The 42,974-nt window shown below is 43.5% G+C and carries 26 protein-coding genes and 1 tRNA gene; 21 read left to right on the forward strand and 6 right to left on the reverse strand.

All coding sequences use genetic code 11. From position 1 onward, the window contains the following. A partial coding sequence (gene gmd, locus IM462_RS12965) for a GDP-mannose 4,6-dehydratase (protein ID WP_287715268.1) occupies positions 1-1,073 on the forward strand: 1,073 nt, incomplete at its 5' end. A gap of 12 nt (positions 1,074-1,085) precedes the next feature. Then, positions 1,086-2,024: a GDP-L-fucose synthase family protein gene (locus tag IM462_RS12970; RefSeq protein ID WP_287701533.1), complete on the forward strand. Its 939-nt coding sequence runs from the start codon at positions 1,086-1,088 to the stop codon at positions 2,022-2,024. Positions 2,025-2,077: 53 nt separating this feature from the next. Here the strand turns inward: IM462_RS12970 and IM462_RS12975 are convergent, their stop codons facing one another. Then, positions 2,078-2,755 (reverse strand): hypothetical protein, encoded by a 678-nt coding sequence (locus IM462_RS12975; RefSeq protein WP_287701534.1) that lies wholly within the window; start codon positions 2,753-2,755, stop codon positions 2,078-2,080. A gap of 987 nt (positions 2,756-3,742) precedes the next feature. Between IM462_RS12975 and IM462_RS12980 the strand changes: the two genes are divergently transcribed. The 9 genes from IM462_RS12980 to IM462_RS13020 all read left to right on the forward strand — a co-directional run bounded on the left by IM462_RS12980 (position 3,743) and on the right by IM462_RS13020 (position 23,256). Then, on the forward strand, positions 3,743-4,963 hold the full coding sequence (locus tag IM462_RS12980; RefSeq protein WP_287701536.1) for a hypothetical protein: 1,221 nt from the start codon (positions 3,743-3,745) through the stop codon (positions 4,961-4,963). Between the two features lie 60 nt (positions 4,964-5,023). Continuing rightward, on the forward strand, positions 5,024-6,208 hold the full coding sequence (locus IM462_RS12985) for an ATP-grasp domain-containing protein (protein ID WP_287701538.1): 1,185 nt from the start codon (positions 5,024-5,026) through the stop codon (positions 6,206-6,208). A 519-nt stretch (positions 6,209-6,727) separates the two neighbouring features. Beyond that, complete coding sequence (locus tag IM462_RS12990) at positions 6,728-10,597, forward strand: peroxidase family protein (RefSeq protein ID WP_287701540.1); 3,870 nt, start codon at positions 6,728-6,730, stop codon at positions 10,595-10,597. Positions 10,598-11,008: 411 nt separating this feature from the next. Further along, the gene (locus tag IM462_RS12995) at positions 11,009-13,468 is read left to right on the forward strand and encodes a dynamin family protein (RefSeq protein ID WP_287701542.1); all 2,460 of its coding nucleotides are present in this window, start codon (positions 11,009-11,011) and stop codon (positions 13,466-13,468) included. 1 nt (position 13,469) lies between these two features. Continuing rightward, positions 13,470-14,267 (forward strand): hypothetical protein, encoded by a 798-nt coding sequence (locus IM462_RS13000; RefSeq protein ID WP_287701544.1) that lies wholly within the window; start codon positions 13,470-13,472, stop codon positions 14,265-14,267. A gap of 12 nt (positions 14,268-14,279) precedes the next feature. Then, complete coding sequence (locus IM462_RS13005) at positions 14,280-16,598, forward strand: dynamin family protein (protein ID WP_287701546.1); 2,319 nt, start codon at positions 14,280-14,282, stop codon at positions 16,596-16,598. Positions 16,599-17,139: 541 nt separating this feature from the next. After that, a complete protein-coding gene (locus IM462_RS13010) occupies positions 17,140-18,027 on the forward strand; it encodes a succinate--CoA ligase subunit alpha (protein ID WP_104396249.1) in 888 nt (295 codons plus the stop codon). A 300-nt stretch (positions 18,028-18,327) separates the two neighbouring features. Next, a complete protein-coding gene (gene gltB / locus IM462_RS13015) occupies positions 18,328-22,932 on the forward strand; it encodes a glutamate synthase large subunit (RefSeq protein WP_287701547.1) in 4,605 nt (1,534 codons plus the stop codon). A 69-nt stretch (positions 22,933-23,001) separates the two neighbouring features. Further along, complete coding sequence (locus IM462_RS13020) at positions 23,002-23,256, forward strand: DNA cytosine methyltransferase (RefSeq protein WP_287701549.1); 255 nt, start codon at positions 23,002-23,004, stop codon at positions 23,254-23,256. Here IM462_RS13020 and IM462_RS13025 read toward each other — a convergent pair. Both IM462_RS13025 and IM462_RS13030 read right to left on the reverse strand, forming a co-directional pair. After that, positions 23,214-23,414: a hypothetical protein gene (locus IM462_RS13025; protein WP_012265925.1), complete on the reverse strand. Its 201-nt coding sequence runs from the start codon at positions 23,412-23,414 to the stop codon at positions 23,214-23,216. The genes IM462_RS13020 and IM462_RS13025 overlap by 43 nt on opposite strands. A gap of 10 nt (positions 23,415-23,424) precedes the next feature. Next, positions 23,425-23,652, reverse strand: coding sequence for a type II toxin-antitoxin system RelE family toxin (locus IM462_RS13030; RefSeq protein WP_287701552.1), 228 nt, complete (start codon positions 23,650-23,652; stop codon positions 23,425-23,427). A gap of 409 nt (positions 23,653-24,061) precedes the next feature. Here IM462_RS13030 and IM462_RS13035 point away from each other — a divergent pair, with 409 nt between their 5' ends. From IM462_RS13035 to IM462_RS13045, 3 genes are all read left to right on the forward strand, one after another. Then, positions 24,062-27,508, forward strand: a complete 3,447-nt coding sequence (locus IM462_RS13035) for a type ISP restriction/modification enzyme (protein WP_287701554.1) — start codon at positions 24,062-24,064, stop codon at positions 27,506-27,508. 594 nt (positions 27,509-28,102) lie between these two features. Next, positions 28,103-29,929, forward strand: a complete 1,827-nt coding sequence (locus tag IM462_RS13040; RefSeq protein ID WP_287701556.1) for a peptidoglycan DD-metalloendopeptidase family protein — start codon at positions 28,103-28,105, stop codon at positions 29,927-29,929. Positions 29,930-30,020: 91 nt separating this feature from the next. Then, positions 30,021-30,094 (forward strand) — tRNA-Met (locus tag IM462_RS13045). A 688-nt stretch (positions 30,095-30,782) separates the two neighbouring features. On the opposite strand, the gene IM462_RS13050 is transcribed toward IM462_RS13045, so the two are convergent. Then, a complete protein-coding gene (locus tag IM462_RS13050; protein WP_287701558.1) occupies positions 30,783-31,625 on the reverse strand; it encodes a methyltransferase domain-containing protein in 843 nt (280 codons plus the stop codon). Positions 31,626-32,024: 399 nt separating this feature from the next. Between IM462_RS13050 and IM462_RS13055 the strand changes: the two genes are divergently transcribed. The 3 genes from IM462_RS13055 (at position 32,025) to IM462_RS13065 (ending at position 37,253) form a co-directional block, all read left to right on the forward strand. Then, on the forward strand, positions 32,025-32,147 hold the full coding sequence (locus IM462_RS13055) for a hypothetical protein (protein WP_271948630.1): 123 nt from the start codon (positions 32,025-32,027) through the stop codon (positions 32,145-32,147). Between the two features lie 97 nt (positions 32,148-32,244). Next, a complete protein-coding gene (locus tag IM462_RS13060; protein WP_287701562.1) occupies positions 32,245-34,518 on the forward strand; it encodes a caspase family protein in 2,274 nt (757 codons plus the stop codon). A gap of 89 nt (positions 34,519-34,607) precedes the next feature. Continuing rightward, on the forward strand, positions 34,608-37,253 hold the full coding sequence (locus IM462_RS13065) for a tetratricopeptide repeat protein (RefSeq protein ID WP_287701564.1): 2,646 nt from the start codon (positions 34,608-34,610) through the stop codon (positions 37,251-37,253). Between the two features lie 68 nt (positions 37,254-37,321). On the opposite strand, the gene IM462_RS13070 is transcribed toward IM462_RS13065, so the two are convergent. Next, positions 37,322-37,684 (reverse strand): helix-turn-helix domain-containing transcriptional regulator, encoded by a 363-nt coding sequence (locus IM462_RS13070; protein WP_110579016.1) that lies wholly within the window; start codon positions 37,682-37,684, stop codon positions 37,322-37,324. Then, positions 37,671-38,015: a type II toxin-antitoxin system RelE/ParE family toxin gene (locus IM462_RS13075; protein ID WP_271927436.1), complete on the reverse strand. Its 345-nt coding sequence runs from the start codon at positions 38,013-38,015 to the stop codon at positions 37,671-37,673. Before IM462_RS13075 ends, IM462_RS13070 begins: the two co-directional genes overlap by 14 nt. Before the next feature lie 180 nt (positions 38,016-38,195). On the opposite strand from IM462_RS13075, the gene IM462_RS13080 reads away from it, so the two are divergent. The 4 genes from IM462_RS13080 (at position 38,196) to IM462_RS13095 (ending at position 42,707) form a co-directional block, all read left to right on the forward strand. Next, the gene (locus tag IM462_RS13080; protein WP_287701568.1) at positions 38,196-38,582 is read left to right on the forward strand and encodes an outer membrane protein assembly factor BamD; all 387 of its coding nucleotides are present in this window, start codon (positions 38,196-38,198) and stop codon (positions 38,580-38,582) included. A gap of 59 nt (positions 38,583-38,641) precedes the next feature. After that, positions 38,642-38,968, forward strand: a complete 327-nt coding sequence (locus IM462_RS13085) for a type II toxin-antitoxin system RelE/ParE family toxin (protein ID WP_272078089.1) — start codon at positions 38,642-38,644, stop codon at positions 38,966-38,968. Between the two features lie 4 nt (positions 38,969-38,972). Next, entirely contained in the window at positions 38,973-39,368 is a 396-nt protein-coding gene (locus IM462_RS13090; protein ID WP_150976070.1) for a helix-turn-helix domain-containing transcriptional regulator, read from the forward strand. Between the two features lie 177 nt (positions 39,369-39,545). Further along, positions 39,546-42,707 carry a CHAT domain-containing protein gene (locus IM462_RS13095; protein WP_287701571.1) on the forward strand — a complete coding sequence of 1,054 codons (3,162 nt, stop codon included), beginning with the start codon at positions 39,546-39,548 and terminating at the stop codon, positions 42,705-42,707. The last annotated feature ends 267 nt before the right edge of the window (positions 42,708-42,974 follow it).

The raw sequence follows: 42,974 nt of genomic DNA on the forward strand, positions 1-42,974 counted from the left end.
CTAAACGCGCCCTAATTACCGGCATCACCGGTCAAGATGGTTCCTATCTGAGCGAATTATTATTAGAAAAAGGTTACGAAGTCCACGGTATCATCCGTCGTACTTCAACTTTTAACACCGATCGCATTGATCATATCTACACTGACCCCCACCAGCCCGATACTAAATTATTTCTTCATTATGGCGACCTCACCGACGGGACGACCCTGCGGCGTATTCTCGAACAAGTGCAACCGGTAGAAGTGTATAATTTAGGGGCCCAATCCCATGTGCGAGTTAGTTTTGATGCTCCAGAATACACCGTTGATGCTGTGGGGGCGGGAGTTTTAAGATTACTAGAAGCAATTCGGGATTACCAAAAAAGAACCGGCATCGAAGTGCGTTTCTATCAAGCAGGTTCCTCGGAAATGTTCGGGAAAGTCATGGAAGTTCCCCAAAAAGAAACCACGCCATTTTATCCGCGCAGTCCCTACGCTTGTGCGAAAGTTTACGGTCACTGGCAAACAATCAACTATCGGGAATCCTACGACTTATTTGCCTGTAACGGCATTTTATTTAACCATGAATCCCCCCGGCGTGGAGAAACTTTTGTCACGCGCAAAATTACCCGCGCCTTGGCCCGAATTATTGCCGGACAACAGAAAAAACTCTATTTAGGAAATCTCGATTCTAAAAGGGATTGGGGTTATGCTAAGGACTATGTGCGGGCGATGTGGTTAATGTTACAACAGGAAGAACCAGATGATTATGTGGTGGCGACCAATGAAACCTATTCTATCCGGGAGTTTCTCGATATTTCTTTCCAATACGTTAATTTAAATTGGCAGGATTATGTGGAGTTTGATCAACGTTATTTGCGTCCAGCGGAAGTGGATTTATTAATAGGAGATTCCACAAAAGCCAGAGAGAAATTAGGTTGGCAGCCGTCGGTGACATTCGAGGGACTGGTAAAATTAATGGTAGATGCGGATTTAGCGGCTTTGGGGATTAATCTTAATAACGGTGGTGATAGCCAACAGTTATTAAAAGATTTGGCCTATCTTCGCAATCGTTCGATGACAACTGTGGATTAAAGAGGTAAAAATATGCTGAATTTAAGCGAACAAAGAATCGTTGTCACTGGGGGGGCCGGATTTTTAGGTCGGCAAGTAGTTAATCAATTAATTGCAGCGGGGGCCAATCCCGAAAAAATTACAATTCCTCGGTCAAAGGATTGTGATTTAAGAGTTTGGGAAAACTGTCAACGTTTAGCCAACGAAGAAGATTTAATTATCCATTTGGCTGCTCATGTGGGAGGCATCGGTCTCAATCGGGAAAAACCCGCCGAATTATTCTATGATAATTTAATGATGGGAACCCAATTAATTCACGCTGCCTATCTAGCAGGAGTGCAAAAATTTGTCTGTGTGGGGACAATTTGTGCCTATCCAAAATTTACTCCAGTACCTTTCCGTGAAGACGATTTATGGTCAGGATATCCCGAAGAAACCAATGCGCCATACGGTATCGCTAAAAAGGCTTTATTGGTACAATTAGAGTCCTATCGTTTGCAGTATGGTTTCAACGGAATTTATCTTTTACCAGTGAATTTATACGGGCCAGAGGATAATTTTGATCCGGGTAGTTCCCATGTAATTCCTGCTTTAATTCGCAAGGTTTATGAGGCACAACAACGGGGGGATAAACAACTTCCTGTCTGGGGAGATGGTAGTCCAACCCGGGAGTTTCTCTACTCCACCGATGCAGCGCAAGGCATTGTCATGGCCAGCCAATTCTATAATGAATCAGACCCGGTTAATCTTGGTACAAATTATGAAATTTCTATCAAAGATTTAGTCGAATTAATCTGTGATTTAATGGGTTTTGATGGCGAAATTGTTTGGGAAATAGATAAACCCAATGGTCAACCGCGACGCTGTTTAGATACAACCCGCGCTCAGGAAAAATTCGGTTTTGTTGCCCAAATGGAATTTAAAGAAGGTTTGCGAAAAACCATTGAATGGTATCGGCAAAACGCCGCTTAGTCCAGATAGCTGGTGTGTTAGCTATTAATCTAACACACCAGATTTTTACAAGGTTACTGACCGGTAAAATCAGAACGAAGGGTTAATTTTAAATCTTCTTTGGGGTTAATTGACAATAATTCCACCGATTCTCCTCGTAATAACCAGCCGGCTAATACTTCTAATCCCCCTCCTCGTAATAATCCCTCGCTAACCGGTCGGTCAGAAGTAAAAGAAGCGAGGACAGAAGCGGCGGATTTTCCTAATACTGCACCCTGAATAATTTTATCGGGGTTAACTCCTTTAATTATCCTTTCTAGACGAGTGAAAACTGCCGAAATAGCATCGATAGATTTTTCTTGGGGTTGACGGGTTTTTAAAAAGATTTTTTGGGATAAAAAACGCGAACCTTGACCATCGGGTTTAATTTCTCCGATAATCTGACTACCATCAGGAATAATTGTCTGTCCCTGGGAGTTTTTGATATTATCGGTGACGGTCAGAGATAAAGAAAAAGTTTCTTGTTTGGTTAAAAGAATTTTTTCCCCTTGCTCGTATTTTACAGGGATATCTGTGCCAGCAGTAATTAATCGATCATTCCCCAAAGGAATCGGTTTAATCGGGTTAATTGGGGCGAATTGACGTGCGATCGCAGGAGTCAAGGAAAGGGAGACCACAACGAAAGAAGCACTTAAAAGCATTGTTAATAGGGTCAGAGGATGATGACGACCCTGCTTTTGAAAATATAGCATCTTACCCTTGAGTTTCCTAGTGGGAGCGAATTAAAGACAGAGACGAAAGCGGAGAAAAGTTTGTTTCCAAGCAAGAAAATGCGGGAAAAAGGAGAATTTTAGCAAAAAATAACTGAGATTTCCTACTAATTGCCAGTTATTAGTTTAGTTGGTCTATTGAAACGCCAAAACTCTTGATTTGTCCGCAGTTCTTAGTTTGGCACGGTTAATGGGGAACAATAACTATTTATGGGAGAATTATAGGTTCAATCCTATCAAAAAAAAATCACCCGATCGAATTAAAATCTCTGAAAAAATGTAACAATTGTGACAAAAAACTGAAGAAACCTCTGATCGGGTTGCCACCGATCCCAAACTCAGGACAAGGGGTCATCTAAACCTGGCCCCACAGAAACGGCACACCTTCGCTTTCGGTTGAATTAACTCAGCACAATGAGGACAAGGAACCCTATCCCTGTCCTGTGATCGAACAGAAACAGTTCTCTCGCTATTCCAAGTCACGATCAACCCAAAAAGAGCCACTAGCACTCCAACTGCTGGATTAAAGGCCATCATTACAAACCCAAAAATCAGCATACTCAAACCAATAAATTTATCCATAAGCTCAGGGGAAGCGCATCTTAACAATCCTTGACAAAATGAACTTTGTGTGGGTTGCTTGCCCAGAGGACGATTCAGGCATATTTGAGGAGAATTTGTCATCTCAATTGTTAAGCAAAAATCGACCAAATGTTAAGATTTCGTAACTATTCTGATTGAGTGGTATCACTTGAAATGCCCAAACAGCAACCGTATCACAAAATTGGCCAATTGTCAATAGCTTTTGAGATGCTCTCACCCTGTGGTCGCAATTCATCTCCCGTTAATTTCTGGTATATTTTTAATTAAGGAGAAATTTAACGGGAGTCCTCTTGCTCCATTTAGATAGGGGAGAGCGCGGGAAGTTTCCAAATATCATCCTTTTTGTCCTGTACTTAGGAGTAGATTATGTTTACTAAACTTAATAATTTGTGGAATCAGTTTTTCAGGAGATCAAGAAGGATTAATGATAAACCATTAAATAAAGTAAGTTTATTGGTAATAATAATTGTTGATATTTTCATCTTAGTTAATGTTTTTACAGGATTAGATGATATTAGTAGGTGGCATTTAAGCCCCCAACAAGTATATACTTGTTACAGCGAATGGCAAAGTTACAAGAAAAATAATAGTCCAGATAGAGATTATGATTTAATTACAACTTTTTTAGTTGATTATAAAAATAATAATTATCAAGATGAAGAAATAGGACATTTAGGTAAAGTTTCTCCAATTTGTTTGCAATATGCTGATATTAAAAATAAGTTAAATAATCAAGAAAATAAAACTTTATTAAGTAAAATACAAACAAAACAAGATAATATTAATATACTAGAAAATAATAATAGAATTATTAGAAGTCAATATGATTCTACCCTATTAGAGAAAATTGCCGGACAGTCTGCCAACAATTCGATAAACCGGGTAAAAGCGGAAGAGGCAAAACAGAAACTAGAGGAAAATAATAAAAAAATATCAAAAATCAAAGAAGAAATTGTTAAGCTAAAAAATGAACTACTACAAAAACCATCGAGTCAAAATTTACTTGCTTTCATGAGAAATGAAAGTAAATTTAATGATGTGGAAGCTGGTTATAAAAATGCGACTTTTTGGTATCCTAGCATTCAATTAGGTTTTCAAGTTTTATTTTTAGCACCATTAATAATTGTTGCGTTATTAGTGAATCAGTATGCCCAAAGTCGCGGCTATGGTTTAATAGCGTTAATTAGTTGGCATTTATTAGTTATTTTCTTCATTCCTTTAATTTTCAAAGCTTTTGAATTTTTGCAAATTGGTATTATTACACAATTCATTTTTGATATTATCGGTGCTATCTTTGGAGGTTTAGTATTTTTAGTTCAATATGTTTATATTCTGTTAATCCCTTTGTGCGGTTTTGCTATTATTAAATTTTTGCAAAAGTTTGTTTTTAATACCAAGTCTCAAGCAGCAAAACGAGTACAAAAATCACAATGTATTAACTGCGCTAAAACGATTAAAAATCAAGATGCTCATTGTCCCCATTGCGGTTATTATCAATATGTAGAATGTCATCATTGCCATGAGTTAACTTATAAAAATTTACCTTATTGTTATCATTGTGGTACTGCACAAACTTATGATAGTTAATAGTCCCCAAGCTACTGAAACGAGCAAAGAGAGAATTGCCACTTTATCAATTAATTAATTATGGATTTACTCGAATACCAAGCCAAGGAAATATTTGCTCAAGTCGGTATCCCCATTTTACCTTCCCAACCAATCCACGAACCGGGGGGACTAAAAAGATTAAACATTCCCTATCCTATCGTGCTGAAGTCCCAGGTACGCACCGGAGGCCGGGGAAAAGCAGGAGGAGTGAAATTTGTCGCTAATACCATTGATGCGATCGCTGCTGCCCATGCTATCTTTCATTTACCGATCGCCGGAGAATATCCAGAGGTAATCTTAGCAGAAGCCAGGTATAATCCGCAACAGGAGATATTTTTAGCCATTTTACTCGATTATCATCTGCAAAGACCGGTTTTACTGGGTGCGAGTCAAGGGGGGATGGATGTGGACAGTTTACTGGAAACCATGCAAAAAGTGGTCATCGAAGCGAGATTTTCCCCCTATCTCTGTCGGCAATTAGCCGTATCTATGGGTTTAAGAGGGTCTTTGATCGAGTCTATCAGTCAAATTCTCGAAAAAATGTATAGTCTCTTTGTCAGCAAAGATCTCGATATTATCGAGATTAATCCCCTCGGTATCAACGAAGCTGGGGAAGTGATGGCCCTAGATGGCAAAATAAGTGTTAATGATGCCGCTTTAGCTAGACATCTCGATCTTCTAGCTTTGACCCCACCCCAATTACAATCCCCTTGGTCGATAATTGATCAAACCGGCCGAATAGCCGTGATTAGCAATGGCCAGGGTTTGATGTCCACTGTCTGGGATGCCTTGGCAGGCAAGGGGGCAAAACTGGCGGCATGGCTTATACTGGAGGAAAGACTAGAATTAGAGCAATTAAACGAGCAAATAGAGGCTGGTCTGCAACAATTCCAACTATTGCCTAATTTAAAAGTGGTTATCGTTGATATTATCAGTTATCCCGACTTTGGCCAAAAAGCGATCGAGACTATTAGCCATTACTACCGCAGTTATAGCCCATTATCACCCAGCCGGGGCAGCGGCGAACGAACGATCCGGGCGACCCGACAGGAAAGACAAACCTTGGAACCCCGCTCTTTTCTCAATCCCACCCTACCACAAATAATTTTTCGCGTCCTAGCTGACAACCAAGCGATCGATCTCAGTCAGAGTTTAGCTGATGTTAACTTTCATTGGTTAGAGTCTTTAGAAGAGGTAGTCACGGCAGCAATTAAATTAGCCTAGAATCAGTGACCAGTTCAATTGAAAAAATGGCGTTTTGGGTTTGTTATGTTCTTAAATCCGACACTCCGCACATCTTCATATATTTTTATATATTTTTACATTCCTCAAGATGTTTTTACCAAAAACTGTCATTGTAGAAACTACTATTAAGAACCATTCTCAATAATTGATTTTTCTGAGAAAACAAATTACAATTCTTCACCTTGAGAAAAATCGATCACTCTAGCTATAATCATTGCTGGTAATGGTTTCTAAGCAATGTATTAGGGAAAATTATCAATGGAATGTTAAGGATTGCGCAGGGTGGGTTAAATGTAAAGTTTTATTGGGAGATGCAACGTTTCTGCCCTTAAACCATATTATTGTCTTTAGAGTAAAAAAACGCGATGTGCAACTAAAAACGACAGAATCAGGGTTACAAAGGAGACTTTATCTCTGCTGATTTCTGAAAGCCTTGTAAATCAAGACTAAAAATATGGTTGCACACGAGTTAGGAAAAATATTGCACATTGCCAAATCATGCCAAATCCCAATTTCGATTCGGTGATTGATACTTTCACAATCGACGATCTGTTTTTTCTCCGTTATCAATATCGCATCTACAAGGAGTGGAACAACGATCCCCGTCTCGCCGTTCTGCCTGGCTTCAATCCCGGTGTGACGGGCGCCAGACCCACCAGCGGCATCCGCTTTGTCGATGGCACGGATCAATTGCGTTACCAGGTGGGTGGCGGCATCACCCCCATCTCGGCACCCTACCCCTTGTCCACCACAGATCCGAAATTCATGGCCGGGGCGACAGGCACACTGTTTCGCCGTCTCACCAGCCAGAGCTTCACGCAAGCCACGGGTGGTTTCACGATCAACTTCCAGACGGGAGCGGTCGTCTACGACCAAAACTATACGATTGATTACAGCCTTCGCGGCTCTGCCAATCCCAGCAATCCCCACATCTTTGATGCCAGCCCCAGGCTGATCAGCAATCTGGTTTCCAATCAAAGCGGCAGGACAGCGCTGCAGGTGTTGGATGATCCCTACGCCAGGGAGTGGACCCAGGCCGGCACCCAGGCCGGCAAGCGGGTGAGCCAGAAAAACAACACCCGCCATGAAACCATTCTCACCGGTGGCAATGGGGTGAATGGCTCCAATACCGGAAATCCCCTGCCGAATTCAGGCTTTTTCGCCCTGTTTGGCCAATACAACGACCACGGCATGGATTTTCTCGCCAAGGGCAAGGATGGCAGCCTGCTGATCCCCCTGCTCCCCGGAGACAGCCTTTACACCCCTGGCTCGCCCACCAACTTCATGGCTCTCTCCCGCACCAACACCGTGCAGGTGGAGATCGGCGAGGGCAGCCGCGATGCCCTAGTGGCGGAGCTAGGCCTAGCGGGCTACAGCCGCCCCAGCCAATGGGATGTGGACAATGAGAACGCCGCCATCGGCACCAGCTTCACTGGCACCAGTGGGGGGACCTTGGTACTCAATGAGCAGCTGATCGTGATCAGTGCGGGTGCCACCCTCAACGATATAGTGACCACCATCAACAGCAAGGCGGCCTTCACCGGCGTGGTTGCCTCCACCACCACCAACGGCAGCGGCCAGAGCGTGCTGAAGCTCACCCCACGCAATGGCGAGAGCTTCAACCAGACCTCCGCCTTTTTTGATCTCAACCAGGTCTATGGCTCGGTGGAGAGCCATGCCATTTTCATGCGGGAATACAAGGGCAATGGTGAACTGACGGGCCGGCTGCTCGCAGATCCGCAAAACTCCACCGCCCGCTGGTTTGACCTGAAAAAGAATGCCAAGCGCATTGGCCTGACCTTGCGCGATCGCGATGTGCTGTCTGTGCCCCTGGTGGAGATCATCCCCCAGGGCCAGCCTAATGCGGGGCGCTATGCCTTTGTGGTACTCAACAAGGTGACGGGGCAGAAGAGCTACGTCTTTGATACGGCGGATGTCACGTCCAATCAGGTGCTGGCCAAGGCCGGTTCAGCGTTTCTGATCGATCTGGCCCGTGACTGGAAAGGATCTCCCCAGCCTGCTGGTAGCGATCCCTTCAAAGCCAACGGTGATCTGAAGGATCCCTCTCGGCTGAATGAACACGCTGTGGGCGGAGATGGGCGCCTGAATGAAAATATTGGTCTCACGGCAATGCATGAGATCTTTGTCACCACCCACAACAATATCCTGTCTCAGATCGAGGCCAATCTAGCCCAGAATGCCGGAAACAATTGTAATAACCAGTCCCTTTCCGGAGAAGAGCTGTTTGAAATGGCCAAGCTGGCCAATGAAAACTTCTACCAACACCATGTGTTGCAGGAGTACGCGCGGCGCATTACCCCCAACCTGGGTGCATTCGCAGGTGCCAATGCGGGCAACAACAACAACGCCGGCTTCAATGCCAGCATCTTGGCGGAATTCGCCTCCAGCGCCTTTCGCTTCGGCCATTCCCAACTCACCGAAACCGTGGCCCTCACCTCGGTGAACCAGCAAACAGGCCTGGCCAACCCCGGCGGGCAGATGGACATCCCGCTGCTGCAGGCCTTTCTCGCCCCCCAGATCTACACGCGCCACACGGCAGGGCAGATCGCGGCAGGGATGAGCCAGCAGGTGGGCAACGCCACCGATGAATTCATCACCAACACCCTTCAAAACGCCCTGGTGGGCCTGCCCCTGGATCTGGGCGCCCTCAACATCGCCCGCGGCCTGGATACTGGCATCACCTCCCTCAATGAAGCCCGTCGCCAGATTCAAACCTACCTTCGTGGCGTACGCACCTCTCCAGATGGCACCACTGGGTTGGTGCAGGCCAACAATGCCATTGACGCCAACCTGGCGGCCCTGGAGGCCAACCTGCGGCCCTATATCAGCTGGAAGGATTTTGGAGCCCATCTGCTTCATCCCGAATCGTTGAAGACGTTCATCATGGCCTACGCCCGCGATGCCATCCTCAGTGGCTATTCGGGCAATGCCAATCTCTCCTATTGGAATCAACTGCAAGCCAGTTCGGCTCCAGGCGCGGCAGCCACCTACGCCGCCGCCCTCTCCGCTGCGGCGGATTTGGCCATGGGGGATGACGCTTTCATGGGCCTGCTCTACAGCGGCAGCAGCTCCGATGCCCTGAATCCCGCAGCACCGGTGAACACGCCCAGCGGCAACCAGAACTTCCAAAATATCTCCCTCTGGCTGGGGGGATTGGCAGAGGCCAAAACCCCCGGCGGTATGCTTGGCCCGACCCATGATTTCATCTATGCCTACCAGATGCAGCAACTGCAGCGGGGTGATGAGGCCTACTACCTGAGCAAGCTGGCTGCCACGGATCTGGTGGAGGAAATCAAAGGCAAGACAGTGGCCGACATGGTGATGGCTGCCACGGGAGTGAAGCATCTCTACCACAAGATCTTTGCGGTGAATGATGCTGATTATGAGCGATCCCTGCAAAGCTTCAACACCTATTCTTCTGAAGCTTTATTGCTTCAGGCCACTCAGACGGTGGTAGATGTCACTGGAACTCAACGGCTGGTGGGCAGGGCTGGCTATGTGAATGGGGTGCTTGTCGGCAATGGTGGCAACTACCTTGATGCCCGCGGCGTGTTCAGTCCCAACGGGGAGGGCAAGGCCAGTGAGCTCTTTGGCGGCACCAACGGCTCCGATCAATTCAAGGGCTTGGCTGGGGATGACTGCATGTGGGGCGATGGAGGCGCGGACACCTTCTGGGCCGGCGATGACAATGACTTTGCCGATGGCGGTAAAGGACATGACACCATCTACGGTGAAAACGGCTTTGACATGTTGCGTGGGGATGCCGGCAACGATCAGATTTATGGCGGCACTGGCAACGACGATATGTATGGCGGAGAGGGCAACGACAGCCTCTTCGGTGAGGATGGCATCGATGATCTCAACGGCGGCAATGGCAACGACCTGGTCTCCGGTGGGCTGGGCAACGACCAGGTGAAGGGACAGGCGGGTAACGACACCCTCATCGGCGGCCAGGGGAACGACATCATCACAGGGGGGGGAGGAAACGATCGCTTCACCTTCAACGAGGCCCCAGGTCTCAATGGGGTGGATCAACTGCGGGACTTCAACTCCAGTCTGGACCAACTGGTCTTCGACAAGAACGTCTACGCAGGCCTGACCGGCTCCACCCTTACCGCAGCCCAGCTGCGGGCGGAGGCTGGGGCGACGGTGGCCAACACGGCAAGCCAGCGCTTCATCTATAACCTCTCCAACGGTGATCTGTTCTTTGATCCCGACGGCACTGGCGTTCTCGCGGTCACGCAGATCGCCAACCTGAACCGCTTCAATCCAGCTTTTCCCTCGGATGTGGCGTCGGCCAACGCGGTCTTCCCCAACCTGGTCAGCAGCAATTTCTTGCTGATCTGAGCGGCCTTGGAAGCGTAATAAATTACGGCGGTTGCTTTATTCGTCTGGCACAGCTAATTCCTTAGTGGAGAATGTACCAGACCAATCCTGAATCCGCCGTAGTTATTAAGAATATTGAACGCAATTATCAGCGTTTCATACTAAATCCGTTGAGTATAGGCTACTTATAGAGGGGAGGCACTCATGCAACAGGCAAGAGGCAAAAGGGGAAATAAATAATCAGTTTTTAATAACCAGATTTAGTATCAGAGACTACATTCTCAATAAGTTGCGGCAAAATCTAGGCTTAATGAGAACCAGAAAATTTCAGAACTCATGAAAAGCGTTGGTTCCAATCAATCGGATAAAACTCAGTATAATGAAGTTGTGGCTTATTCTTGAATCGGCTTATTCTGTCAGGGATGGAGTATTATGGGTCAAAAATCTTACGAAGTTTTCCAAGCAGTGGAAAATAAAGCCAACCTTCTAGCGGGTTATTGGGGTGACTTCAAAACGGAGATTATTCAGCATTTTCCTGAATCCTATCATGGTGAGATCCACGAACTTTCTAGTAACCTAGAGAAAGCTTTAGAAGTGTTAATCAATGAATTGCGCCATCCTACCCTGATTTTAGCGACGACTGGCACGACGAGCAGTGGGAAGAGTACCCTAGTGAATTTCCTCTGTGGTGCTAATATTGTACCGATGGCACAGCGAGAAATGAGTGCAGGAACAGTTACCATTGAGTATAGCGAAGAAAAGACTTTAATTATTGAAGAAACGCCAGGGGCGTTGTGGGAATGCGGGAAATGGGAAAAGATTAGCGATGAAGATATTTATAGTCGCTTAAAACAGTTAATGAAGGCTTATATTAAAGCCAGAAAAAAACAACCTGATTTAGCTTACCCTCGCTCTATTATTTATTATCCTTTTAGACTGGTTAAAGATGAAAGTTTCTTAAAATTGCCTAAAGGGGTTAGAGTTAAATTATTAGATTTACCCGGGTTATCTTATGTAGGAGATGAGGGAAATCTTGGGATTATCAAACAATGTCGTGAAGCTTTATGTTTAGTAACATATAACAGCGCAGAAACAGATCCTTATAAAGTTGATAATCTCTTATCAGAAGTTGTTGATCAAGTTAAAGATTTAGGCGGCTCTCCTGCACGAATGCTATTTATTTTAAATCGGATTGATATATTCAGATCAGATGATGATTGGCAAGAAAGTGAAAGTGAGTTTGTTGAAGAAACGACTGAAAATATTAAGGAAAAACTGATCGAGAATTTAAGAGAATACACAAAAGATATTGAAAATTTGAGAATTGTAAAACTGAGTACATGGCCAGCCTTATTAGCTTTACAAATTCAGGATAATAAGAAATTGCTTCAGGATCTGTTAGAGGAATTACCTACAAGAGAGGAAAATTGGTCAGAGCATGATCAAACCAGACTTGAGAAAGTATTAAAACCCTATGAGCAAGCTAGAGATAACTTTCAAGTTTTAATTAAGGAAATCATGAAGCGAGGAAACTTAAGTCTTGATCCTAAACAATGGACTATCTCTCAACAAGAACAAATTGCCAAAGAGTTATTCAAACAATCCTATGCAGAAGAATTTGAAAAGAAACTAAGCAAGCATATAGCAGAACATTTTCCTAAATTAGTTATTCCCCAAGCTATAGAAAGATTTAAGGTAGCGGCAGGAAATAGTATTGCACAATGGGCAGTACAAACTACCACGGCAATTCTTAACAGTTCGGAAGAAAATTATCAACAGGAAATAGAAAAAATCTCATGGATTAAATCTTCCTTAGATCAATTTCTGCAAGTGAGTGATGCTAATTTACGAAAGCCTTTTGAAAAAATTAATCAAACCTGTAAGGAGTATATAAACCAACAAACAGAAGATGATCCCCTTTCTATATTAACAGAAGCTATTACCGATCTTCAATTTACTGAACCTTATAATGAAATTGAAGAAAAATTAGTTCCTCTCTATGATTGGAGAAATGCTCTGGGGAGAGGAGTTGACCATATTTTAGAAGCAGTTGCAGAATCTTTAGAAAATGGCAGAGTTACGCTAGATCATCCTAATTTTAAAAAAGCTAATATTGTCAATGTTAACTTGCTAGAGGGTAATCTGAGAAGATTAATCCAACTGGGCTATATTCATTATTTCGCCAAAAATGGACAAAATGTGGTGGCAAAAACTCAGGAAGAAAAAGAGAGTCTTAAGGAAAAAAATTACGAACTTAACGAACTGTCTATTCATCTTAGTCTGATTATAGCGCAAGTGTTGGATAAAATTGCTACCCAAGAGATTCAGCGAATGTATGAAGCGGTAAATGAATTATTCATCTGTCATCTTGCTTATTTAGAAAAAGGTTCTAATGAACGCGCTCCTGATATTGTGATTAGATTTCCAGAATCAGAGTTAAACAAAGTTAAAGATAATCTAAAATTTGATTTTGTTAAGTTTGACTCGGACTTTGAAATTAAAAAAGAAAAATATATTGAAGAATATAGAACTTGGAAACATTGGTTATGGATAATTCCCAAAAAGGAAAAACGCTTTAGCGATAATGCAAAAATTCCAAGTATAGGAGAAATTTTAGCCGACTGGAAAAAACAGTTACAAGAAGTTGAACCTGAGATGTTAAAGCAAGTAATAGAATGGCTATTAGCACAAATTGACGATTTAAAAAAAAGTGTAGATAAAACTCAAAATGATATTCTTGATCAGTATCGAGATAGACTAGAAAAGGCTAGACAGGAGATGACTTTTGATTATGAAAAACAGCAAAATGTGTGGCAACCTATGCAAGAAAGAGCGAAAAGATTAGAAGAGGAATTTTATCAACTGGACAAATTTCAAGAGGATGATAGGTAAAATGGCTAATGATCGCTTTCAATCTCTAATCAATGAACGATTTGACATTAATAAAATATATTCCCAAATTAAATCTGAGAAAAGGGGGGTACTTTATAAAGTCATTAATCTACTAGAGAAAGATGAAGTAAAAGCAAAGAAAGTTTGCGAGTGTTTTGGGATTGAAACTAATTCCTACCTAGAAAACGATTTCAGCATTATTTATGATAATATAGTAAAAAAATTTTTTGATCCTGTAAGAAAAAGTTTTCTAATAGATAAAATCGATATTTGGGGCTTATCGACTTGGCTGGAAAAGTCTATTTTTACAAAATTGGAGGAAAAAACACAAATGGAGTTCTTGATATTTGCCGCTTTTATTTTACTCTCAGGATTTGCATTAGTAAAATCGAAGTCTTTAAGCCAAGATCAACAGCAAAATATATCACCCGAAAAAGGACGTGCAATTCCTACAGCGATTTGTCTAGCTGTTCCTGCATCAGCAGTTTATGACTTAACTGAAGGAAAGCTGATAAATAGAGAGAGAATAATTCAACTAATTGAATCTGCTCCAGAATTTTTATGTATTAGAAAAGAGGAAGCTGATGAAAAAATTATAGAGACAATTGTTCAAGAAATTTCACCAGACAGTCAACTTAAATTTTATATTAGGATTGACATAACCAATGGACAAGATATCATTGGTGCAGAAACTAAATATGTTATTAAAAGGGATATACCTAAGAATAAAGAAGGTCAAATTATCCAGCTAGGTCGCTTGAGAGATGCGTCTGTTCTCAAATCATTCAACCGTATTTAAGGAGTTAATTTAATGGATTGGAAATCCGCCTCATCTTACTATGAAACCCGCCTCAGTGATGTCTTAAATATCCAACATTTTGCCGTTGACTTAGCCAAACTTCCCCAAGCTGAAGTTCCCTCTCAATTAACAGAAATCCTCATGCAAGAGGCAATACCTGCTAACCGTCAACTCGAAAGACTGAGAAAAAGAGAATTTCGTATCGCTGTGGTTGGCTTAGAAAAGGCTGGAAAAAGTACCTTTATTAACGCATGGTTAGAATGTGATTTACTTCCTGCCAAAGGGGGAAGATGTACCTTTACCACCACTCAAATTTATTCCGTTAAAAGCGAATCTGAACAAAGATTAGAAGTGCAAACCCGCAGCGAAGAACAATTTATTCATCTCCTCAAAGAATTAGAAACCGTTGGCGCAAAAGAAGACTTAAACACCATTAGAGAAAACGAAATCACCCTAAAACAAGTCAGACGAGAAGGTAATTTATCTATTCCTTTTACTCGACTAGAAGACATCCGAGAAAAACTAAAAAAATACGTTGCCGATGAAAAATACGCCCATGCGGTCCTAGAAGCCCGACTTTATACTAATAAACTCGCTCAAGCAGAAGGAATCGTCTTTTATGATGTTCCTGGTTCAGATTCTGGGTTAGCCAAGCACGTTGATGAAGCCCAACAAATGTTATCAGACTGTGATGCAGTCATCGTGATTCAGCGTTTTCGCAGTATTCGAGAAGCCGAATTAGAAATTATTAAATTTACAGAACAAGGTGATAAGAATGTCACCATTGCTGATAAGTTATTTGTCTTTTTAAGTCATATTGACTCTCTTGGTAGCCCAGAAGCCCTTAAAACTCATATTACAGAAGCCTCTCAGGATTGGTCAAAACGCGCTAATTTACCGGTTAATCGCATTGTTTCTGGTTCAGCAGGAGCTTATTTAATCTTAAATAATCTGGCGGAAGAACATACTCAATTAGAAATCGGAAAAGCCAGTAATATTCAAGATAAATTAAAAACTTTGACTGGAATTATAGATGATAAAATGTTAAGAACTCAAGCTACAGGAATCCCTGAAATTAAACAAAAAATCTTTAATTATATTAATACTGAGCGAGTAGCAATTCTCAAGAAACGTTGTGAAGCTTCCATTGATAAAATTGTCAGCACCTCAGAGGACATTCACCATTTTGTCAGTCAAAGATTTCCCGAAAATCCTGAAGAAGCACAACGCCTTGAAGAAGAGAGAAGAAGAATTGATTTTTCAGAATGGTGGCATAGAAAATGGGAACAGATAAAAGCTGATTTACAAAACTTTTATGAAACATCTGCCATTAACAAACCCTTAGAAAAAGTTAATAACGAATCTTCTAGTAGTATCGAAAAGTTTAAAGAACGCTATGGGCAACTGTTAGCCATTGAAATGGCAAAATTAAGACAAGAAACTTTAAGAAAAAAAGAAATTATTTTTGATGCAAATTCTTTTCCAGACTTCGACAAGGCAAAAGCTAATTATGCCTGGCGGGATGACTTGTATGGGGATGTTAGAAAATTTTTGGATGCCCTTGCTCGACAATTAGCGGCAGAATTAAAAGATGAAGCCTTAAAATTAGTCGATTATATGTCCTCTTTATTATGGGGAAGTTCTCAAGTAAAAGAACGATTAATTGGTTATTCAGAACAGGAGTTTTTAACTCGCTTAGAAAATAGCTTATCAGTGTTATTTTTAAGATTTGCTCGTCCCGTTGCTGAAGCATTAATTCGCGGTCCTGTTAACAGTGATACCCGCAGCCAAATTGTCAAATCCTTAGGGGCTGATGTGGAACTGATTGATAACTATTATCAAGGAGATGAACCTGCTTTTAGAGTCTTAAAAAAATACGTTAAGTATGGTTCTGATTTACTCTTTGATCCTAATCTTCGTCAACAGGTGTTAGGTGTAACAGAAATTGCCAAAAACGTTATCGGAATGACAGTAGATACAGTTGGGGTTAATTGGATCGATTTGGCTGACCAATTAACCCCACCCAGAGAGGTTGTTACCTTTGAAGTAACTAATGATATTAACGCTTTTGAAGAATATCTACGCCATGGTATTTTTGAAGCTGCAGGATTTGAGTCCTACTGTATTCAAGAATTAAGAGGATTAGTGGATATTTTTCGAGAAAAAGAAGGAACATGGGCAGGTGTCGCTCAAAACGAATGGTATAAAGAGAATCCTCAGCTTGTAGCAGAATTACCCGCTAATTTGAAATCTCAAGAATTTAATTTAGAAGTTAGTGAACGACTGAGACAATTAGCAATTGCCTTGAAAAGAAATAGTTCCTCTCAGTAGCGTTAGCTATAGCAAAGCACCGCTATTATTGCGACGATGGCGGTGAATTACGGTGATTTGGGAATGTGGATTAAGCTTCGCTAATTTCTAATTAGGGCTTGCTGAATAATGGTAAAAACCTTTTAAAATAAATAAGGCTTTTGACCTGTTAAAATCCGATGTTAGTGCCATAAAATAGGATTAGGACCTTCAAAAACCTGACATCATCCTCCTTTTAGTACATATATTGGTACAAAAAAAGAGGGCAATAAAGCCTGAAACGACCGACGACCGACGACCGGCTACTGACTCCTGACTGGAAAGTGGGAAGTGGGGAGTGGGAAGTGGGGAGTGGGAAGTAGGTATTACTTTCAGGCTTGGCGGTGCCAACTTTGGCATCGGGACTGACTCCTAACCCCACCAATAAACTTTTTCAGCAAATCCTGTGTACTGTTTACTGACCACTGAAAAAAACTCCCATCAACAGTGTCTCACTGATTACTGTTTACTGTTTACTGATTACTGTTTACTGTTTACTGAAACAACTCCCAACACTTAATATATGAAATGGACAGATAAAGATCAGATAATTATGCAAGGGATCGATCGACCCCTAGGCAAATATTATGCGGCACGATTGAAAGCTCAGGGAACCTGTTTAGTAGCGGGGGTGGCTAGTGGCCACGGTGGTGAGATAATCGCAGAGATACCAGTGTTTGATCTAGTGGCCGAGGCCGTTGCTGAAGCCGGAGAAATCAAGACCAGTTTAATTTTAGTCCCCCCCAATCAAGTCCTAGATGCGGCCTTAGAAGCGATCGCAGCAGCCATTCCCCAATTAATTATCGTCACCCCCGGAGTTCCCCCCTTGGATCTGGTGGAATTATTAAAGATAGCTAGTACCACCGGAACATTAATTCTCGGCCCCGGCAGCCAGGGTGTGATTATTCCCAATTATCTTTGGTTGGGTATTTGTGAACCGAGTTTTTATCAATCGGGGACAATCGGTCTGATCACCCGTGGCGATCGCATAGGGGATGAAGTGGCGAAAACTTTAACAGCAGCCGGTTATGGTGAATCTATGGCGGTAAATTTGGGTACTGACGGCATTATTGGCTCCAATTTGTCCCAATGGTTGCAGGTTTTTGAGGAAGATGACAATACCGAGGCAATTCTCCTCGTCAGTCAGGTGGGAGGAAAGGCCGAAATCGAGGCGGCCAAATATATTGCCTCGGCGATCGAAAAACCAGTGATTGCCTATCTTGTCGGGTTAAATACAGCGATTGAAACCAATTTCGGTGATACAGAAACAATTATTTCTAACCAACTTTCCTACTCTGTTGCCGCTAAGAATACCAGAAAAGATAGCCTACGTCATTTTCAAGAAGCTGGGGTGACAGTGGTGGAAAAATTAGCCGATTTACCTGCCTCTTTAGCGAAAGTCTTGTCCTGAATTTGACCCCATTGCTCCAATAATATTTATAATCTGAGAATATTCTGCCAAAATAAGCACCTAACAGGATGTTTCACCCCATCCAGGGGATTTTCGATGACAATTCCTGAGAGCTACTATATCATGGTAGATCACCTGTGATTCCTCAGACCGGCCAAGATAAAGATGGCAACAGGCAAAAATTAGGAAAAATCAGCGACAATCGAAACGGCAAGATCAAAAAAAATTCTATTCTAGATTGACCCTTTCAGCAGACCAACTATCCCACCCTTCTAGACAACGACCCTAAGGATAACTTCTATGGCGCAACAAAATAACCTAAAAACCGACAATATACACCAAATCGATCCCTATTGGGGTCCACGATGGCTCGTAGAGGAGCGGGACGCTTGCGGAGTCGGTTTTATTGCCGATGTGCGCGGTTCCGGCAGCCATCAACTGATTGAACAGGCCCTTTTAGCCTTAGGTTGTTTGGAACACCGGGGAGGCTGCAGCGCCGATCAGGATTCCGGGGACGGTTCCGGTATGATGACCGCTATCCCCAGAGATGTCCTCGCTCCTTGGTTCGCCGAAAATGGCTTAAATATGCCGGAATCTGAGCGTCTAGGGGTGGGTATGGTCTTTCTTCCCCAAGCGGCCCAAGAACGCGCCGAGGCTAAAGCACATATCGAGGAAATTGTCAATAAATATAATATTAAGATTTTAGGTTGGCGTGCTGTTCCCGTCCATCCCCAAGTCCTCGGAAGACAAGCAAGGGAAAATCAACCCTACGTCGAGCAAATTCTGGTGACTTCCCCCGATTTAGCCGGTTCTCAATTCGATCGCCTACTCTATATTGCCCGTTCTGAAGTCGGTAAGCAACTGGCCGATGATTTCTATTTCTGTTCCTTTTCCTGTCGCACCCTTGTCTATAAAGGCATGGTACGGGGCGAAATCCTGCGAGAATTCTATCTAGACCTGCAAAATCCCGCCTATAGCAGTCAATTCGCTATTTATCACCGTCGTTTTAGCACCAATACCCAACCCAAATGGCCCCTCGCTCAACCGATGCGTTTATTGGGTCATAACGGCGAAATTAACACCCTTTTGGGCAATATTAACTGGATGTCGGCCCGGGAACCCGCTTTAGAAACCCAAGGTTGGACCCACGAAGAATTACAATCCCTGACTCCCATTGTTAACCCCGCTAACAGCGACTCCTATAACCTCGATAGCGCCCTAGAATTATTGGTGAGAACCGGCCGCAGTCCCCTAGAAGCGGCTATGATCCTAGTGCCGGAGGCCTACAATAATCAGCCGGATTTACAGAATTATCCCGAAATTATCGACTTCTACGAATACTATAGCGGTTTACAGGAACCCTGGGACGGCCCAGCTTTACTGGTCTTCAGTGACGGGGGAATCGTCGGCGCTTGTTTGGATCGCAACGGTTTGCGACCGGCCCGTTATAGCATTACTAACACCGGTTATATCGTCGTTTCCTCGGAAGCGGGAACTATTCCCCTCGATGAAACCACCATTATGGAAAAAGGTCGTCTCGGCCCCGGTCAAATGATCGCAGTTGACCTAGAAAAAGGCGAAATTAAGCGTAATTGGCCGATTAAACAGGAAATTGCCCGCGCTAATCCCTACGGTGAATGGGTGAAATCCCAACGCACCTTTATTGACAAAGAAACAGCGATAGACATTCCCACCCCTAGTAATCTCCTTCCCCTGCAAACCGCTTTCGGTTATACATCCGAAGATGTGGATCTGATTATCGTCCCCATGGCAGAGCAGGGAAAAGAACCGACTTTCTGTATGGGTGATGACACTCCCCTAGCGGTCCTCTCCAGTAAACCCCATCTTCTCTACGATTACTTTAAACAACGTTTTGCCCAAGTTACTAACCCTCCCATCGATCCTTTACGCGAAAGTTTAGTCATGTCCTTGACTATGTATCTGGGACGACGGGGCAATATACTTAAATTAGGGGTTGATGACGCACATTTACTGAAATTAGACTCTCCCCTGCTCAATAATGCGGAATTAGCCAAAGTTAAAACCTCTAGCTACAAAACAGCCGAACTTTCTACCCTTTATGATCTGACCACCGGACCGCAGGGATTAGAAACCGCGATCGCTAATTTGTGCGCTGAGGCCGCCAAGAAAGTAGCATCGGGAGCGGAAATTTTAATTCTTAGTGACAGAACTGCTCCTATTGACGAAAAAACTAGCTATATTCCCCCTTTATTGGCCGTTGGTGCCGTCCATCATCACCTGATTCGCTCACACTTGCGTTTAAAAGCTTCGATCGTGATCGACACGGCCCAATGTTGGAGTACCCATCACTTCGCTTGTCTAATTGGTTATGGCGCTTCCGCAGTCTGTCCCTATCTGGCCCTAGAAACGATCGCCCAGTGGTGGATCGAGCCAAAAACTCAGAAATTGATGGAAAATGGCAAATTAGAAGCTATTAGCCTCGAAAAAGCCCTAATTAATTACCGCAAATCCGTAGAAGCGGGATTACTGAAAATCCTCTCGAAAATGGGCATTTCTCTCCTATCTTCCTACCATGGGGCGCAAATTTTTGAGGCGATCGGATTATCGGCAGATTTAGTTAAACTAGCTTTTAACGGTACTACCAGTCGCGTCGGGGGTTTAAGCATTGCTGAAGTGGCCCAAGAAGCGATCGCATTCCACAGTAAAGCTTTCCCCAATCTTACCGCTAAAAAACTAGAAAACTACGGTTTTGTCAACTACCGTCCGGGGGGAGAATACCACATGAATTCCCCGGAAATGGCGAAAGCACTCCATAAAGCCGTGGCCGCTCACTCCCAAGGGGAAGGATATGACCATTACGAAACCTATCGTCAAATCTTGCAGCAAAGACCTGTCACCGCTTTACGCGATTTATTAGAATTTAACAGCGATCGAGCTTCAATTCCCCTCGAAGCAGTAGAATCGATCGAAAGTATCCTGCAACGCTTCTGCACAGGGGGAATGTCCCTCGGTGCCTTGGGCCGGGAAGCACACGAAACCCTAGCGATCGCCATGAATCGCATCGGAGGTAAGTCCAATTCTGGAGAAGGGGGAGAAGATCCGATCCGTTACACCAGCTTAAGCGATGTGGATGCCGAGGGACATTCCGTGACCATGCCCCACCTAAACGGCTTAAAAAACGGTGATACAGCTAATTCTGCCATTAAACAGATAGCTTCGGGTCGTTTTGGAGTCACTCCCGAATACTTAATGAGTGGAAAACAGCTAGAGATTAAAATGGCCCAGGGAGCAAAACCGGGAGAAGGAGGTCAATTACCCGGGAAAAAAGTCAGTCCCTATATTGCCATGTTACGGCGATCGAAACCGGGAGTAACTTTGATTTCTCCCCCTCCTCACCACGATATCTACTCGATCGAAGATTTAGCACAATTAATCTACGATTTACACCAAATTAACCCCCGGGCCAAAGTTTCCGTCAAATTAGTGGCCGAGATCGGTATCGGTACAATTGCGGCCGGAGTTGCCAAAGCTAACGCTGATATTATCCAGATTTCTGGCCACGATGGTGGTACAGGTGCATCACCCCTAAGTTCGATCAAACACGCGGGTAGTCCCTGGGAATTGGGAGTGACGGAAGTGCATCGGATGTTAATGGAAAATCAACTGCGTCATCGGGTGATTTTGCGCGCAGATGGAGGACTAAAAACCGGTTGGGATATCCTCATGGCTGCTCTGATGGGTGCGGAGGAATTCGGTTTTGGTTCCATTTCCATGATTGCTGAGGGGTGTATCATGGCCCGCGTCTGTCACACGAATAATTGCCCTGTGGGAGTCGCTACCCAGCAGGAACGTCTCCGCGCTCGTTTTCCAGGAATTCCCGCTCATGTGGTCAATTTCTTCACTTTAGTGGCTGAGGAAACGCGGCAATTATTGGCGAAATTAGGCTATCACAGTTTAAATGAGGTGATTGGCCGGGCAGATCTGTTAAAAGTGCGCTCCGATGCTCGTTTAACTAAGACAGAATCCCTCAATCTCGATTGTTTATTGAATTTACCCGATGGTCGTGGCGATCGCTCTTGGCTGCAGCACGAGGAAGTACATAGTAACGGTGCTGTTCTCGATGACGATATTCTAGCCGATAGCGAGATTAAACAGGCGATCGAACAACAGGAAACCGTCAGCAAAACCTACAGGATTGTCAATACCGATCGCTCTGTCGGAGCGAGAATTGCGGGGGTAATTGCCCAAAAATACGGGAATGACGGCTTTGAAGGCGAAATTAAGCTCAATTTCCAGGGTGCGGCCGGTCAAAGTTTCGGAGCCTTTAATTTACCCGGTGTCAATCTCCATTTAGAGGGAGAAGCTAACGATTATGTGGGTAAAGGCATCTACGGCGGCGAAATTGTCATCTTACCGCCCCAAAACGCCAATTATCAGCCCGAAGATAACGCTATTATCGGTAATACCTGTCTCTACGGGGCCACCGGTGGGGTATTATACGCTAATGGTCGCGCTGGTGAACGCTTTGCTGTCCGCAATTCCACCGCGAAAGCAGTTATCGAAGGGGCCGGGGATCACCTCTGTGAATACATGACCGGTGGGGTAATTGTCGTGCTTGGTTCCGTCGGTCGCAACGTCGGCGCCGGGATGACGGGAGGATTAGCTTATATCCTTGATCCGTCCCTACCGGAGAAACTTAACCCCGAAATTGTCAAGATTCAACGGGTTGCCACGGCTGCCGGTGCGGAACAGTTAAAATCTTTAATTGAGGCCCATGTAGAACGCACTAATAGCCCCAAAGGTAAGTTAATTTTAGCTAATTGGGATAGTTATCTCGGTCAATTCTGGCAAGTAGTCCCTCCCTCGGAAGCGGATAGTCCCGAAGCGCAAATTAGCGCGGAGAAAACCTTAACTTCGGTGTAATTTCCTCGGGGTGCGTTACTCTTGGTTAACGCACCCATTGATTAATTTCTTTGATGTCATAATTTGGCAATGACAAACGAAAAACTCAGATTTATCGATCTTTTTGCTGGTATTGGAGGATTTAGATTAGCTGTCGAGAGCGTTGGTTATGACTGTGTATATTCTTGTGAAATAGACGAAAACTCTCGAAAAGTAGGAAAACGAGCCGGATTTAGAGATACAAGGGGAACTCTATTTTTTCCCATCTGCGAAATAGTAGAATTAAAGCAAGATACAAGCAATCAATCAATATTTAGCATCTTCTTAACCTCATCTAGAGAATAAGTTTGACTATCTTTTTCTTCTTCTTTTGCCTGTATTAAATCTTCCAAATCCTCTAAGTCTTCTAAGATTTCTTTAATTTTCATAAACTCCTCATAAGTTAAAACAGCAAATTCTTTTTTGCCATTTTTGATTAAGAATTCAGGATGTAATTCAATCATTGTTTTCTCCTTAATTTAATTGTAGATATTTTAAAGTGATTTCTTCAACCTCAAATAGAATTCGATAGTTACCCACCCTTAAGTGATAATTAGGCGTAAAATTCTTTAATTGCTTGACATCTCCTTGTAAATTATCCTTCATTGCTTCAATTTTAGCCATAATCCTAGTCCGATCTTGAGAAGAAAGTTTTTCTAAGTCTTTGATAGCTTTAGGCTTGAATTGAATTTGATATTTCACATTATACCTCTTGCATAAATCAGAGAAATTGAAGATTTCTAATTTTGGATTTTGGATTGAGGGATTTAGGACTTTTACCAGAGATCTATTAATTGTACCTCCATCAGGTTGAGGTGGGCTATCAAGCTCAAATAAAACAGCTTATAGTGATGGGGAAACCCCACTTATATATTATGTTCCAAGGCAGAGCCTTAGAACAAGCAGTAGTAGGACAAAATTAACTTCTTGGTTAGCACAGACACCCATGCACTCAGACAAGAGCCTTTGAGGGTTCAAAAACAGCCCAAATAAGGATTAAATAGCATAAAATATGTAAATAGACTACTTAGTTAATTATTATTCATTCCTAATTATCCTGACGACCGACTCCTAACCCTAACAACAATTTTTAGTTTTCACAAGACGTCTCATGAATCCCCTCGTTAATTATTTTCGCAACCTGCACGAAATCCACTCCTCCCAAGCAGCGGTAAAAGAAACCTCCTACTACGGCACTCTCGAAACTCTCCTTAACGAAATCGGTAAAACCCTAAAACCGCGAGTGCGCTGCATTATCAACCTCAGAAATCAGGGTGCGGGATTGCCGGACGGGGGACTTTTTAACGTCGATCAATTCCCCAAAAATCAAGAATTAGAACCTTTTACGGCGATTTTTCCCGAAAGAGGCGCGATCGAGATTAAGGGAACCAAAGAAGATATAAAAAAAATCGCCGCCAGCGAGCAAGTACAAAAATACTGGCAAAAATACGGTCAAGTATTAGTCAGCAATTATCGCGATTTTCTGCTCATCGGTCGCAATAGCCAAGGTCAACCGGTAGAATTAGAAGCCTATAGTTTAGCCCCGTCAGAAGCCGAGTTTTGGCTAAAAACCTCAAATCCATCCAAATTTGCCGCCGAACACGGTGATAGCCTCTTAGAATACCTAAAGAGAGTGCTTTTACAGGCGGCTCCTATCACCTCACCGGCCGATGTTGCTTGGTTTCTTGCTTCCTATGCGCGGGACGCAAAAGCACGCTTAGAACATCATTCCGATCTTCCCGCTCTGGCCAATATTCGTCAAGCTTTAGAAAATGCCCTAGGTATCAAATTTGAACGGGAACAGGGGAATAAATTTTTCCGTTCTACCCTCGTGCAAACCCTCTTTTATGGTTTATTCTCCGCTTGGGTATTATGGCACAAGCAAAACCTCAATCGCGAGGATAAAGAGGATAAGTTCGATTGGAAATCCGCAGCCCACCATCTCCATGTTCCCATGTTAGCGATCCTATTTGAGCAGATCGCCGCACCGAGTAAGTTAAAATCTTTGGGATTAGTAGAAGTTTTGAATTGGACCGGTGCAGCTTTAAATCGAGTGCGACGAGAGGAATTTTTTCGTCAATTCGATGAGGGACAAGCGGTACAGTATTTCTATGAACCATTTTTGCAAGCTTTTGATCCCGATTTACGCAAAGAATTGGGAGTTTGGTACACTCCTCCAGAAATTGTTCGCTATATGGTAGCGCGAGTCGATCGAGTTTTACGAGAAGAATTAAATATTGAGGACGGTTTAGCTAATCCCGATGTTTATGTTCTCGATCCTTGCTGTGGAACTGGTGCTTATTTAGTCGAGGTTTTGCGCTATATTACCGATACTTTACAGGAAAATGGGGCGGGTGCTTTAGCCATGGCTTTGGTGAAAAAGGCAGCCATAGAAAGAATTTTCGGTTTCGAGATTTTAACCGCTCCTTTTGTCGTCGCTCATCTACAATTAGGTTTATTCCTGCAAAGTTTGGGTGTACCTTTAATAGAAGATAGTGAACGGGTGGGGATTTATCTGACTAATGCTTTAACCGGTTGGCAACCTCCCGATGAGGAAAGTAAACAGAAAATTCAACAGCTACAATTAAGTTTTCCGGAGTTAAATAAGGAACGAGAGGCAGCCGATGAAGTTAAGCGCGGTAAACCGATTTTAGTTATTCTCGGTAATCCTCCCTACAATGCTTTTGCTGGAACCAGTCCCGCAGAAGAAGCAGGTTTAGTGGAAGTGTATAAACAGGGTTTAATCTCCGATTGGGGGATTAAAAAGTTTAATTTGGATGAGTTATATGTGCGCTTTTTCCGTTTAGCGGAAAGATGTATTTCAGAAAATACTGGTAAAGGGGTTGTTTGTTATATTTCTAATTTTTCCTATCTCGGTGATCCTTCTTTTGTGATGATGCGGCAAAGATTTTTACAAGAATTTGATCGCCTTTGGTTTGATTGTCTCAATGGTGATAGTCGCGAAACAGGAAAGTTAACCCCTGAAGGTAATCCCGATCCTAGTGTTTTTTCTACTCAATACAATAAGGAAGGGATTCGAGTCGGGACAACTATCGGACTAATGGTAAGAAAGGAAGTAAGGAATAAAAATGTTGATGTCTATTTTCGCCATTTCTGGGGAGTTGCTAAACGAGAACAGTTATTAGATAGTTTAAATAATCAAGATTTTGATGCTTTGTATCAAGTCTCTAACCCAGAACAATCTAATCGTTATTCTTTCCGTCCCTCCGATGTTTCCTCTCACTATTTAGCATGGCCAAAGTTAACAGATTTATGTAAAGAACCACCTAGCAATGGATTAATGGAAAAAAGGGGAGGAGCATTAATTGATATTGATAAATCAAGTTTAGAAAAAAGAATTAAAATGTATTATGATACTTCGATAACATGGGAAGAACTTAAAACCTTAAAAACTGGATTAACGGAAGATGCCGCTCGTTTTGATGCCAAGAAAGCTCGAATTAAAATCCTAAATTTAGAATCTTATAATTCAAAAAATTTACAACGATACATAATTAGACCTTTTGATGTTAGATATTGTTATTATACTGCTGTTCGTCCTTTATGGAATGAACCTAGACCGAGCTTATGGTTACAATGTTGGGAAGGAAATTCATTTTTAATCAGTCGTTTTAAATCAGCAAAAACGGACGAAGGTTCTCCCTTTTATTTTGCGATAGGATTATCTGACGATCATCTCTTATCTCCTGATGCTTCCTGTTTTCCTATCCGTCTAAGGACTAAATTAACTGAAAATAAAACAGCCTCATTATTCAATACACAAGAATTTATCAACACCACTCTAACAGCCAATCTATCGGAAAAATCTCGTCAATACTTAAATCAACTGGGTATTAATAATCTTGATGAAAATATCGAGAATGCTTCCTTAATTTGGCTGCACGCATTAGCGATTGGGTACTCTCCCTTGTATCTTCGGGAAAATGCCGACGGTATTCGTCAAGACTTCCCAAGGATTCCCCTTCCTAATAGCCAAGAATTATTAATTAAATCTGCCCAACTAGGACAAGCGATCGCATCTCTTTTAGACACAGAAAACCCCGTTATAGGAGTCACCAAAAAACCGACCCCTGCACTGCAAAAAATCGCCTTGATTTCCTGCACTGATGGGGGAAATTTAAACCCAGATAAGGGGGATTTAATTATTAACGTCGGTTGGGGACACGGGGGTAAAAATGGTGTGACAATGCCGGGTAAAGGAAAAGCGATCGCCAGACAATATACAACCGCAGAAATGAGCGTAATTAGCCCAGAAATGCGAAAATTATTAGGAACCAAAACCTATGATATTTATCTCAACGATCGAGCCTATTGGCAAAATATACCGGCCCGGGTGTGGGAATATACCATCGGGGGTTATCAAGTCATTAAAAAATGGCTAAGTTATCGCGAGGAAAAATTATTAGGACGGGGATTAACTATCGCAGAAGTGCAGGAAGTAAGCGAGATGACTAGAAGAATTACTGCGATTATTCTCCTAGAATCAGACCTAGATGATAACTACCAAAATATCAAAACTGCCGTGTATTCTTTTTAATTAGGGTTGGCTGATTAAATCTAAAAACCTTGTGGGAGGCGAAATTTTGACTTTTTCCCTGAAAATCGGTAAAATCCCACACCCCACACCCGTTCGGCTGAGCTCACGGCCGAAGCCCACACCCCACACCCCACACCCCACGAAAAACTTTTTGGGCAAACCCTAATTATTGCCCCCCCCAATAGCCATCATTGCTCCTTGCGAGCGGCGAATCATTAATAATTTCTTTAGTAAACGGCAAAACCGATAAAAATTTTCTATCAAAAAATTGGCAAAAATTGGCAGGACGAAAAATGCTGATCAGCTTGGAACATCTGAGATAGAGCATCGTCAATCTGGACATTCAAAATGTCACCAACTTGCTGTGATCCCGGTGCTAATGGTCAGAGATAGACTTGCATAATTTCAAAATCTAAGTTAATCTCACCTAAAAGTCACCTTTAGGTATTTTGACTAAAAAGTAAAGTTGCTTAACTTCTACTCTAGCCTCAAGGCTAATGCTGAAAGCTAGACCCATCGGCTTAATCCACTGGCTCTAGCTAACTCTTTACACCACAGGAGGTCTGTTTGAAAGAGACTTTTATCCACAACCCCATGACATCCGCTACCCCAGAACAGAATTGCACCGCTGAGTCTAACCGAGTCCGTTACTCAGTTGCTCTACTGGGATTAGCACTCTCTCTGGGAGTACCTAGCATTCTCAACTCCACCTCAGAATCAGCCCAGGCCGCCAATTCTGTACCCTTAGAATGGGAAGTGATTGACCTGGCCCAAAAAGCCAAAGCTGCGGGTAAAGAACTAAAAGAACCGCAAATAATCCAATCCCAAGCACTCGCCACCGTCAAATTCATCGCCACATCAGTGGTTGAGCATCAAGTAAAATCGGGAGAGTCCCTGTGGAGTTTAGCCGACACCTATCAAACCACCCCCACAGCGATCGCTAGTAGCAATAATCTCTCCCCCCATTCCGATTTGATTATCGGACAAACTTTAAAAATACCCACTCCTGAGCAGTTGCCCTCGGCAGCCCCGGCAGCAACTCCTGAGCAGTTGGATAGTTCCTCTGCTAGTCTGCGTCAAACCCGTCAACGTCTCCAAGAAAGTTTGGCCGCCTTGCGAACCGAGGAAACCCCCCATCAGTCCAATTCCGGGGAAACGGTAATCGTTACTGAAACCACCGCTCTCGTTCCCGATAATTCGCCAACTAGCGTCGAGATTCCCGTTATCGCTCCCGAAGAATCCCCCCGACCAACTAGCCAGGTGATCCCGATTCCCGTTCCCACCCCTGAAAGCGATCGCCCGATAGCCACAATTCCCCTTAATCCTCCCTTGACAAGCAGACCGGAAATTCCCAGCGTTGCCCTACGAAATCCGGCTCCTGTGACTGAAATTCCCGCCGTTCCCAATCCTCGCGTCATAGTTCCGCCAGAAAACCAAGTTTATCGGGTTCGGCCCGGGGATACCTTAAACACGATCGCTCGCGCTCTCGGCATCACCCCCGCCGAATTAGCTAGGGAAAACGGCATTGACAACCCCAACCGGATTAAAGTCAATCAAACCCTAGTGGTTCCCGATCGCTCTGCCAACGCTAGAGTTAATCAAAATCTTACCCCCTTGGTCGGCGATCGCACTAGGTTGTCCTTTAACCCCAGCAATCGACAAAATCCGCCCCCGGAAACTGCCACCACGGGGACGGAAGAATTCCCCGAAAATATCACCGGCAGCTATCGGGAAAGATTGCGCCAAGAGGTGGCTAATCTGCGGGAAACTAACCTTTCGGAAACCCAGAAAAGTATCGCTATTCCCGTCGATAATCCCGCAGAAACTGTCGAGGATCGGCAAATAACCGCTAATCCCCAATGGACTGCCCTTCGTTCGCGTTCTAACCAAAGCATCCCCCCCCAGATTATCGGTTCGGCTCCTACCAATGTGGAAGAATATAATGACCGCCTACGAATTCCCGTCGGCGAAACCGTAGAACCTTCCCTTCCTCCCCTCGCTAATCCCGATGAGCATTTACCTAATCCCGCCCCCATTTTTACCGGCTTTATTTGGCCCACTAGAGGTGTGTTAACCTCCGGTTTCGGTTGGCGCTGGGGCAGACCTCATCGCGGCATCGATATCGCCGGTCCAGTGGGTACACCAGTTGTGGCGGCGGCCGCCGGTGAAGTAATCTCCTCCGGTTGGAATTCTGGCGGTTATGGCAATCTGGTGAAACTGCGTCACCCCGATGGTAGCGTCACTCTCTATGCCCATAACAGCCGTCTGCTGGTGCGTCGCGGCCAAACTGTTGAGCAAGGCGAGCCAATCGCCCAGATGGGTAGCACCGGTTTTAGCACCGGCCCTCACCTCCATTTCGAGGTTCACCCCTCCGGCCAGGGCGCAGTTAATCCCATCGCTTTCCTGCCAGGCAGACGTTAAAGATGCCCGCAAAGGGAAGAAAAAATCTTCCCTTTTTTGCTCTTGTGCAATTGGGTGATTGTGTGTTATGATTGATAACTGTGTAAACAACGGCTTAGTAGCTCAGTTGGTCAGAGCAGGGGACTCATAAGCCCAAGGTCGGCAGTTCAAATCTGCCCTGAGCCATTTTAGGAAAACCTAAGTGTAGAATTTTAGAAATACAGAATCTTGCTTGAAGATTATCTCGTTCCCCGGTTCTACCTGATCACTGCCCCCCACCAAAGCCTTTTTTTTGATTTCTGGAAATTCGCACCCATAAGTATGGGAAAGGGATTGACTTAGGCGGCGGTTTGCGTTATACTTTTCTTATAATGGGAATCTGTGCAAATTTGGGTGGTTGTCAATACTTCCATTATGAATAAAATCTTTTAGAAGTATTATCTCAAAATCTCCCCAGAAAAGCAAGCAAAATTTTGCCAATAATTGTTAAGTTTTGTTAAAAAGAAATGGAGAGATCAGCGCAGAAGGGATCACCGCCGAACAAAAACAGGATTTAATTCGACTTTTATCTCGTTCCCAGGTAGAACCTGGGAACGCTCCTTTCAGGTTCTACCTGATCACTGCCCCCCACCAAAGCCTTTTTTTTGATTTCTGGAAATTCGCACCCATAAGTATGGAAAAGGGCTTGACTTAGGCGGCGGTTTGCGTTATGCTTTTTTTATAATGGGAATCTGTGCAAGTTCGGGCGATTGTCAATACTTCCATTATGAATAAAATCTTTTAGAAGTATTATCTCAAAATCTCCCCAGAAAAGCAAGCAAAATTTTGCCAATAATTGTTAAGTTTTGTTAAAAAGAAATGGAGAGATCAGCCTTTATTTTTTCCCTTGCAGTAGGCCAAAACGAATTAAACCCGACTCGTAACCGCGCCGCATTAACCCTAAAGATAAGGCCCCTTGGATAGTAGTATAACCGCTTGCTAACAAACCAGCGATCGCATCTGTGGTTAGGGCCGAGTCAATCACCACATCCCAAAAAGCGGCCACCGATAGGGACCAATCATCGGTTTTTAGGTCTTGAAAGCCAACTTCACGGGCAATATCGGCGTATTCTGGCAAAGAAATCACATAGGGCAGACAATAAACCTGATAAATCTCGTTTAATAGTTTAATCTCCCCTTCCGTTAAATTACCGGCCAGGGAAGTGGTGGGACGATGACACCAAGTAGCCATCAAAAAAGTCCCTCCGGGCTGCAAAACCCGATAACATTCCCGCAGAAATTGCCTTTTATCGGGCATATGTTCGCCACTTTCCAAAGACCAGACCAGATCAAAATTATTCTCAGGAAAGGGGGTTTTTAGGGCATCAGCCACACAAAAACTGACTTGTTCTTCTAAATTGAACTCTTGCGCTCTTTGGCTGGCTCTAGCGGCTTGTACCGGGGAAAGGGTAATCCCCACCGCTTGACTGTGAAATTTTTCTGCCAGATAAAGGCTACTGCCACCAATGCCACAACCCACATCGAGAATCTGATTAGCGCCGGTGACACCACCCCAAGTTAATAATTCTTCTATTAAATCAATTTGTGCCTGACGGCGATCGAGTTTAATCTTGCCACCGCGACCGTAGTAGCCATGGTGCATATGTTCGCCCCAAATCCTTTCCCACAGTCCACTAGAGGAGTCATAAAAATCGGCTATTCGTTGATAAAGTTCCATGGTGATTTCCTAAGTAAGTGGGTGGAATTAAAGATAAGAGGTTTCCGACATAAGAAGTTTCTCCAGTATTGAGTTCCGATGTTTCTAGTTTAAAAGATTTAGGCGGACAAAGTACACAGAAAAGAAGAGGAGGAAATCATCAGTCTTTAGAGAGAGTTCACAGAAAGGTAGCCAGTGGCATAATATTCCCGAAGATGTGGTTCGTCGTCGTTATGAGCGGGGACGTAAGCTGTTCGTAATTTAAATTGCTTGTTGAGACGAGGCAAAAGGCAACAGTAAAGGGATTGGAGGAGGTTCGGCTAATCTAAGAATAAGCGGTTTAAATGCGTCTTAGCTTATTAACGTGACCCAGTTGTATTTATCCTTATGCGATACTTGGATTATCTATCTGGAACTCAATTGACTGAATCCACCTTAACAGAACTGCATCAGAAAATCGATGCTGGTGTGAGAATAGCGATTGCGGAGGCGATGGAGAGACACCGACTAGGAGAGTCTATCAGCATTTTAAAAGATGGCTAAATTGTCACCTTAACGGCCGGGCAAATTCCCCCAAAATCACAATAATAAATGCTTTCAGTATCAAGATTTGGTAGTATTAAATAGGTAGGGAAATTTTATGACTAGAATTAAGCGTAGGCAATTACTATCCCTGACTGGTTCTTTATTAGCCACTTTAGGATTAAGCCAGTTGGAATTGAAACAGCGAGCCATTCTTTATCGTAGCGTACTGGCAGAGAATACACCTCGTAAACGGGCATTATTAGTGGGTGTTAATAATTACCCCGATACTAGATGGATAACCCTTGAAGGCGCAGTCAATGATGTCAAACTACAACAGGAATTACTCATTCACCGTTTTGGATTCGAGTCCGATCAAATTTTGCTTTTAACTGATCATGAAGCAACTCGTGAGAATATCCTACAAGCGTTTGAGGAACATTTAATTCAATGGGCGCAACCCGGTGATGTGGTAGTTTTTCACTTTTCTGGTCATGGTTCTCAAGTTTTTGATCCCGATCAAATTTTTCAAGATGGGCAAGTTAGCACGATTGTTCCTGTTGATAGCATTCTGCCTCCAGGTTATCCCAATAAAGGAGGAAAAGTCAATGATATTACAGGTCATACTTTGTGGTTGTTGATGCAAGCAATTAATACAGAAAATGTCACTTTTATTCTGGATAGTTGTCACTCTGGAGGGGCGAGAAAGGGCATCTTAACTGTGCGATCGCGCCCTGGAAATCGGGAGTTAAACCGGACTGAAAACTCTAACATCCAACTGTTAGCAAGTCCCCAGGAACAGGAATATCAAAAACAACTGATGTCCAGACTCAACTTGACCGCTTCAGACTTGGCCACAGAGCGAAAAAAAGGCGTTCCCAAAGGCATAATGCTGGCGGCTGCTAGAACTGACCAAACGGCGATCGATGCTTCCTTTGGTGATACGGCTGCCGGTATCTTTACATATATCTTGACTCGCTATCTCTGGCAGCAAACCGGAGGCGATTCAGTTAGTCAAGTAATGATAAGTGCGACGGCTACTACCGATCGCATTTTACGCGAATATTTCCCGACGGCTGGTTTATTACAGCAACCGGAATTTAATACTAGGGAGGGAAGTAACAACAGCGAGCAAGCGGTTTATTTTCTCAAACCAGATCAGAAAATCCCTGCTGAAGTTGTGGTCACTCAAGTGCAGGGAAATCGGGTGGATCTGTTTTTGGGAGGGATCGATCCGCGTACCTTAGCAGCATTCGGTCGGAGGGCAATTTTAACTTTAGTGGATGGGGAAGGGAAAGAACGAGGTCAAGTTCAGATAGAGTCCCGTCAAGAGTTGACAGCTAAAGGGAAACTGATGCAGACAAGAGATAACATTGCTTCCGGGACTCTACTTCAAGAGCGATCGCGGGCTATTCCCAGGGACTTAACTCTCCGAATTGGTTTAGATGCTTCCTTAGGACAGGAACAAGCAGCCGCCAAGCAAGCTTTACAAGGGATTAAATCCATCGAAGCGGTTTCCTCAGATGAGACAGATATCCACTATTTTCTGGGTCGAGTGACTCCCTTTTACTATCAACAATTGCAGAAACTTAAAGTGACTCCCTTACCAGAAATAGGTAGTCTGGCTCTATTTTCTCTGGCTGCGGATCTGATTCCGGGTTCAGCTGGGATTTCAGGAGAAAGTGTAACTGATGGAGTCAAACGATTGCAAGCGAAACTAAAATCCTTGTTAGCAGCGAGGTTAGTCAAGCTAACCCTCAATGCGACTTCCTCTCGCTTGAGTGTAGCTGCGGCGATGGAAACGGTAGATGGCGGCCAATTGGTGGCAGAATCGTTTACAGTTAGGGGTGCAAAGTCAGGCAGTTTCAGTCAAAATAGAGGGGTGCGCGGTTTAACCAGTAACGCGCAAAAAATCAAGCAAGAGACTCAAGTACAATTTCTCGTACAAAATAACGAGTTAGTTCCTCTCTATATTACTGTTTTACTTATTAGCGTAGATGGGACGCTTACCGTGCTTTCGCCTTTACCGGGGACGGGAGATAATTCTCCTGTGACTCCAGGGGAAAAAATTCAGATTCCCGATCAAAATCGAGGGGAATTGTATAAATTTAAGGTAGAGGGTGAAACGGGAATAGCCGAAGTGTTGGTTATTGCTACTACGACTCCTCTAACCAAAGCTGTGGAATTGTTGCGGGTTTTAGCTACAGAGAGGGGGGATAATCTGAGAGGGACACCTATAGATTTAACTCAGCCAGATGAGGCGATTTCTAGCCTTCTGGATGATTTAGATGGGGGTAGTCGGGGGAGTGGGAGAGTTTATACTTCAAGAGTGCGTCAGATTGATACTCGACAGATGGCTGCTATGTCGATTACTTTTGAGGTTGTTGTCTAGTTCTTAACTTTAGTCAGAGGAACACTTACAGCGAGTTTAATGATTGGAGAGAGCCAATAAAAGTTATATCATTTAAGGAGAATTGATCTATGCCTACTTGGCTTCGACCTTTAAATTTCTTCACTGCTATCCTTTTAATCTCTCTAGAGATTAACCCACTGCTGACTCCTTCAGTATCTTTTTCTGCTTCAAACGTGGCACAAACAACGACTGACCGTAAAGCTCAAGCAGCTCGACTGGTTCAAGAAGGCGATCGCTATTACTATCAGGGTCAGTATCAAGTCGCGCTGGAAAAATATCAACAAGCTTTAGCAATCTATCAGCAGATTGCAGATCGTCAACAAGAAGGAGTGATTCTTAATAATATTGGGTTTGTTTATACCGAGCTAGGACAGTCTAAGCAAGCCTTACCTTTCTATCAACAAGCTTTAGTTATTTTTCAAGAATTGAACGATCTCCCCAATCAAGGAGCTGCCCTTAATAATATTGGGCTATCTTACAGCTATCTAGGGGAGAATTCAAAATCCTTGAAATTCTTACAACAAGCTTTAGAAATCTTCAGAGAAGTACATGATCGTGCCGGAGAAGGGAAAACTCTCAACATCATTGGTGGAGTTTACCGAAGTCTGGGTCAGATATCGGAAGCTTTAAAGTTTTATGAACAAGCTTTAGCTATCCGCAGGGAATTACAAGATCGCAGTGGAGAAGGATTTTCTCTCAATAATATAGCAGAAGTCTCTAGCCTCATGGGAGAATACCCAAAAGCATTGGATTTATATCAGCAAGCCATCACCATTTTTAAAGAAGTCAATGATTTTACCAGACAAAGTATTGTCCTGAACAATATTGGATGGGTCTATGACCGACTAGGGCAGTATAAAAAATCGCTGGACTTCTACGAAAAAGCTCTGGCGATCGCAAGAAACATTAAAAATCCTTCTCTAGCAAGCATGGCTTTAAACAATATGGGGTCAGCTTACAATAATCTGAAAGACTATACAAACGCACGGAAATCCTATCAGGAAGCTTTAGAGATTACTCAAGAACTGAATGATCCCTCCGGTGAAGCTAAAATCCTCAGCAATCTCGGCTCAGTTGACGATCAACTTCAGCAGTATTCCCAAGCCTTGGATTTTTATCAACGTTCGTTAGCTATTAGTCGAAAAATCAAAGAGCGTCCGTCTGAAGGAATTACTCTCAACAACTTGGGAAGGGTTTACAACAGCCTGGGAGAGTATCAAAAGTCCTTAGAATTGTATCAGCAAGCCCTAGGGATTGCCAGAGAAGTGAAAGACAGGGTTGCTGAAGGTAGAACTCTCAATAATATGGGTCGTACCGTTCTGCTAACGGGTAATGCGGCGGTGGCCGAGAAATACCTCTTTGAGACGATTAACATCTGGGAATCGCTTCGATCTGGACTAACGGATGAGAATAAAATTTCTTTATTGGAAACCCAAACTAATACTTACCATAATTTGGAATACGCCCTGATTGTACAGCAAAAGTCCGAAGCTGCACTGGAAGTAACTGAACGAGGACGCGCTAGAGCATTTGTTGAACTTTTAGCCGCAAAATATTCTGAAACACCTGATCCTCCAATTCAACCACCAAATTTAGAGCAAATCCAACAAATTGCTCAAGAACACGAGGCGACTCTAGTTGAGTATTCTATCAATGACTTCGGAGGACAGCCAAAACTTTATATTTGGGTGGTTAAACCAAGTGGTGAAATCCTATTTCGGCAACTAGACATCCAATCTTTTGCTCCCTCTCTAGAAAATTTTGTTACTAGCACTCGCCAATCAATCGGAGTCAGAGGACGTGGTAGTATCGAAGTAGTCCCACTTAATAGCTCTGAAATAGAAAATCAATTAAAACAACTCCACAAATTACTTATAGAACCTATTGCCGATTTACTCCCCTCCGATCCTAACGCTCATGTCATCTTCATGCCTCAAGGAGAACTATTTTTAGTACCTTTTCCCGCTTTACAAGATGAAAATGGCAAATACCTAATTGAAAAACACACAATTCTCACTGCACCCGCCATTCAAGTGTTAGACTTAACCCAAAAACAACGAGTAAAAGTTCAACAAGCTAACCCGAAAGGACTTGTCGTTGTCGGCAATCCTACCATGCCAAAAGTAACTATCAAAATTGGCGAACCACCAGAACAACTTAATCCCTTACCAGCAGCAGAAAACGAAGCTATTACTATTGCTAAACTACTCAATACTAAAGCTTTAACAGGCAACCAAGCCACTAAAAAAGCTATCCTTTCCCAATTACCTCAAGCCAGAATTATTCATCTAGCAACCCATGGTTTATTAGATGATTTTAAAGGATTAGGAGTACCCGGTGCGATCGCTCTTGCACCTTCTGGTAATGATAATGGTTTACTTACTGCTGATGAAATTCTCAACTTAAAACTGAATGCGGAATTAGTGGTTTTAAGTGCTTGCGATACGGGAAGGGGACGCATTACTGGAGATGGTGTAATCGGATTATCCCGTTCTTTAATTACCGCAGGAGTGCCAAGTATTATTGTTTCTTTATGGTCAGTTCCCGATGCACCTACTGCAAGTTTAATGACTGAATTTTATCGCAATTGGCAAGAGAAAAAACTAGATAAAGCCCAGGCGTTGCGACAGGCAATGTTAACAATAATGAAAGATCGAAAGTATCAGAATCCTAAAAATTGGGCAGCATTTACTTTAATTGGAGAAGCAGAATAAGACCCAATACTACTCGGTTAAGCCCGAAAAAGACTTGCTGAGGTTCAGCATTTACTAAGCTTGCTGAACTATACTGTAATCTTGATTGAACTAACAGCGTCATTTTGATGATTTATTTCTGGCATTTTTGGAGCGACTGTTATCGTTAATCTCAATCCTAAAGCTTGGAGCCAAGAGGTTAGTTGATTCATGGCTTCAGGGGCAGGTTTTTGCATTAATTCTTCCAATTGCTTCGCCTGAATTTTGATTTGTTCTGGTGTTAGATTTTGGGAGCCAAGGGCTTCTAGGACGTGATTGAAGGAGAGTCTGAGTAATTCTGATTCAAATCCATATTCATCTCCCTCTAGATGAGTTTCCAGATAAACTGCTGCATAATGGGGATCTTTAAGGGATTCGATCAGGGAATCATGATAACTATCACTGACTGGCATTTTCTCGCCTCCTATAATCTTGCCAATATTTTTGGGCTATTTCAATGTCTTTAGCTTGCGTTCTTTTATCTCCTCCACACAGGAGTAAGATAATCGTTGTCCCGATTTGTCCAAAGTAAATGCGATAACCGGAACCATAGTCTATTCGTAGTTCATAAACTCCCCCTCCTACTGATTTATAATCCCCTAAGTTCCCTAAATTAAGACGGTTTAGGCGTTGAGCAATTTTAGTTTTAGCCTTGATATCTCGTAAAGAATCGAGCCATTGAGCAAAGGGAACTTTGCCGTCGGTGGTAACATAACGTCGAATGTCTCTGGGTTGAGCCGCCATGTTTAAATTATAGTAACTCAATGCAATACAGTAAGAGGATTCAAAAAATTTTCGGCGGATCGCGTAAAAAAGAAGAACCCACCATGAAAGCAAGATACAGGCGCTCTATTTGACCGCCCTCACTCCCACACACACTACAATAGGGCATAGCAATGCTATGCCCCTACACGGGAGGCTTCCATGTCCTGCATCCCCAAATCCCTCAACCTCGCTACCCTACTGCTGCTACTCGCCTCCGGCGTGTCTATCTTGCCCATTTCCCAACCCGGAATAGTGCCACCTGTCCAAGCGCAAACGAATGAGACGAAAAAAGCTGAAGCGGAAAGGCTATTTAACGAGGGGATGCAACTATTCCAACAAGGGACAGCCGAATCCTATCAACAGGCTATAACCAAATGGGAACAAGCCTTACCCCTTTGGCGTAAGCTGGGAGATAAAGTGCAGGAAGCCTTCATAAATCTAGCACTCGGTAAGTGGATGGTACAGCAAGGAGTGCGGAGTCAATCCTTGCCATCGCCGAGAAAACTGGTAATTGGCGCAAGAGATAATAAAAGCTTCTTTTATTAGGAAATACGAACGGAAAATGTTAAGCATTGGCGAGGAAACTAATGTGCTAGAGTTAATTCATGGCAACGCAACCAAGAGAAATTGAGCGTTATGTAACAGCCGATGGTCAAATTCCTTTTGATAATTGGTTTGATTCTATCCGAGTGTCTAAAACTCAAACTATCATCAGTAAAAGACTTGACCGAGTGAGGATGGGCAATTTAGGCGATTACCGTTCGGTAGGAGGAGGTGTTTTTGAATTAAGAATAGACTATGGTCCAGGTTATCGCATCTATTTCGGACAAGTAGGGACAACCATCGTGTTGCTACTGTGTGGAGGTGATAAAAGCAGTCAAATTAAAGATATTCGCCAAGCCCAAGAATACTGGAGAGATTATCGGAGTTAAAATTATGTCTAAAAGTATTAGCTACCACCCTTTTTTGCTGGACAATCTTAAAGATCCAAACTATGCGGCTCTTTATCTCGAAACTCACTTAGAAGAAGACGAGTTTGAATTCGATCCCGAATTACTGAAAATGGCTTTGAGGAATGTTCTGGAAGCTCTTGGGGATTCTCATTTAACCGCAGAACAAATTAAAATTTATGAGCAATTTCTCGATAAATTATTAACAATGCCAGCAGGAATAGGAATTTATAATTTAGGGCTTTGGCTGAAGGCTTTGGGATTAAAACTAGCTGTAACAGTTGATAAAGAGGGGAAGAATGTTGTTGAAAACTTGCCTAGTTTGAATAGAGATAACAAAGAAAAATATGAGGGAGTTTTAACGAAAGTCCCGGATCTATAACCAGAAAGTAGAATAAACGGCTCTTCTGGTTTCTGTGTGGAAACGAGGTCTATACTGATAGAATATCCGCAAAATAGTCTTAAAAGTTTTGTCCAGTAAGCATTTCACGATTCCATAAGCAAAAATTATCACACAAAGCCGAGAAGAGCCAATAAACTAAATATCCTTTCTTAAACCATGCTCAAATCCCTCAACCTCGCTACCCTACTGCTGCTACTCGCCTCCGGCGTGTCTATCTTGCCCATTTCTCAACCCGGAATAGTGCCACCTGTCCAAGCGCAAACGAATGAGACGAAAAAAGCTGAAGCGGAAAGGCTATTTAACGAGGGGATGCAACTATTCCAGCAAGGGACAGCCGAATCCTATCAACAGGCAATAACCAAATGGGAACAAGCCTTACCCCTTTGGCGTAAGCTGGGAGATAAAGCACAGGAAGCTAATATTCTAGTTGGGATAGGTTTTGTTTACGATAAGTTAGGATTCAAACCCAAAGCCCTGGAATACTATAACCAAGCCTTACCTATCTATCAATCCCTAAAAGACCGCAAGTGGGAAGCCACTACTCTCAATAATATTGGTGGTGTCTATGATGCTTTAGGAGAAAAACAAAAGGCATTAGACTATTACCAACAGGCATTACCCTTAAGGCGGGCGGTGGGAGATCGCTCTGGGGAAGCCGTCACTCTCAGTAATATTGGTGCTGTCTATGATGCTTTAGGGGAGAAACAAAAGGCATTAGACTATTACCAACAGGCATTACCCTTAAGGCGGGCGGTGGGAGATCGCGCAGGGGAAGCCGTCACTCTCAATAATATTGGTGCTGTCTATGATGATTTAGGGGAGAAACAAAAGGCATTAGACTATTACCAACAGGCATTACCCTTAAGGCGGGCGGTGGGCGATCGCGCAGGGGAAGCCACTACTCTCAATAATATTGGTCGTGTCTATTCTGCTTTAGGGGAGAAACAAAAGGCATTAGACTATTACCAACAGGCTTTACCCTTAAGGCGGGCAGTGGGCGATCGCGCCGGGGAAGCCACTACTCTCAGTAATATTGGTGGTGTCTATGATGCTTTAGGGGAGAAACAAAAGGCATTAGACTATTACCAACAGGCTTTACCCTTATCGCGGGCGGTGGGCGATCGCGCAGGGGAAGCCACTACTCTCAATAATATTGGTGCTGTCTATAATGCTTTAGGGGAGAAACAAAAGGCATTAGACTATTACCAACAGGCTTTACCCTTATCGCGGGCGGTGGGCGATCGCGCAGGGGAAGCCACTACTCTCAATAATATTGGTCGTGTCTATTCTGCTTTAGGGGAGAAACAAAAGGCATTAGACTATTACCAACAGGCTTTACCCTTAAGGCGGGCGGTGGGAGATCGCGCAGGGGAAGCCACTACTCTCAATAATATTGGTGCTGTCTATAATGCTTTAGGGGAGAAACAAAAGGCATTAGACTATTACCAACAGGCTTTACCCTTATGGCGGGCGGTGGGCAATCGCACGGGGGAAGCCGTTACTCTCAATAATATTGGTTTTGTCTATGATGATTTAGGGGAGAAACAAAAGGCATTAGACTATTACCAACAGGCATTACCCTTAAGGCGGGCGGTGGGCGATCGCGCGGGGGAAGCGATAACCTTACACAATATTGGTTCCTTACTGCAACAACAAAACCAACCCCAACTAGGGATTATCTTCTACAAACAATCGGTTAACGTCTATGAAACTCTCAGGGGCGATATTAAAGGACTCCCCAAAGAATTGCAACAAACCTACACCGAAACTGTTGCTGATACCTACCGCCGTTTAGCTGACTTGCTGCTGCAACAAGACCGCATTCTGGAAGCGCAACGGGTGTTAGATTTGTTGAAAGTACAGGAATTAGACGATTATTTGCGGGGAGTGCGCGGTAATACAAATACAGAACAGGGAGTTCCTAAACTACCGCCAGAACAAAAAATAGACGAGGGAATTGAGGCAATTCTTAATAAAGCAGTAGAAATTGGCCAAGAAATCAGCCGACTGCAAGAACGACAAAAACTCAACGGCAAACTAACTCCCTCAGAAAAACAACGTCTCGCCCAACTCTGGAAACAACAGGAACAAATTGTCGCTGAGTTTAATAAATTTATCAAAAGTCCAGAAGTTTTAGCCTTAATTAACCAACTCAAACCCCAAACCCGTTCCGCCGATCTCCTGAATAATTTAGACAATTTAATTGGCTTATCTGATAATCTCAAAAAACTCCAACAAAATGCCGTCCTTATCTACCCAATTATCTTTGATGACCGCTTAGAAATCATCCTCACCACTGCTGATTCTCCTCCCGTCCGCCACACCGTAAAAGTCAGCAAAAAAGAACTAAACGAAACTATTCGCGCTTTCCGGGAAGCCTTACAAAATCCTAGTCTGGATGCCAAAAAGCCAGCCCAACAGCTTTATGAATGGCTGATTAAACCCCTAGAAAATAACCTAAAAACTGCCGATGCAAAAACGATTATTTATGCTCCTGACGGACAACTGCGCTACATTCCTCTGGCGGCTTTATACGACGGCAAACAGTGGTTAATTGAACGCTACCGGGTTAATAATATTACGGCAGCATCCCTGACTGATTTTAATACCAAACCCGAACCGAAAATGCACATTTTAGCGGCGGCTTTTGTCAAGGGCAGCTATCAGTTTCGACATGAAGGACAAGACTTCAAATTTAATGGTTTGCCTTTTGCGGGTATAGAGGTAGATAAATTAGCACAGACAGTTTCTCCTACTACTAAATACTTCGATAAAGACTTCAATCAAACAATTATTCCCCTACTGGATAGCTATACTGTCGTCCATTTTGCCACCCATGCAGCCTTTGTGGTGGGAACTCCAGAACAGTCTTTTGTTCTTTTTGGAGATGGGACAGTTGTGACTCTACAAACAATGAAAAACTGGCGGTTTAAAAATATTGATTTAATTGTTTTGAGTGCTTGCGAGACAGGTTTAGGGGGTAATTACGGCACAGGAATCGAAATTTTAGGGTTAGGATATCGACTACAAACCGCAGGCGCAAGGGCAGTTATTGCCTCTTTATGGAGTGTTGACGATGGCGGTACACAAGCTTTGATGAATGCTTTTTATGCTGCTTTGAGGACGGGTAAATTGAGTAAAGCAGCGGCATTACAACAGGCACAAATTGCCTTGATTACCAGTAATAACCCAACCGATGAGCAGCTGCGTGGTAGTATTAGAATAGAACCTATTGAAGGAGTGCCATCGGACGTAGCAAATCGCCTCAGCCATCCCCGTTACTGGGCTCCTTTTATTCTCATTGGCAATGGATTATAATCAGTTAAGTAAGTAGGCGTTAAAAATTATCATATACCCCCCTTATCAAGGGTAGATCCCCCCGCCTATCGGCACCCCCCTTATCAAGGGTAGATCCCCCCGCCTATCGGCACCCCCCTTATCAAGGCTAGATCCCCCCGCCTATCGGCACCCCCCTTATCAAGGGTAGATCCCCCCGCCTATCGGCACCCCCCTTATCAAGGGTAGATCCCCCCGCCTATCGGCACCCCCCTTATCAAGGGTAGATCCCCCCGCCTATCGGCACCC

Origin of the sequence: Microcystis sp. M144S2, assembly GCF_020246065.1 — a bacterium.
Taxonomy (GTDB): Bacteria; Cyanobacteriota; Cyanobacteriia; order Cyanobacteriales; family Microcystaceae; genus Microcystis; species Microcystis ichthyoblabe_A.

Coding starts and splice junctions, on each gene's coding strand:
- IM462_RS12970 (WP_287701533.1), top strand. CDS start 1,086: ATGCTGAATTTAAGCGAACAAAGAATCGTTGTCACTGGGGGGGCCGGA.
- IM462_RS12975 (WP_287701534.1), bottom strand. CDS start 2,755: ATGCTATATTTTCAAAAGCAGGGTCGTCATCATCCTCTGACCCTATTA.
- IM462_RS12980 (WP_287701536.1), top strand. CDS start 3,743: ATGTTTACTAAACTTAATAATTTGTGGAATCAGTTTTTCAGGAGATCA.
- IM462_RS12985 (WP_287701538.1), top strand. CDS start 5,024: ATGGATTTACTCGAATACCAAGCCAAGGAAATATTTGCTCAAGTCGGT.
- IM462_RS12990 (WP_287701540.1), top strand. CDS start 6,728: ATGCCAAATCCCAATTTCGATTCGGTGATTGATACTTTCACAATCGAC.
- IM462_RS12995 (WP_287701542.1), top strand. CDS start 11,009: ATGGGTCAAAAATCTTACGAAGTTTTCCAAGCAGTGGAAAATAAAGCC.
- IM462_RS13000 (WP_287701544.1), top strand. CDS start 13,470: ATGGCTAATGATCGCTTTCAATCTCTAATCAATGAACGATTTGACATT.
- IM462_RS13005 (WP_287701546.1), top strand. CDS start 14,280: ATGGATTGGAAATCCGCCTCATCTTACTATGAAACCCGCCTCAGTGAT.
- IM462_RS13010 (WP_104396249.1), top strand. CDS start 17,140: ATGAAATGGACAGATAAAGATCAGATAATTATGCAAGGGATCGATCGA.
- gltB (WP_287701547.1), top strand. CDS start 18,328: ATGGCGCAACAAAATAACCTAAAAACCGACAATATACACCAAATCGAT.
- IM462_RS13020 (WP_287701549.1), top strand. CDS start 23,002: ATGACAAACGAAAAACTCAGATTTATCGATCTTTTTGCTGGTATTGGA.
- IM462_RS13025 (WP_012265925.1), bottom strand. CDS start 23,414: ATGATTGAATTACATCCTGAATTCTTAATCAAAAATGGCAAAAAAGAA.
- IM462_RS13035 (WP_287701554.1), top strand. CDS start 24,062: ATGAATCCCCTCGTTAATTATTTTCGCAACCTGCACGAAATCCACTCC.
- IM462_RS13040 (WP_287701556.1), top strand. CDS start 28,103: ATGACATCCGCTACCCCAGAACAGAATTGCACCGCTGAGTCTAACCGA.
- IM462_RS13050 (WP_287701558.1), bottom strand. CDS start 31,625: ATGGAACTTTATCAACGAATAGCCGATTTTTATGACTCCTCTAGTGGA.
- IM462_RS13060 (WP_287701562.1), top strand. CDS start 32,245: ATGACTAGAATTAAGCGTAGGCAATTACTATCCCTGACTGGTTCTTTA.
- IM462_RS13065 (WP_287701564.1), top strand. CDS start 34,608: ATGCCTACTTGGCTTCGACCTTTAAATTTCTTCACTGCTATCCTTTTA.
- IM462_RS13070 (WP_110579016.1), bottom strand. CDS start 37,684: ATGCCAGTCAGTGATAGTTATCATGATTCCCTGATCGAATCCCTTAAA.
- IM462_RS13075 (WP_271927436.1), bottom strand. CDS start 38,015: ATGGCGGCTCAACCCAGAGACATTCGACGTTATGTTACCACCGACGGC.
- IM462_RS13080 (WP_287701568.1), top strand. CDS start 38,196: ATGTCCTGCATCCCCAAATCCCTCAACCTCGCTACCCTACTGCTGCTA.
- IM462_RS13085 (WP_272078089.1), top strand. CDS start 38,642: ATGGCAACGCAACCAAGAGAAATTGAGCGTTATGTAACAGCCGATGGT.
- IM462_RS13090 (WP_150976070.1), top strand. CDS start 38,973: ATGTCTAAAAGTATTAGCTACCACCCTTTTTTGCTGGACAATCTTAAA.
- IM462_RS13095 (WP_287701571.1), top strand. CDS start 39,546: ATGCTCAAATCCCTCAACCTCGCTACCCTACTGCTGCTACTCGCCTCC.